The sequence below is a fragment of the Cupriavidus pauculus genome (assembly GCF_002858765.1).
Taxonomy (GTDB): domain Bacteria; phylum Pseudomonadota; class Gammaproteobacteria; order Burkholderiales; family Burkholderiaceae; genus Cupriavidus; species Cupriavidus pauculus_B.
Window position 1 is genome coordinate 1 of record NZ_PJRP01000014.1, and the last position, 57,671, is coordinate 57,671.

General features: G+C 60.5%; 46 protein-coding genes, 3 pseudogenes and 1 other annotated feature (1 of these 50 running past the window's edge). Of the genes and pseudogenes, 10 read left to right on the forward strand and 39 right to left on the reverse strand.

The window, feature by feature from the left end; translation table 11 throughout:
* Nucleotides 1–209 (reverse strand): MerR family transcriptional regulator (locus CYJ10_RS34430; protein ID WP_101683966.1); only part of this gene is annotated, 209 nt, incomplete at its 3' end.
* A gap of 3 nt (nt 210–212) precedes the next feature.
* Nucleotides 213–1,166: a DnaJ C-terminal domain-containing protein gene (locus CYJ10_RS23995; RefSeq protein ID WP_101683967.1), complete on the reverse strand. Its 954-nt coding sequence runs from the start codon at nt 1,164–1,166 to the stop codon at nt 213–215.
* Nucleotides 1,167–1,326: 160 nt separating this feature from the next.
* Between CYJ10_RS23995 and CYJ10_RS24000 the strand changes: the two genes are divergently transcribed.
* The 3 genes from CYJ10_RS24000 to CYJ10_RS24010 all read left to right on the forward strand — a co-directional run bounded on the left by CYJ10_RS24000 (nt 1,327) and on the right by CYJ10_RS24010 (nt 2,542).
* Nucleotides 1,327–1,761 carry an Hsp20/alpha crystallin family protein gene (locus CYJ10_RS24000; RefSeq protein WP_101683968.1) on the forward strand — a complete coding sequence of 145 codons (435 nt, stop codon included), beginning with the start codon at nt 1,327–1,329 and terminating at the stop codon, nt 1,759–1,761.
* 17 nt (nt 1,762–1,778) lie between these two features.
* Nucleotides 1,779–2,159 carry an Hsp20/alpha crystallin family protein gene (locus tag CYJ10_RS24005; RefSeq protein WP_101683969.1) on the forward strand — a complete coding sequence of 127 codons (381 nt, stop codon included), beginning with the start codon at nt 1,779–1,781 and terminating at the stop codon, nt 2,157–2,159.
* 122 nt (nt 2,160–2,281) lie between these two features.
* On the forward strand, nt 2,282–2,542 hold the full coding sequence (locus CYJ10_RS24010; protein WP_101683970.1) for a transcriptional regulator: 261 nt from the start codon (nt 2,282–2,284) through the stop codon (nt 2,540–2,542).
* 245 nt (nt 2,543–2,787) lie between these two features.
* On the opposite strand, the gene mgtA is transcribed toward CYJ10_RS24010, so the two are convergent.
* Nucleotides 2,788–5,334 carry a magnesium-translocating P-type ATPase gene (gene mgtA, locus CYJ10_RS24015; RefSeq protein WP_101683971.1) on the reverse strand — a complete coding sequence of 849 codons (2,547 nt, stop codon included), beginning with the start codon at nt 5,332–5,334 and terminating at the stop codon, nt 2,788–2,790.
* A 294-nt stretch (nt 5,335–5,628) separates the two neighbouring features.
* On the opposite strand from mgtA, the gene CYJ10_RS24025 reads away from it, so the two are divergent.
* Both CYJ10_RS24025 and nhaA read left to right on the forward strand, forming a co-directional pair.
* Nucleotides 5,629–5,934 (forward strand): hypothetical protein, encoded by a 306-nt coding sequence (locus CYJ10_RS24025; protein ID WP_257993495.1) that lies wholly within the window; start codon nt 5,629–5,631, stop codon nt 5,932–5,934.
* Between the two features lie 344 nt (nt 5,935–6,278).
* The gene (nhaA, locus tag CYJ10_RS24030; protein ID WP_101683972.1) at nt 6,279–7,592 is read left to right on the forward strand and encodes a Na+/H+ antiporter NhaA; all 1,314 of its coding nucleotides are present in this window, start codon (nt 6,279–6,281) and stop codon (nt 7,590–7,592) included.
* A 2,056-nt stretch (nt 7,593–9,648) separates the two neighbouring features.
* Here the strand turns inward: nhaA and CYJ10_RS24040 are convergent.
* The 4 genes and pseudogenes from CYJ10_RS24040 to CYJ10_RS33890 all read right to left on the reverse strand — a co-directional run bounded on the left by CYJ10_RS24040 (nt 9,649) and on the right by CYJ10_RS33890 (nt 13,340).
* Nucleotides 9,649–10,656, reverse strand: coding sequence for an LGFP repeat-containing protein (locus tag CYJ10_RS24040; RefSeq protein ID WP_101683974.1), 1,008 nt, complete (start codon nt 10,654–10,656; stop codon nt 9,649–9,651).
* Between the two features lie 231 nt (nt 10,657–10,887).
* Nucleotides 10,888–12,006 (reverse strand): helix-turn-helix transcriptional regulator, encoded by a 1,119-nt coding sequence (locus tag CYJ10_RS24045; RefSeq protein WP_101683975.1) that lies wholly within the window; start codon nt 12,004–12,006, stop codon nt 10,888–10,890.
* A gap of 531 nt (nt 12,007–12,537) precedes the next feature.
* Nucleotides 12,538–12,651 (reverse strand) — a sequence feature (AL1L pseudoknot).
* Nucleotides 12,573–12,929: pseudogene (locus CYJ10_RS24050) on the reverse strand (IS3 family transposase); the annotation flags it as partial. It overlaps the preceding feature by 79 nt.
* Nucleotides 12,930–13,004: 75 nt before the next feature.
* On the reverse strand, nt 13,005–13,340 hold the full coding sequence (locus CYJ10_RS33890; protein WP_146002104.1) for a hypothetical protein: 336 nt from the start codon (nt 13,338–13,340) through the stop codon (nt 13,005–13,007).
* 116 nt (nt 13,341–13,456) lie between these two features.
* On the opposite strand from CYJ10_RS33890, the gene CYJ10_RS34255 reads away from it, so the two are divergent.
* Nucleotides 13,457–13,633, forward strand: coding sequence for a hypothetical protein (locus CYJ10_RS34255; RefSeq protein WP_180863042.1), 177 nt, complete (start codon nt 13,457–13,459; stop codon nt 13,631–13,633).
* 733 nt (nt 13,634–14,366) lie between these two features.
* On the opposite strand, the gene CYJ10_RS24065 is transcribed toward CYJ10_RS34255, so the two are convergent.
* The 19 genes and pseudogenes from CYJ10_RS24065 to CYJ10_RS24155 form a co-directional block, all read right to left on the reverse strand.
* Nucleotides 14,367–14,657, reverse strand: a complete 291-nt coding sequence (locus CYJ10_RS24065) for a putative quinol monooxygenase (RefSeq protein ID WP_101683977.1) — start codon at nt 14,655–14,657, stop codon at nt 14,367–14,369.
* Between the two features lie 408 nt (nt 14,658–15,065).
* Nucleotides 15,066–16,499 (reverse strand): TrbI/VirB10 family protein, encoded by a 1,434-nt coding sequence (locus tag CYJ10_RS24070; RefSeq protein WP_101683978.1) that lies wholly within the window; start codon nt 16,497–16,499, stop codon nt 15,066–15,068.
* Nucleotides 16,496–17,509 (reverse strand): P-type conjugative transfer protein TrbG, encoded by a 1,014-nt coding sequence (gene trbG / locus CYJ10_RS24075; protein ID WP_101683979.1) that lies wholly within the window; start codon nt 17,507–17,509, stop codon nt 16,496–16,498. The genes CYJ10_RS24070 and trbG overlap by 4 nt, the downstream gene beginning before the upstream one ends.
* Before the next feature lie 73 nt (nt 17,510–17,582).
* A complete protein-coding gene (trbF, locus tag CYJ10_RS24080; protein ID WP_101683980.1) occupies nt 17,583–18,281 on the reverse strand; it encodes a conjugal transfer protein TrbF in 699 nt (232 codons plus the stop codon).
* Between the two features lie 3 nt (nt 18,282–18,284).
* The gene (gene trbL, locus CYJ10_RS24085) at nt 18,285–19,499 is read right to left on the reverse strand and encodes a P-type conjugative transfer protein TrbL (RefSeq protein ID WP_101683981.1); all 1,215 of its coding nucleotides are present in this window, start codon (nt 19,497–19,499) and stop codon (nt 18,285–18,287) included.
* Between the two features lie 28 nt (nt 19,500–19,527).
* A complete protein-coding gene (gene trbJ, locus CYJ10_RS24090) occupies nt 19,528–20,265 on the reverse strand; it encodes a P-type conjugative transfer protein TrbJ (RefSeq protein ID WP_219621509.1) in 738 nt (245 codons plus the stop codon).
* Nucleotides 20,262–22,712 (reverse strand): conjugal transfer protein TrbE, encoded by a 2,451-nt coding sequence (trbE, locus tag CYJ10_RS24095; RefSeq protein WP_101683982.1) that lies wholly within the window; start codon nt 22,710–22,712, stop codon nt 20,262–20,264. The genes trbJ and trbE overlap by 4 nt, the downstream gene beginning before the upstream one ends.
* A gap of 11 nt (nt 22,713–22,723) precedes the next feature.
* Nucleotides 22,724–22,993, reverse strand: coding sequence for a VirB3 family type IV secretion system protein (locus CYJ10_RS24100; RefSeq protein ID WP_101683983.1), 270 nt, complete (start codon nt 22,991–22,993; stop codon nt 22,724–22,726).
* Complete coding sequence (locus CYJ10_RS24105; RefSeq protein ID WP_445347044.1) at nt 22,990–23,391, reverse strand: TrbC/VirB2 family protein; 402 nt, start codon at nt 23,389–23,391, stop codon at nt 22,990–22,992. Before CYJ10_RS24105 ends, CYJ10_RS24100 begins: the two co-directional genes overlap by 4 nt.
* A complete protein-coding gene (trbB, locus tag CYJ10_RS24110) occupies nt 23,388–24,338 on the reverse strand; it encodes a P-type conjugative transfer ATPase TrbB (protein ID WP_374703301.1) in 951 nt (316 codons plus the stop codon). Before trbB ends, CYJ10_RS24105 begins: the two co-directional genes overlap by 4 nt.
* A gap of 50 nt (nt 24,339–24,388) precedes the next feature.
* Nucleotides 24,389–24,853, reverse strand: a complete 465-nt coding sequence (locus CYJ10_RS24115) for a CopG family transcriptional regulator (RefSeq protein WP_219621510.1) — start codon at nt 24,851–24,853, stop codon at nt 24,389–24,391.
* Nucleotides 24,850–26,811 carry a conjugal transfer protein TraG gene (locus CYJ10_RS24120; RefSeq protein WP_101684093.1) on the reverse strand — a complete coding sequence of 654 codons (1,962 nt, stop codon included), beginning with the start codon at nt 26,809–26,811 and terminating at the stop codon, nt 24,850–24,852. Before CYJ10_RS24120 ends, CYJ10_RS24115 begins: the two co-directional genes overlap by 4 nt.
* 234 nt (nt 26,812–27,045) lie before the next feature.
* Nucleotides 27,046–27,330: an EexN family lipoprotein gene (locus CYJ10_RS24125; protein WP_180863043.1), complete on the reverse strand. Its 285-nt coding sequence runs from the start codon at nt 27,328–27,330 to the stop codon at nt 27,046–27,048.
* 140 nt (nt 27,331–27,470) lie between these two features.
* Nucleotides 27,471–28,472, reverse strand: a complete 1,002-nt coding sequence (locus CYJ10_RS24130; RefSeq protein WP_257993498.1) for a LysR family transcriptional regulator — start codon at nt 28,470–28,472, stop codon at nt 27,471–27,473.
* 350 nt (nt 28,473–28,822) lie between these two features.
* Nucleotides 28,823–30,832 carry a DUF3363 domain-containing protein gene (locus CYJ10_RS24135; protein ID WP_101683985.1) on the reverse strand — a complete coding sequence of 670 codons (2,010 nt, stop codon included), beginning with the start codon at nt 30,830–30,832 and terminating at the stop codon, nt 28,823–28,825.
* A 443-nt stretch (nt 30,833–31,275) separates the two neighbouring features.
* On the reverse strand, nt 31,276–31,848 hold the full coding sequence (locus tag CYJ10_RS24140) for a S26 family signal peptidase (RefSeq protein ID WP_257993499.1): 573 nt from the start codon (nt 31,846–31,848) through the stop codon (nt 31,276–31,278).
* Complete coding sequence (locus tag CYJ10_RS24145; RefSeq protein WP_101683986.1) at nt 31,842–32,378, reverse strand: DUF2840 domain-containing protein; 537 nt, start codon at nt 32,376–32,378, stop codon at nt 31,842–31,844. Before CYJ10_RS24145 ends, CYJ10_RS24140 begins: the two co-directional genes overlap by 7 nt.
* Nucleotides 32,379–32,467: 89 nt before the next feature.
* Nucleotides 32,468–32,758: pseudogene (locus CYJ10_RS24150) on the reverse strand (helix-turn-helix transcriptional regulator); the annotation flags it as partial.
* Nucleotides 32,759–33,327: 569 nt separating this feature from the next.
* The gene (locus tag CYJ10_RS24155; RefSeq protein ID WP_101683987.1) at nt 33,328–33,639 is read right to left on the reverse strand and encodes a DUF736 domain-containing protein; all 312 of its coding nucleotides are present in this window, start codon (nt 33,637–33,639) and stop codon (nt 33,328–33,330) included.
* 1,225 nt (nt 33,640–34,864) lie between these two features.
* Here CYJ10_RS24155 and CYJ10_RS24160 point away from each other — a divergent pair.
* Nucleotides 34,865–35,074: an H-NS family nucleoid-associated regulatory protein gene (locus CYJ10_RS24160; protein WP_374703302.1), complete on the forward strand. Its 210-nt coding sequence runs from the start codon at nt 34,865–34,867 to the stop codon at nt 35,072–35,074.
* Between the two features lie 71 nt (nt 35,075–35,145).
* Here CYJ10_RS24160 and CYJ10_RS24165 read toward each other — a convergent pair whose 3' ends face one another.
* Genes CYJ10_RS24165 through CYJ10_RS24175 form a run of 3 tightly spaced genes read right to left on the reverse strand, consistent with a single transcriptional unit; the run spans nt 35,146 to nt 39,887 of the window.
* Nucleotides 35,146–36,702 (reverse strand): efflux transporter outer membrane subunit, encoded by a 1,557-nt coding sequence (locus CYJ10_RS24165; protein WP_101683989.1) that lies wholly within the window; start codon nt 36,700–36,702, stop codon nt 35,146–35,148.
* A gap of 9 nt (nt 36,703–36,711) precedes the next feature.
* The gene (locus tag CYJ10_RS24170) at nt 36,712–38,709 is read right to left on the reverse strand and encodes an ABC transporter permease (protein WP_101683990.1); all 1,998 of its coding nucleotides are present in this window, start codon (nt 38,707–38,709) and stop codon (nt 36,712–36,714) included.
* A 2-nt stretch (nt 38,710–38,711) separates the two neighbouring features.
* Nucleotides 38,712–39,887 (reverse strand): efflux RND transporter periplasmic adaptor subunit, encoded by a 1,176-nt coding sequence (locus CYJ10_RS24175; RefSeq protein WP_374703303.1) that lies wholly within the window; start codon nt 39,885–39,887, stop codon nt 38,712–38,714.
* 1,208 nt (nt 39,888–41,095) lie between these two features.
* On the opposite strand from CYJ10_RS24175, the gene CYJ10_RS24180 reads away from it, so the two are divergent.
* On the forward strand, nt 41,096–41,752 hold the full coding sequence (locus CYJ10_RS24180) for a DUF3800 domain-containing protein (protein ID WP_101683992.1): 657 nt from the start codon (nt 41,096–41,098) through the stop codon (nt 41,750–41,752).
* A gap of 324 nt (nt 41,753–42,076) precedes the next feature.
* Here the strand turns inward: CYJ10_RS24180 and CYJ10_RS24185 are convergent, their stop codons facing one another.
* The 5 genes from CYJ10_RS24185 to CYJ10_RS24205 all read right to left on the reverse strand — a co-directional run bounded on the left by CYJ10_RS24185 (nt 42,077) and on the right by CYJ10_RS24205 (nt 50,720).
* Nucleotides 42,077–42,592 (reverse strand): hypothetical protein, encoded by a 516-nt coding sequence (locus CYJ10_RS24185; protein WP_180863044.1) that lies wholly within the window; start codon nt 42,590–42,592, stop codon nt 42,077–42,079.
* A gap of 466 nt (nt 42,593–43,058) precedes the next feature.
* Entirely contained in the window at nt 43,059–45,602 is a 2,544-nt protein-coding gene (locus tag CYJ10_RS24190; protein WP_101683994.1) for a hypothetical protein, read from the reverse strand.
* A gap of 23 nt (nt 45,603–45,625) precedes the next feature.
* On the reverse strand, nt 45,626–46,729 hold the full coding sequence (locus CYJ10_RS24195) for a hypothetical protein (protein WP_101683995.1): 1,104 nt from the start codon (nt 46,727–46,729) through the stop codon (nt 45,626–45,628).
* Nucleotides 46,730–48,156: 1,427 nt separating this feature from the next.
* Nucleotides 48,157–48,906 (reverse strand): abortive infection system antitoxin AbiGi family protein, encoded by a 750-nt coding sequence (locus CYJ10_RS24200; protein WP_101683996.1) that lies wholly within the window; start codon nt 48,904–48,906, stop codon nt 48,157–48,159.
* 803 nt (nt 48,907–49,709) lie between these two features.
* Entirely contained in the window at nt 49,710–50,720 is a 1,011-nt protein-coding gene (locus CYJ10_RS24205; RefSeq protein ID WP_101683997.1) for a DUF4062 domain-containing protein, read from the reverse strand.
* A 261-nt stretch (nt 50,721–50,981) separates the two neighbouring features.
* Here CYJ10_RS24205 and CYJ10_RS24210 point away from each other — a divergent pair.
* Nucleotides 50,982–51,351: pseudogene (locus CYJ10_RS24210) on the forward strand (integrase core domain-containing protein); the annotation flags it as partial.
* 417 nt (nt 51,352–51,768) lie between these two features.
* Here CYJ10_RS24210 and CYJ10_RS24215 read toward each other — a convergent pair.
* Both CYJ10_RS24215 and CYJ10_RS24220 read right to left on the reverse strand, forming a co-directional pair.
* Entirely contained in the window at nt 51,769–52,053 is a 285-nt protein-coding gene (locus CYJ10_RS24215) for a hypothetical protein (RefSeq protein ID WP_180863045.1), read from the reverse strand.
* Nucleotides 52,054–52,179: 126 nt separating this feature from the next.
* Nucleotides 52,180–53,526, reverse strand: a complete 1,347-nt coding sequence (locus CYJ10_RS24220; RefSeq protein ID WP_101683999.1) for an MFS transporter — start codon at nt 53,524–53,526, stop codon at nt 52,180–52,182.
* A 203-nt stretch (nt 53,527–53,729) separates the two neighbouring features.
* On the opposite strand from CYJ10_RS24220, the gene CYJ10_RS24225 reads away from it, so the two are divergent.
* Nucleotides 53,730–53,927 (forward strand): YqaE/Pmp3 family membrane protein, encoded by a 198-nt coding sequence (locus CYJ10_RS24225; RefSeq protein WP_101684000.1) that lies wholly within the window; start codon nt 53,730–53,732, stop codon nt 53,925–53,927.
* A gap of 231 nt (nt 53,928–54,158) precedes the next feature.
* Here CYJ10_RS24225 and CYJ10_RS24230 read toward each other — a convergent pair whose 3' ends face one another.
* The 3 genes in view from CYJ10_RS24230 to CYJ10_RS24240 are tightly spaced (at most 13 nt apart) and all read right to left on the reverse strand, a layout consistent with a single transcriptional unit that may run on beyond the window.
* Nucleotides 54,159–55,871 (reverse strand): ABC transporter ATP-binding protein, encoded by a 1,713-nt coding sequence (locus CYJ10_RS24230; RefSeq protein WP_257993500.1) that lies wholly within the window; start codon nt 55,869–55,871, stop codon nt 54,159–54,161.
* 13 nt (nt 55,872–55,884) lie between these two features.
* Nucleotides 55,885–57,567 (reverse strand): asparagine synthase-related protein, encoded by a 1,683-nt coding sequence (locus CYJ10_RS24235; protein ID WP_101684002.1) that lies wholly within the window; start codon nt 57,565–57,567, stop codon nt 55,885–55,887.
* Nucleotides 57,567–57,671 carry the 3' end of a lasso peptide biosynthesis B2 protein gene (locus CYJ10_RS24240; protein ID WP_146002106.1) on the reverse strand. The gene runs 573 nt beyond the window's last position, so only the last 105 of its 678 coding nucleotides appear in the window; the start codon falls outside the window, past its right edge; its stop codon occupies nt 57,567–57,569. Before CYJ10_RS24240 ends, CYJ10_RS24235 begins: the two co-directional genes overlap by 1 nt.

The following is a 57,671-nucleotide window of genomic DNA, read 5'->3' on the forward strand; positions in this document are numbered from 1 at the left end:
CGCTCCAACTGCCACATGCGCCGCGCCCGTCGGAGGCTGGCGCTGGAAAATTGCCAGACTCCAGCGACACTTACGGCATGGAGGAACAAGCCCTCATCTACATGCCGCATAAGCCAATCTGGTTCTACCATGCAGGCTGCCGCGACCTGCTCCAGAGTCAGCCAAGCATCTTCCATCAGGCAGGCGATGAGAACGTCATCATCAGGCATGGGTCAGACTCTCCTTTCCGGTCGCGGATCAAAGGTCAATTCCCGCGCCATGGTTTCATAAAGCTCCCGCGCCTTCGGGGTGTTTGCCGGCGGCAACACCACCCGGATGTCGAGCAGCACATCGCCCGGTGGGCTAGCGGGAATGCCCTTGCCGCGCACACGTAGCTCGCTGCCGCTCTGGGCGCCAGGGGGAATGCGCACTTTCAGTTCGCCCCCAGGCAGATCGATGGGCACCACCGCCCCCAGCGCCGCCTCCCATGGCGCCACCGGCAGGGTGAGGTGTAGATTTCGCCCCTTCACTTTCAGTCTGTCGTGCGGTTTGAAATGCACCTCCAGAAAAAGATCCCCCGCCGGCGCACCGCCGATCCCCGGCGCCCCTTGTCCGGCCAGACGGATGAGCTGACCTTCGCGCACGCCTTTGGGAGTTTTCACGCTGAGGGTCCGGCTCCTGAGCTGCACCGCGCCCTGGGCGTCCATGCTTGGCACCCGCAGCGAAAGTTGGCGGGTGGCGCCGGTAAAGGCGTCTTCCAGGTCCAGCAGCACTTTGGCGTGGTGATCCACACCGCGTGACTGGAAGCCGCCACCGTGTGCATGGAAGCCGCGGTGTCTGCCTCCGGCATGGCCAAACAGCTCGGCGAAGAAGTCGCTGAAATCGGCCTCTTCCTGGGGCGAGAAGCCCTGGCTGGAGAACTCGAAGCCGGTGCCCCAGTCCGGTGGCGGACGGAACTCCTGGCCGGGCTGATGGCCTCGCCCCAACTGATCGTACGCGGCGCGCTTTTCCGGGTCGGAGAGGACGGCGTAGGCCTCGTTGAGCTGCCTCATGCGCAGCTCTGAATCCGACTCCTTGGAAACGTCCGGATGGAACTTGCGCGCGAGCTTGCGGAACGCCTTCTTGATGTCCTCCGCCGCGGCATCGTGTGCCACCCCCAGCGCTTTGTAGTAGTCGTGGAACTCCATGCGTGTTCCCCTTTTCCGGTCTCGAGGGCTGCCCTTCACCTCGGAAGAGTGATGCCGAATAACAGTCAAATCAAGAACTTAAAACCCCCACGCGAAGTCTTACCATTGCAACCGGAGGCGTCAGTAGATGGCGCCCGCGCGAAAGCGAATGGAGGCAAACATGATGTATCAATCGTTGTTTCCCCGTGACGTATTCTCAGAACTGGAACGCCTACAGCGCGAGTTGCAGCAGCCATTCGAGCTGTCTCACAGCATTCGCGGTCGGGTCAATTTTCCGGCCATAAATGTAGGCGGCACATCCCACTCAGTGGAAATCTACGCTTTTGCCCCTGGCGTCGATCCGGCTAGCATCGACGTGCAGTTGGTGAAGAGCGTGCTGACCATTGTTGGCGAGCGCAAGCCCGATCTCCCCGCCAAGGACGAGCAAACCTCCGTGCATATCGATGAGCGCTTCGCCGGCCGCTTCCGCCGTGTGGTGAGCCTACCAAACGACGTGAATCCCAATGCGGTGGAGGCTAAGTACCGCGACGGCGTGCTGCACATCAGCATCCAGCGCCTCGAAGCCGCGCAGCCGCGCCAAATCAGCATCCTGTGAGCGAGGAGGATCAAGGCATGAGCGAAAATACTGCTGTCGCCACGCAAGCCGACACTGGCAGCACTGAAGCGGCCCTGATGCCGCCAGCGAATGTGTACGAGGACGCCGCAGGCATCACCCTGTACGCCGATCTGCCGGGTGTGCCCAAGGACAAGCTGGTCGTGCAGGTGCAAGGCGATATCCTGACCATCAAGGGTGACGTCGCCCTGGATCTGCCGGAAGGCATGGAAGCCAGTTACGCGGAGGTTTCCCTGCCCCGTTACCGGCGCGTGTTCACGCTATCCAAGGAACTAGATGCCGAGAAGGTCGTCGCCGAGTTCAACCACGGCGTGCTCAAGCTGCGCATCCCGAAAGCCGAATACGCGCAACCGAGCCGCATTCAGGTCAAGGTGGCGTGATGTAAGCCGAGCGGGTCGTGGGCATCACGCATGGTTGCACACACGTAGGAGGGCCGACGTGATACTGGAGTCGTTGAAAGAGAGTTCCGGTTTTCGCCCCTTTGAACAGTGAGGAGCCGACGATGCGACTGATCGAACTAGATGAACAACAGGACTTTCTTGCGACCTTGCAGCGTAATGGTCTGGCAGCAGGTGATTTCGAACTCCTGGAAACGGATACGACTGACCCAAAAGGCGACGAGAACTTCGGTTTGCAGGGCTACGTCACGGTAACCAGACTATCGACACAAGTTACAAGGGAATACCCCATCGGCTATGAAACCGATTGGGTTCAGCATTTTAGGAAAGATCTCGAGGCCGGAATCTTCGAAAAATCGGAATGAAATCCTGCCTGCTATTGAGGCGGCGGGTGAAACTGCCGAATTGGATACTCGCTTGGAAGCAGCCATACCCAGACCATGCGCATCGTACCCGGAGGAACAACTTCTCCTTCCACGTCCCCTCCAGTTTTCCTTGACCGAGATCCCTACGGTGGGAGTCAATCGGGTGCCGCCGGTAATGCCGTTCAGATGACTTCTTTGTTGCGGTGAAGGATGGCGTAGCTGGGATAAGAATGTCCCCTTCTGCGTCACGCTGCTGCAAAGCGGCGGAAGAACCATTGTTTCATGCCTTCCACCGCCAACAGATAGAAGAGCAGCATAGCAGCGAGAATCAGAAAGAAGATTGCCGGCGGCGCGACGAAGCCGAGATGCACGCCAGCAGGGGTGAACGGCAGCAGCACGGCCACTGCCACCACTGCCAGTGAACAGGCGATGAGCCACGGATTCGGGTAGCTCCTGAAAGGATTCCTACGGGTGCGGATGATGAAGATAACCAGCACCTGTGTGGCCATGGACTCAATAAACCAGCCGGTATGGAACAGCCTCTCGCCAGCATGAAAGACCGTCAGCATGATGTAGAAGGTGAGGAAGTCGAAGATCGAGCTGACCGGGCCGATAATCAACATGAAATTGCGGATGAAATTCATGTCCCAGTGGCGGGGGTGGCTCAAGTAATCATCATCTACCCGATCCAGTGGAATAGGCAGTTCGGATACATCGTAGAGGAGATTGTTGAGCAGGACCTGCACCGGCAGCATCGGGAGGAAGGGGAGAACAAGCGAAGCGCCGGCCATGCTGAACATGTTGCCGAAATTAGAGCTAGTTCCCATCATGATGTATTTCATGATGTTGCCAAACGTGCGCCGTCCTTCTAGGACGCCGGCATGGAGGACTACCAGATCGTGTTCCAGCAGGATCATGTCTGCCGCCGCTTTCGCCACGTCCACGGCACCGTCCACGGAAATCCCCACATCGGCGGAATGGAGTGACGGCGCGTCATTGATTCCGTCGCCGAGATACCCGACCACATGACCGCGCTGCTTCAGCGCCAGAATGACCCGGTTTTTCTGGGTAGGCGCCACACGGCAGAAGAGGTTCACTTGCTCCACCCGCGCTGCGAGTGCCGGGTCATCCATTTGGTGGATCTGCGCGCCGGTAAGCACACCCACTACCGGGAGCCCAAGTTGGGCGAAGACATGCTGCGTGACCAATTCATTATCACCGGTGATGATCTTGACCTCGACCCCATCGGCGGCGAGCTCCGCCAAGGCCGCCTTGGCACTCTCCTTGGGGGGATCGAGGAAGGCAGCAAAGCCAGCAAAGACCAGTTCCGTTTCATCGCCCACCACGGCATGGAGGTGGTCCATCCCCACCTGCCGTGAAGCGATGCCCAGCACCCGGAAACCCTCTTTACTGAGACTTTCAAATTGCCCGTTGATCCCTTTGAGCGTCGCTTCATTCAGGGGCCGCGGATCGGCCTCTCCATTCAACCCGTAGCTGACCGACAGACGCAGGATATCCTCGGGGGCTCCCTTGACCACGAGCAATCGGCTCGTCCCGTTGTCAAGGAGCACAGACACCCGGCGGCGTTCGAAGTCGAACTGCACTTCATCGATCTTGCGCCAGCCGCTCACGTCGATTTCTGTGTGCTCCAGAATGGCATCATCCAGCGGGCTTCTTAGTCCCGTTTCAAAAAAGCTGTTGAAGTAGGCCAGTTCCAGGACCCGCTGACTTTCCCGGCCCAGGGGGTCCAGGTGACGCTCTAAATGGATCCGGGCCTCCGTCAGCGTGCCAGTCTTGTCGGTACAGAATACGTCCATGCTGCCCAGATTGTGGATCGAGGCGAGCCTCTTAACGATCACCTTGCTGGCTGCCATGCGCAGTGCGCCTCGCGACAGCGTCACGGAGACCACCATGGGGAGGAGTTCCGGCGTCAACCCGACGGCCAGAGCCACGGCAAACAGGAATGATTCGAGCCATGGGCGGTGAAGGAAGGCGTTGACGAGAAGGACGAACAGGACGAGGAGGATCGTCATGCGCATGATGAGATTCCCGAATCGGTGGGTCCCCTGCTCGAAGGCGGTGGGCGGGGCCGTGACCAGCAGGGTGTCGGCGATCTCACCAAGCGCCGTATTCTGCCCGGTGCGGCACATCAGCACCCTGGCCGTGCCACTGATCACCGATGTCCCCAACAGCACGGTATTGCTGGCAGAGAGGATCTCCGTCTCTCGCGACAATTCACCGGGGGTCTTTTCCACCGGATATGGTTCGCCGGTAAGGAGGGCCTGGTTGACAAAGAAGTCCTTCGCCTCCAGCACCCTCCCGTCGCAGGGAACCAGGTCGCCGGCGGTAAGGAGCGCTACATCGCCGGGCACCAACTCCGCAAGCGGTATCTCAAGGGGCTTGCCGTCCCGCAGGACCTGCCCCCGTACTGCCACCGACTGGCGCAGTCGATCCGCTGCCTGACCAGCCCGATATTCCTGGATGAAATCGAGGGACACGCTGATGAGGACGATGGTACCGATAATGAAGAAGCTGACGGTGTCGCCGGTGAAAGCGGAAAGGGTGCTAGCAGTGAGGAGAATGATGACCAAGGGATTGCGGAACTTGGTCAGAAATTGAAGGATCAGCGCTCTTTTCCGCTCCCCATGGATCAGGTTTGGGCCAAACTGTGCCAGGCGCGACGCCGCCGCGGCGCTGCTCAGTCCGTTAGGGCTTGTGGCTACCTGTTCCAATAGCGCCGCAACAGGGAGCTGCCAGAATGCGGAATCCGTTTTGACGGCGGGGGTAGGCATGATGGATTCCTCCTGCGAGCTTGCGCATAACGGTACCACTCTGGTCGGCGTGTCCATGTCAATGAAGTTGCTCCACAGCCAGTACCAGATCGTGCCCAGTCGTGGCGAAGCGTGCCCAAGTTTCGGGAACGCTGCAGAAGCATATTGGCAAGACACAGGCAGCGTACGGCGAAGTCAAGGCGGATATCAAGAATGCGGAGTAACAGAATATGGAGAGGGCGAGCACCCGAGCCAACCGCCGCCTTTGCCGGCCTCGGCCTTTCCTCGTTACATGCCGGCATCAGGAGACAACCCATGCTGGACACGATGCTGAATCAGTTCCCTCCTTTGGAGCAGGAAGCTCTCTGGGAGACCTGTCTGTGTAACGGGGTCACACCCGACGGATTTGCCGTGACAACAATTGAAGACGCTGCGGGCGCTGCGCCGGCTCACGGTCACACCATGTCAGTAGGCTTCGGCAGGGAAATCCGCCAGTACTACGGAAACCATGCTGCGCCATGGGCCGTCGATTTCGATCTTGTAACGTCTCCGTTCGTTGACGACGATAGCTTGATGAGCCTCGGCCGGGATGTATATGACGAGAACGTCCGGAGACCATAGCATCGCCGAGTAACGAGCGCCGTATGTCCGGCGCGACCTCCGCCCTCGTCCAACTCGGTCGAGGATTTTTTTTGTTCTGCTCTGAGGGATCGCCGGCGTGCATGTGGCCTTCCTGTCATGCCGTCTAGCGCTCGACCAAGGTCCCCGCTCTCGAAGAGTCGTTCTGATCCTAAAAATGTGCGCTATGCCAAAATCGCATAGATGCGCGAATAGCTCGGCCGCATGTCGCAAAATTCGCGCAATGGCCTGAGGAGTACCATCGCCAGAAAGCAACTGATCCTTCTCGTCGCCGTATCATGCGATCAACGCTCCTTTCGCGCCATCGCGCAGCAGGCCCTGCCAATATGAAAGAAGACCTCGCACATTTGCCAAGGGAACTAGCGGATCAGTTCACCGGGCCGTTTCTGCGCTTCATCCGAATTGAGGCGATGGCTGGCGCCATCCTGTTACTTTGCGTGGTGGTTGCATTGTCGTTAGCCAATTCGGCCTGGTCCTCTCAGTACTTTGCGCTTTGGGAAATACGAGTCGGTTTATCATTGGGCGATATTGAATTCTCGCGCTCGCTACAGCACTGGATCAACGACGGTTTGATGACGCTGTTTTTCTTTGTCGTCGCGCTTGAGCTCAAGCGGGAAATGATATTAGGAGAGCTTCGCGACCCACGACTGACGATGTTGCCACTGGCCGGCGCGCTCGGTGGAATGATCTTACCCGTCGGACTCTATTTACTATTAGTCGGGGAAGAACCAAGCGCGCGTGGTTGGGGTACGGTCATGTCGACCGACACTGCCTTCGTCATAGGTTGCCTTGCGTTGCTCGGCAGCCGTGTGCCTGAAAGCCTGAGACTGTTCCTGTTGGCACTGGCGATTTTCGACGACATTGCGGCCATCCTTGTAGTGGCCATCGGTTATGGTGATGCCTTACAGTGGACCCCGTTGGCGCTGGCGGGCCTGGGCCTCGCTGTCGTGGCAGGAATCGGGTGGCTCGGCGTCCGAAGCGTTCCACTTTATTTCGCTATTGGCATCGGTGTCTGGGTAGCGCTAGACGCGTCGGGCATTCACGCGACACTAACAGGCGTGATCCTGGGGCTGATGACACCTGCGCGCAGTTGGATCAGCGATGATCGCCTGCATGCCATCCTCAACCGCGTGGTTTCCTATCCGCCGGGCAAACACTGGAGCGGCGACACGGCTGGGCGACGCGATCTCCAACGGGCCGGTGTGGCGGCGCGAGAGGCGCTGTCGCCGATTGAACGGCTTGAGATCGCCCTTCACCCATGGATCGCCTTCGCGGTCATGCCGGTTTTTGCGCTGGCAAATGCAGGGGTAACGATCATTTTTGACAAATTCGATACAACCTTGGCATTGGCCGTCATTGTCGCTTTCGTGGTTGCAAAGCCCGTTGGCATCGTAATGCTAAGCGCTCTCGCCGTGAAACTGCGCGTGGCAAATCGCCCCGAAGACCTGCCCTGGCGCACTCTGGCAGCCGGCAGTATTCTGGCTGGAATCGGTTTTACCATGGCACTGTTCATCGCCGGGTTGGCTTTCAGCCCTGATCTCCTCGGCTCCGTCAAGGTTGGCATTCTGGTGGGTTCGCTGGTTTCGGCCATAGCCGGGATGCTTGTCCTGATATGTTTCTCGGGATCGACCCGGCGCTGAGACGATTGACTCTGCATCGCTTCGAGTACCACTTCGTGTTCCTATCGGACGGATGCGGCGGTGATCCCGCCGGCGTACATTGGTCCTTGATGGGGCAGTGCGGGCAGTCGCTGCTCCAGTAGGTTCGCAGTGTCAGCCCGCTTCGCTCGACCGAGCTGTATCGTTAGATCGTGCGCTATTTTGGCCGCTTCGCCTGATGTATGCTCGTTGCTCATTCGTCAACGCCATGCCCTCAATCACTCAGTCAGCCAAGTCGTGGAAGCTCTAAGATTGCCTGTCTGTCATACCAACGCAGCAGCCCCGCGTAAATACCTCATTCCAACGCGGCGAGAAACTTTAATCATGACATTCACGTGCATTGCAGCACGTTCAATGGCCGGTTGGCTATCTGTCAATGTTTCCGCAAGCCAGCCCCAGGTTCGTCGAACGACGCAGTCGTCGCACTGCTACTGCAAGGTTACAAGCTGCTAATCCTACGGTCGCGGCTCGACGGGCGCGTCCTCGGAGCCAACCTTTGGGAACCTGACCGGAACATGGTGGTGGAATCAATCCCGCTGTGGCGAGTCGAGAGGCGCGTTGCTCTTGGTCGCCTTCGTAAAAACGCACATTCGACAAGCCCGTCCGCCGGATAGATTGTCACACCGCTGAGCGCGAAACGAACAGCCGCGCGCCTGGTCGTGGGCACGCCATAGCAGCACGCACGGGACTGCCATGGCAATGTAGCCAAGGCGTGTGAGTAGTGCCGATGCTCCGAGCGCTCCGATGCGCGATCGTCGCGCGCCCAGCCTGCCAGGGAGTTCGCAATAGATCCGGTCGACGAAGATTGCCAGATTCCCGATTTGGGGTTTCCCGCGGTGGAGGACCGGTGTGCCTGCAGCTGTAGCAGGTGCATGGCACAACGCTTGTCGGGCCATTTGTAAGGGTCCTAGGAGGCGATGCGATGGATCCCTATACTGCTATTCGCACTGTTCCTGAAGCTACGTGCTTCTGGATCTACCACTCGTTTCCGGGCCCTCTCCCCCCTAGACAACGTCTTTGGACTGGTGACTCCTGAAGTCACTCACGGGGATTCCTGGAAATTTCATGCAAGATGCCACACGGCGACCTCTGCTCGCCTCCCCCCAATAATAGCCAAAGACGCCGTTCGTTCGATGTCAATCGATGTCCGGCGAGTGGGATCGTTTTAATGGATGACCGACCGCCAGGTTGCTTTCCGCTTGCGGGGCTGGTGCTTCACCTTCTAGTAATTCCTACTAGCCGATAAACCAACACTTGAAGAAGAGGTGGAACATGCTAAAGAACGTCTTACTGCTTGCTGTAGTGAGTACCGTGCTTGGCGCCGGGGTGGCATACGCCGGTACGAGCACTCGGGATATCTACACTGATGGCGCCGGCACGATGAGTCCGCGCGATCCCTATACCGATGGAGGAAAAGCCACCAAGTTTGACGTCTACGCCGATGGGGCGAGAGTCACAGAAATAGGGAGGCGCGATGTGTTCACCGAGGGCGCGCGGGTCACCAACCGCGATGGATACTCCGACAGTTCGCGATCTTAAGATCCTGAATGGTTGGTAGAAATCGCGATGGGCGCCAAGCGCGCCCATCCGCAAGCCTCGAGTCCATCAATGGGCACCGCTTCGGCAGAGGCTTCTCTCCGGCATATCGGCAATCAAAACGTCGAGATGTCGTCTCACGCTTTTTCCTCTCCATAGTCGAACGCGGACTCAGTGGTCGGGAAGAGAACTCTGCAAGCCAATGTTCGCGAATGGTTGTGTTGCAGATCCTGCTGCGTCGACGATTCACTCTTCTCATAGCCTCAAGAAATGACGCAAGAACAGTTCAGAGCTGCCGCCCGCTTCCCTGCAGTCCGATGTCTCAGAAGGGTCGTCCTGCGACGGTCGCAGTTCCGACAACTCCGAAGCCCGGATCTCCGCCAAGAGTTGGGAGCTGCCAGCTACCCCTTGACGGCGGCGGCGGGCACGCCTCAATCCAATTCTGAAGCGCACGCCCAAGCCGGCCACTAGTGGGTCGGCTCGCCCGTGCGCTTCAAACAATCTAGACCGAGACCACGCTGTAGCAAGCCTTGTAGGACGCCCCGTCACGCGAGATCAGCGGCGTCTGCACCTTGAAGCCCACACCGTGATAGGTTTCGACCGGCTTGCGGGCTGCCATGACCACCATGTCTTTCGCCGTGAGCATAAAGTTGCCGTAGCCAATGGTGTCGTCGGCCAGATCCAGCGCATCATTCAATGTCGAGCTGATCACCGGTACCGTACTTGCCAGCAAAGGTCCCACCACCGTTGCCAGCAACGCTCCAACGGCGGGAATCACCGCCACCGCCGCCGTCACGCCAGTGGCGGCAGCAGCCACCGCCGCACTCATGGCGTCCTTGTATCGATCCGGGTTCTCATCATCATGCTCAATGATCAGGGAGCTGATCGTGATGCCGTACGGAGGCCCGCGATAGATTTCTTTCAGGTCAGGGACGCCCTCCCCACCGTCGACATCGTCATAGATCGCACTCCGGTCAGATTCCGATCCGAACGGGGTCACTGTGCCGATCACCACATAGGGTTCATCCGAGTCCGAAAAAAACTGGTCTGAGTCGCTCTCGCCGAAGCAAAGAAGACCGGTGTAGTGAACTACGACGTCCCTCAACTCGATCGCACCAACGTCAGGCCACCAGTAGATGGCCCCATGCTCGAACTGACTCACCCGGCCGCTTTGAGGAAATGCGGCCTCGTCCGAAAAAGGGAACCCGAGCCACGAGCCAGGGCCGCCCAACTGGTCATAGCGGTCGCCAATCGCGCCGTAGACCCACACGGGGTGTTTCGTCGGGCCACCATAGTAGAGCGCGCCGTGTTCGTATCGCTTCCGCTTGCCGCCAGCCACGCTCTCGACGTCGGAGACGGCTTTGCCTGGTGATCCGCCAAGTTTGTTCCAATAACTCTCGAAGATTCGCTCGGGATTGATGACGAGTCGCCCTGGATCGAAGATGGGCGGGCGAAACCCTGTCTTTACGAAAGGCCCTGCGGCTTTCAGATTCGTCGCGACGTTTGGCATACGAGACTCTCCCGATTAATTGACCCGATCATTGAGCCTTGCGTTACCTTCGCTGCACGGGCTCGGGCTAAGTCTAGAATTGGTGCCGAAAACGAGTAGCTCCAAACGGGAGACACGAGTTATGGGCTGACATCCTCAAATGGAGACGCGGACGAGAATGTTCGAGAACAGCCACGAATGGAAACAGGCGGCGCTTCCCGCAAAGCACCAAAAAGACTGGCCACGCCGAAATCAGTAACCGCTCTTCCTTAGCAGCGCAATCAGTTCGCCCTGTCGATGCGTGTCAGTTTTGGCGAACACTCGCCTCAGGTATGTGCGCGCCGTCTCTTTGCTGATGTTCAGGTGGCGGCCAGCTTCGTCGAGCGAGCGCCCCTCCAGTAGTTGCGCGACCAGATCCCGCTCCCGTGGCGTCAGCTCGCTCAGCCGTTCCGCCGCGCCTGCCGCCAGCGGCTTGCCGCCCTCCTCAGTCAGCACCATTACCAACCGTGCGGCATCCATCATCCAGGGCACGTCAGGATCCAGGGGGACTACAGTAATCGAAAGCGGCGGCAAGGGCCACTCGCGGGAAAGATGGCAGCAGAGGCTTCCGTCAATGGCAATTGGCGCCCCCCGACGCCCGCGTGAATGGGAAAGGATCGCCGCCCGCGCTATCGTCGCAAACAATGTTTGTCCGTCTTGCGGAACTGCCGCCGAAATGCCGGCGGGCTGTATGGTCAGATATTTGCCCGCAAGCTTCAAGGCCGTCGCGTCTGCATGAATCGGACGCAGATCCTCATCGAGCCAGATCAGGCCGACACCCCTGTCCGGTACCAGCCTTTCCGACACGGCGACTCGCTGCTCGGTCGCCGCAATTCGCGCCCGCAGGTCCAGCGCAGTCTGCAGATGAGGAACAAACGTGGCCGCCGTCGCGACATCGTCGCGCTGAAAATCACGGTCACCGCGGACGCGTCCCGCCACAAAAAGCGCGCTCCGGCGGCGGACTCGGAAGAGCGGCGTCACCATGCCATAGAAGCCATCAACTGGACGGACAGCCTTCTGATAGAGGTCAGACTTGGCGAACTCCGAATCGGAAATGCGCGAGGTCTGCGGTGTGGGTACACCGACAGGTATCGTCGCAATCCAGGCGGGGCATGCAGTCGCCAGTTGCTGGCGAATTTGTTGGCATGCATGAACGCTCATACCATATGCCGCGAGAATCGTGCCGCCCGACACGTCGCCAAGTGCGATCATGGAGCGCTCGGCCTTAACCAAACGCGAGAATGCCTCGAGCGGTACGTCCCACGCATCCTCGCAAAGGACTGCCCGATACGTGAGCTGTATAACCTGAAACAACTGATCGGTGGCTGTCACCGCGGTCTCCCGGACAAGGTTCGTTCGATCAAGCGGACTTCATTCGCACGTCCTCACACGGCCATGGCAATGGCGCGCTAGCTCTGCGCGATTTTTCGATCGACCTTCGGCGCTAACGTGGAACGCATTTTTGCCAAAGCCGTCGCGCTTCGTCACGGCGCGGAAAGTGATGCACCCGCTAAAGGCCATCCATTAGAGAGTGTCCATAGTGGCACAGCGTGTGCTGCAGGCGTTGGTCGCGCGGTGTGACCCCGAGTAGCGGCAGCCTGCGCCATGCGGAAGCGCGTTCAAGTCTAGATGACTGTGCAGGGTGTGCAATTTCAAAGCGCTTCCATCTGTTATTGATCGCTTGCGGGCTCTCATTTGTATCCAACCGATGGACCGCAGCAACTTACTCTCCATTCGTGCCTGCTTGATATTCGCACCACCTATATACCAATGTGCAGCTATCACCTCATTACATTCAATGCCATTGGGGGAGGGTGCCGGTCAGCAAGAGCCACTCTATTTTGGGCGGTCTCTAGAATGAAGTGCAACGCCCTGATGTTAGGGTGTTGGGATGGGACAAAGGCGTCGCGATGCCGCTCGACAAAGGCCTTCAGGACTTCAAACGGCGGTCGAGTTCCGCCTGGGCGAAAAAACGCGCTCGCCAGCTTCAGGATCTCGTTGGCGCGGCGCAACTCCTTTACCTCACGCTCCAGCGCCTTGAGGCGTTCGCGCTCCGACGTGGTCACGCCATCGCGCTCGCCGCTCTCGACTTGCTCTTGTTTGACGCACCCCAACAGTGTCTGGCTTGTGCAACCGATCATCGGTGCGATGGATTTGACTGCCGCCCACAGCGACGGACGCTCGCTGCGCTGCTCACGAACCAGACGTACAGCCCGCTCTCGGACCTCAGGGGAAAACTTGGCTTGCTTGCTCATGGGCTCCATTCTCTGGAGCCTCCACTAAACCCGGGGCGGTTCAGCGCCCCGCGCGCTGGCTTCGCCGAGAGACAGCTATTCCGGCGCCAGATGCACGCGCACAAAGTCGGTGAGGCTGGTGTCCCCGGCGTACACCTGGGCATTTGCCAGCCGAACCACTTGGAAGTTGAGCCATTCGGCCAAGGATCGAAGGCCGTAGAACTTCGCAAGGTACTCTGCTACACCCTTTTCCGGGCAGGCAAAGAAGGCGAAGCGCGGGCTGATGGGCATAGCAATGACGCAGCCGGGGTGATCTGATTTCCTGAAGAAAAAGAGGGCGATTTGTGGCGTCAGGACCTCTTGACGCCTTGCTGATCCAGTCTCGTTTCGGTGACAGGCAAATATCACAGCAAGCTGATGGCGAGTATCCACCGTACTGGCATGCCGGCCGGGTGAGGGGCCCTGCTAAAATTCGGGAAAACCCTGTACGGGAAATTACCTATCTCGCACAGGACGCACCACTCGATTACGTCTACAGGCCACCGCAAATGACCCCTCTCTCGTACGTCCCGCACGCAGCAACACTCGCCAGCCAACCCACGCGCGATGCTGACCAGCCGTCATCTGGCTGGTGGGCCAACTACTGGGCCGGCGGCTGGGATCTCTACCTCCACAATGCCCAGGCGATTGCCGAGGCATATATCCCGGCCGCCCAAGCGCGTTGAACACTCGGACGCTGCCATGCGCAGCGCTTTGTGACCGGACCCGGTAGAGGACAGTAGCCGGAGCAGTTACTGTCGGGCCACAACGGCGGTCGCCGTTGTTTCGTCCCCGGTATCCAGCACTACTTTTCTCGCGCGAAGCAGTGCCTCGATACGGCACCACGATACTTGTCCCGCTATTTCCCTAGATGCTGGCTGCACCACGTCAACACCAAGAGGCCTGGTACTCACCGGGCACCGTCTGATCGTCAATACATAGCCACCGTCCAGCAACGAAGTCAGACGAAGTTGAGCGTGCGAGAGGGTCATGGGTCTGGGTGAGATAGCGCAAACAAGCGCAAGCAACACTGTGGACGCCGCCGAGCGTGCAACGACCCTACGTGCGTAGTCAGCGCTGCCTTTACTAGACGTCCTGGCGATCACCACAAACTCTAGGCGTCGACCTTCCACGCATCAATCAACGTCCATCGCGCGATCGTTACGGTGACGCTAAGCGTTCCATCCGCGCAGTGGCTCGCCGGATAGCCAATGGCGGTGCGTGAAGGATGGTTGGTGAGTTTTTCTTCCAGGCCGCTGAGGCTTGCGGCAAACAGACCACTATTGATGCCTAGCCAACGTAAGGGCTCGGCCGGGCCTCCCAAATAGGTGAACTGTGGTTGACGAACGGCAGTCGGTTTATCTCATCGTCGATACCAAGGATGAGGTTGCAACGCCCCGTCCTTTTGAGGCAGGACGACTATGCCAGCCGCTGAAGTCGCCTGACTTCCAGATCCGCAATACCCGCGATGTCGGCCTTCAACGCCTGCGACGCGGCACTCCCCTGATGCTTCCTCCAGTCCTCAGTCGTTCCCCAACGCTCAACGAGCACAAGCGAATGCTGCTCGTCATCGCGACCCCGATGCAGTTCGCAGCGTTGGCATCCGGGCTCCAGCCTTGCAAAGGTCACCGCCTTAAGCAGTGCGTCCACTACCTCTCGTTCATGCCCCGCATAAGGTCTGATACTTGCAATGACTACGACCCGCTCCATTCCTTCAAATCCCCTTGACTGATGACTGGCTGATTGCCCGTCTACACTGGACAGCGCCCAATGCGAACGCGCTATTCATGCGTGCCCTCGTGGGGCGGCAATGAAAATCCAGACGTAAAAAGCGTAATTATAAGAAAAGGCGATGACCACGTCGTTACGCACGCGGGACGCGCAATCGTTGCACGGCGCTCCGTGGCCGCGCTGAGTGCTCGGGCAGGCGACACCTACCTTCTGTCAACGCATCATCCGACATTGCCAAGATGTTGAGTCCGCAACCAATCCGGACCCTCGCAGCAGGTTGGGCGGCAGTGCATGGTGCTATCAGACTTCGCCCAGTCGAAAATACTAAAAGGCGGGCACGCTCAGAAAGCGGATAGACCCGGCGGCGCGGGCTATCCGCGTTGAGGCTCACGGCGAAGCCTGTCGTTGGAAGAGCAGCGGCTTGTATGGCCGGAGCACCAGATCACGATTGACGACGATCCGCAACGGAAATCCAGGTCGCTGGGTCAGCGTAGGTTGAACATCAAGATTGCGGCGCACGACTTCCTGACCCACGCCATTCACACTGTTCTGCAGACCATCCCGACCGGCAAGTATGACCCGATCCCCGTGCTGGCGATCCCCGGGCGCAGCCAACTCGGCAGCCACGCCCAGGAGGGTCGTGAGCGCTGCACCGGCAAAGAGCCGATCCCAATGCCAGTCAACGCCATCCTGCAGGCCGGCATAGCCGGCGGCATCCGTCCCAATCAGATTGTTCAGCGTCACCGAAGAGGTGTCGGGAAAGATGATCCGATTCCAGGCCACTTGCACGCGTCGCTGCCCGAAGCCGATCATTTCGTTGTATTTCCCAAGGATACGGGAGCCCTGCGGAATCAGAAGATGCTGCCCGGTCGCGGTGTCAAAAACGGGCTCTGTCACGGTTCCAATCACCTCCCCGGGAAGATCGGACTGGATGCCTGTCACCAATGCCGCCGGGATTACCGTACCTGCCATCACCTGGTAAGGCGAAGCTGGAAGCTGAAGCCCGGGGACGGGAGAGCCATCTTTCGATACTGAGGCTCCCGGCGGCTCACGTTGCTCCTGATTGCCGAGCACGCTGCCCTCACCATCGCGTGGGTCGTACGAAACTTCAGCACTTGCCGTGGTCTTGCTGCCCGCCGGCGATTCCTCGACGCCAGGCTCGCGCGACATCGACGGATCCGCGACTGACGCCAGCGCTGACTGGTTGCCGGATCGAAAGAACACTGGTGATGCGGCCGCGGTTTCAGCGGCTTTGCGCATCGCTTCGTGCTCGGCCAGCGCCGCATCGGCGCCGCCGAGCAAGTCGCCAACTCTTGCAGCATCCTGAGCCCTGACAAGGGCCGGCCCCAGATCGCCCGGCAGTGGTGGGCCCAACTTTGGTATGTCGGGGAAAAGATCCGAGGATCGGCTCGACGCCAGCATCGAATAATCCGAGGGCAACTGAGTCACCGCATCCGATGGCGACACCTGCCCGACGTTATGAAGCTCCTGGCCCACAGCGCGACGCTTGGACGGCTGAAGCGACCACAAGGTCACGCCGAAAACGAAGACGGCGAGACTTCCGGCCAGCCCCATTAGCGTGCGCCGGTTCAACCGTGTTACGGGGTGTGGCGCCGTCCGAAGACCAATGTCCTCCGGCGCGACCTTGGAAGGCGCAGGCGGCACGATGCCGGCCGCCTCCTCCGACCGGGAACTCGTATCACGCTGATTTGCCGCAACAGGCTGTACCTCCTGCACAGGCTGGTCGTTCGGATCACCTGGGTCACCCGGGTCACTCGGCTCGCCCGCTTCGCCCGGTTTGCTCGGTTCAGGTCGCCTCATGAGGCATCACCCGCGGTGCCATCGGTCCGCTCGATACGCACCACGTCGCCCTTGTCCGCGCCCAGCCGCAATTCGGCGGCGCCGAACAGCCGGTCCACGATGTAATAGGGCGTTCGGAAGCGATAGTTGACCAGTTGACCATCGCCCCGGTTGCCGATGACGAACAAAGGTGGAAGTTCACCCTGCGCAATACTGGCCGGAAACTGGATATACACCTTCTGGCCGTCGTCGAAGGCCCGCAGCGGTTTCCACGGCGGATTGTCACCTTTAATGGCATAGCGAAACCGAATCGACGCCAGCGACAGCTCTTTGTCAACCAGTGCTGCCGCGTCTGCCGCCTGCGACTGACTGCGCAGTGCCAGCAGCCGGTCCTTCGGGTACTCCCAGGAGACCGAAGCCATCCATGTCGACTCAGTCGACGTTAATTCAAGAAGATAAGTACGCCGATTGGTGTTGATCACCAGATTTGTCTTCAGACCGGCGCGCAGCGGCTTGATCAGAATGCTCACTCGCTGCGTCCCGGCAGCGCCGTTGGAGGTGTCTCCGACGATCCATCGCGCCGTATCGCCGGCTGCGACTGTCACCAGAGCCTCGCCCGCCTGAAGCGATATGACCGTCAGCCGCCCTGGTGCCGCATAGAGCTGGTACAACGCGCCCTCTGCGAAAGGCCATACCTGAATGGCGTTCAGGTATCCGTCCCGCGTGGGCGGCATGCGCGCTTGCGCGTTGGCAAGGGATACCCGTAGGGTTTCGTCGGGGGATTCCTCGGCGTGCGCCCCAGGAATTGCGCCGGCCTGGGCCCCGGACGCCGGAAGAGGCTTCGCCTGCCCAGGCATTGGCAGCACCGCGGGCACTTCGACGACCTGCACCGGTCGGGGCGGTTCAGGCTGAAACCGGGCCGGCGATGGCGCATACAGTTCGACCCGGGGCGGAGGTTTGCCGTGTGTCGCGCATCCCGCCAGCGTGGCCACTACAAGTATTGCAACGGTAAATCGCAAAACCGGGATCATAGGATAGTTCCTTCAGGAAAGGGCGGGGCCGAGCAGCGACCGGCAGCGACGGCCGACCATTGTCGAAGGAAACTCAGCGGTGCTCTGGCGCATCAAGTTCGCGACTCCAGGACAGTCCATCGACATAGATCCCGAGCGGGTTCTTGCGGATGCGATGCTCGGTGCGCGGTACCTGCAGGACGGTGGAGATCACCGCAGTCCAGCGCACGAGGCCTTCCGGCGCACCGTTCACAAAGCGCTGCTCGGTCCAGCGTACGTTGAACGACGCATCGCTTGCGCGCACCACGCTCATCACTTGCACCGTCACAGAGTCCTTGCCGATTCGGGCAAATGGGTCGTTGCGGCGGGCGTGTTCATTCAGCACGCCCGCACCTCGCTCCGTGGTGTACTCATAGGCGTCTAGCCAGTTCTGACGTACGACGACAGGATCCAGTGACGACGCGCGTACGAGCGAAATAAAATGCGCCAGATGAAATGCGATCTGTGCATCAGTTGGCTGATACGCAGATGGCATCTCTCCCACGATGCGAACCTGCCCCGTCTTGTCAACTTCCACCACGTACGGCGTAACGGTCGACTGCAACGCACGCCAGACAAGGGCACTCGTACTAGTGAGCGCCAGCAACAGACAACCGAAGGCCATCAGACGCCAGTTCCTCGCCTGCACGCGCGCAGCCCCGATCCGTTCGTCCCAGACCTGCCCGGCCGCCTGATACGGGGTGATGGGAAGCGCCGTATCGGCGTATCGCACCTGTGGGCGCCGAAATCGCATGGCCTATTTTCCCTGCGCACCGTTGTCGCCAAGACTCGGGCCACTGCCCGAGCCGCCCCCGTCCCCGCCGCGCAGGGTATTGGCCACCACGGTCACGCCCTGGGCGATTTGCCGGGCACTCGCCAGACGCTTTGCCCACTCGGGTTGCTGACCTTCGGCTGCGGGACCCGCACCGGTCCCGGATGCGGATGCGGATGCGGCCTGAGACACGCCTGCACCCTTTGCAGGGCCAGAATTTGGCATGCCGCGACTTGCAGCCGACATGAGGCGCGTCTGGATCGCCCTGGCAGCGGCCGGCGCCAGGCGAGCGCCTGCGGTGACGGCGCCGACGATGCCACGGGCGGCAGCGGCGGCGGCGGTTACAGCACCGCCCGTCGCGAGCGCGGCCCCTGCCATGGTCCCGGCGCCCAACTGGGGGGCCCCAGAGACCAGGCCGTTCGCCACGCCCGTTCCGAATATTCCCAGCCCCAACATGGACAGGGCGGCAAGAGCAATGACCAGGGCGTCGTCGACCGAAGGCTGCACAGGCGCGGTCTTGAATTCGGCGAACAGTCCCGTACCGATACCCACGATCACCGCCAGCACGAGCACCTTGATACCACTGGATATGACGTTACCAAGTACCTTCTCTGCGAGAAATGCGGTCTTGTTCCACAACGCGAACGGTACCAGCACGAAACCGGCCAGCGTGGTGAGCTTGTACTCGATCATCGTCACGAGTAGCTGGACCGCCAGAACAAAAAAGCTGGCCACGACGATCAGCCATGCCAGGAACAGCACCGCTATCGTGGATAGATTGACGAAGACATCCGGAAAGCCGGACAGCCTCGTCATCTCCTTCAGGATGGGTGCAGCGGCGTCGATGCCCGTCTTGGCAAGGTGCCCGGGTTGCAGGAAGGTCGCCATGGAAATCTTGCCGGTCGCAGTGATACCCAGGCCAGCAAAAGAGTGGAACACAATGCCCGCCAGCCAGTTGTAGTTCCCGAGGATGTAGGCGAACGTTCCGACGTACAGCACCTTGCGAATCAACCTGGCCATGACGTCGTCGCCCTGCCCCGTGGCATGCCCGAGCGCCCAGTACAGGCCGGCCAACGTCATGTCAATGGCGACCAGCGTGCCACTCATATATGCCACTTCTCCCCGCAGGAGACCGAAGCCCGTATCGATATACGTTGAGAACGTACCCAGGAACCGGTCGATGACGTTCAGGTCATGCATGGCCATTTCCTTACTCACCGGCAAACGGTCATCGCCCGTAGAACCGAACCGCATGCGGCGTGTACGGCGTCCCCGTACCCAGAAACCGCCGGCTCATTTCGCGCCCGCGCTCCACGGCGGCGGCCTGGCCCGCCAACTCCAGGGCCGCTGCACGGCTGTGCGTCAGCTGGAGTTGCTGGGCCTGGATGGATTGCGCGGCCTGCAAGGCCAGGAGTTGGTTGGTCGCCTGCATCGCCTGCAGCGCGCCCGTTGCCGATTGGCTCTTCGCCAGCAGGTCCGCGATGACCGATTCGTCCTCCCTGAGGTTTTGCGTCACCTGCGCCTGCACCTGCAGCGCGGTCTGCAGGCCGTGGCGGAGGTTCAGCCAGCGCTCGCGCGCCTGCTGGAGCATTCCGTTGCCACTCATCGCTTGCGCATATCGTTCGGGATAGAGCTGCTCAAATTCCTGATCGAGTCGCGCCACGTCAAGCGACAACCCCTGGGCCCGCGCAAGAATCTGCGTCGTGGCGTCCAGTGTCGAGCGCAAACGCCTCGATACGTCGAATGGAAGATTCACCAGGTTCCGTTGTTGGTACATCAGCATCTGTACCTGGTTCTGCAATTGCCTTGCCTGCTTCTGGAGCATTTCCAGCGTGCGCATGGCGGTCATGGTGTTCTGCACGAGATTTGCAGGATCGAATACTGTGACGGCCACGGCCGATTTGGCTACGCCGAGCAGACCCGCGAAGATGAGAATACGTACCATCGACCCCATAACGCGCGTCATGACGAGAGCTCCCCCATAGCGTCTGTCTTAGACCCGACAACTATTGGCGCTGCGCCCAGCAGATCCGCCGCCCATGGGAGGCCGCAATGGCGCAACCACGCAGCCGCGAATCCCGGCCCCCCTGCCTCGGCCAGCACACGATCGATATCGCGTTGTGCCAGGGGCGTCGCGGCGCTGACGAACGCCAGCGCGATCGCGCCAAGATCCAGATCGAACAGGCGGTTGCCGGCACGGGATTGGTAGTAGTAGTCCCGCTTGGGTTGGGCGAATGCTATGAGTTCGATCTGACGCGGGTTCAGCCCAAAGCCCTCGTAGAACGACCGGATCTGAGGCTCGGTCGCCTGTGGGTTGGGAAGAAAAATGCGACTGGGACAACTTTCGATAATGGCCGGTGCAATCGCGCTATCCTTGATGTCGGCCAGTGACTGTGTCGCAAAGATCACGCTCACATTCTTCTTACGCAGCGTCTTGAGCCATTGGCGAATGCGCGCCGCAAAGAACTCGTCATCAAGAAATAGCCAGGACTCGTCGAGGACCAGGAGCGTGGGGGCCCCGTCCAGCCGCGATTCGAACCGCGCAAACAGGTATCCCAGCACCGCAAGGACAGCCGCGCGACTGTGCATCAGTGCCTCCATCTCGAAACATTGCACATTGGCGTCGCCCAGCCGGTCATGATCCGCGTCGAGCAGCCGGGCATGGGGGCCGCCGAGCACATAAGGGGCCAGCGCCTGCCGCAAACGATTCGATTGGAGTAGCACCGAGAGACCCGTCAACGTCCGCTGCTCCAGCGGGGTACCGGCGAGACTCTCGAGCGCAGACCAGATGGCAGCCTTCTCCTCGGGACCAACCGCTGTGCCTTCATGAATCAGTCGCCCTTCCACCCACTGCGCCGCCCAACTCCGATAACCCTCGTTATCAATCATCGCGAGAGGCTGGAACGCGATCGTGTTCCCGGCGCCAAGGTCGTAGTACTCGCCGCCCAGACCCAGGATGGCTGCCCGCAGCGAACGCCCCATGTCGAAGGCGATGACGCGTGAACCGGCATAGCGCCGGAACTGCATCGCCAGCATCGCCAGCAATACTGACTTTCCCATACCCGTGGGTCCCACCACCAGCGTATGGCCCACGTCACCAATATGAGTCACGAATCGGAAAGGCGTCGCACCATCTGTTCTCGTGATGACCAGCGGTGGCCCGTCCAGGTGGTCATTCTTCTGAGGGCCTGCCCACACCGCCGACACGGGAAGCAGATGCGCCAGGTTCAGGGTCGAGATGATCGGCTGGCGCACGTTGGCATAGGCCTGACCCGGCACGGATGACAGCCACGCATCCACGGCGTTCAGCGTCTCGGCAATCGTCACGAACCCGTGGCTCTGGATGACACGTTCGATGCCACGCACCTTCTCATCGGCAGCGGGTGCATCCGCATCGAGGACGCTCACTGTCGTCGTGACATAGCCGAAGGCTACCCGGTCGCTTCCCAGTGCCTGCATGGCAGCATCCGCGTCGGCTGCCTTGTTGTCGGCGTCAGCATTGAGAAGCGGACTTTCTTGATGAAAAATGATCTCGCGCAGCAGCGCCGCGACGTTCTTGCGCTTGGAAAACCATTGACGGCGCAAACGCCCGAGTTCTTTCTCGGCTTCGGCTTTGTCCATGCACAGAAAGCGCGTGCTCCAGCGGTATGCGAAGCCCAGACGATTGAGGTCGTCCAGCATGCCCGGCCAGGTCGATGCAGGAAAGCCTCGCACGGTGACGACACGCAGATGCTGATCACTCAGCACAGGGGCAAGCCCGCCCGACAGCGGACAGTCGGAAAGCAATGCATCGAGATAGAACGGAATCTCCGGCGCCTGGACGCGATAGTGGCGCGTGGAGACGGTCGCGTGCAAATAGGTCAGCGTCTCGCAATCATCCAGCCACGCGATCTCGGGCATGACCCCATCAAGCAGATCAACAGTACGCTCCGTCTCCGCTACGAAGACGGCCAGGCGCTCGCGCCAGTCCACGCCCGGCGAGCGCTTATGTTCGTAAAACAGCCGTGCAGCACGCGCACGCGCGTCTTCCGGTGGCTGGTACTGCAGCGTCAGATGGTAGAGACTCTCGAAGTGGTTACCTGCAGCCTCGAATGCCGCCCGACGCTCCTCGTCGACCAGCCACGACAGCGCCTCCGGAAACGCAGACGCAGGATAGTCCCCGGCCGGCTGGCGTCTTGCCTCCACGTAGAGTGCCCACCCACTGCCCAGCCTGCACAATGCGTTGTTAAGCCGTGCCGTCGTCGCGATCAGCTCACCCTGCGTCGCGCTGTCCAGATCCGGCCCTCGAAAGCGGGCGGTACGCTGGAACGATCCATCCTTGTTCAGCACAACGCCGGCTGCGACCAATCCCGCCCAGGGCAACCAGTCGGACAACTGCGCCGGACGCCGTCGATACTCGGTGAGGTTTAGCATGATATTGACCCTCAGACGTCAAAAAATGCCTTGTGCTTCATGTGTCTGGCGAACACGGCCATGAACTGCGGATCTGTGCGTGCGCCCCACACAGCGAGCGCATGACCGACCACCCACAGTGCCACGCCAGCCACCCAGAGCTGGAGGCCCAGGCCAACGGCGGCCGCGAGCGTACCGTTGGCAATCGCAACGGTACGCGGCGCCCCGCCGAGCAGGAGCGGTTCGGTCAAGGCACGGTGCAATGGCACTTCGAATCCGGGCAAGTTTTCAGGGGAGCTCATACAACGGCGCCTCCCGCAAAGCTGAAGAACGTAAGGAAGAAGGACGACGCCGCAAACGCGATCGACAACCCAAACACGATCTGCAGCAACTTGCGAAAACCGCCCGATGTGTCGCCAAAGGCCAGGGTCAGTCCGGTGGCAATAATGATGATGACCGCCATGATTCTGGCGACAGGCCCCTGAATGGAGTCCAGAATCGCTTGCAACGGCCGCTCCCATGGCATGGAAGAGCCGGCCGCATGCGCGGCATCCGCTGCGCCCAGCAGGGTGGCACTCACTATGGCATTCACCATGGCGCTCACGGGTGCATCGGATACGTTTGACCAGCGGCTGTTCGCCCTTCCGGCAAGCCCTCGGAGTGCGAGCTTTGTGTAATGCCACGCATGCGCTCGATTCATGAGACGTCTCCTGCGTGCGGTGTTTCGGGAAAATCGGATGGCATCGCTTCGGCGAGCCGATAGCCGTTGTCATCGAACCCAGCCAGGCGAACGAGCGCTTCCATCCGGCGACGTCCGCCGCGGCCAGCCAGGTAAATGATCACGTTGACAGCCTCAGCAATCAGCGCGCGCGGCGGGCTCGCGGCAACCTCGAGGATCAGTTGCTCGAGCCGCAGCAGCGCCCCGCTGGCAGAGCCCGCGTGAATCGTCGCGATGCCACCGGGATGACCGGTTCCCCATACCTTGACGAGGTCCAGCGCCTCACCGCCGCGTACCTCGCCCACCACGACACGATCGGGCCGCAACCGCATGGCTGAACGCACCAGTTCGGTCATAGAAACAATTCCCGCTCGCGACCGCAAGGGAACGTGATCGCGCGCCACGCACTGGAGCTCGACGGTGTCCTCCAGCACCAGCACACGGTCGCCTGTTGCCGCGATTTCCGCGAGCAAGGCATTGGCTAGTGTCGTCTTCCCCGTGCTCGTGCCGCCCGCGATCAGTATGTTCTGTCGCGCCTGGATTGCGCGGCGCAAATATTCACCCTGCGAAGACGTCATCATGCCGTCTTCGATGTAACGCGACAGCGTCATGACCCCAATTGCGCGCTTGCGAATGGCGAATGCGGGCCCGGGTGCTGCCGGCGGCAAAACGCCTTCAAAGCGCTCTCCGGTTTCGGGCAGTTCCGCAGTGAGGAGCGGCTGACCGCGATGCACCTCGGCTCCCATTTGCGCCGCCACCAGCCGGATAATGCGTTCACCGTCTCCCGCCGGGAGTTCCGCGCCCATCGGGGCGCGACCGCTGGACAATCGGTCCACCCACAGCGTGCCATCGGGGTTGAGCATGACTTCCACGACATCTGGTTCGTCAAGCGCCGCGGCAATCAGGGGCCCCATTGCGGTACGGAGCATCCGGCTGCGCCGATCCAGCGCGCTGCTGCTTTGAGTCGATGGTTGGCGGCTCACGAGGTTCGCTCCAATGAAGCAGGCGGTTGCGTATCGGCCTCGGCCTGACGATCATTTTGCGGCAGGTCCTCCACCAGATCCCTTACCAGACTTCTGCCTCGGGACAAGTGTCGCGCAAGCTGTTCGACAAACTGTTCAAAACGAACCTTGCCATGGGCACGTGCGGCTTCCTGGTGCGACTCGGGTATGGGGCTGCTCACTGTCAGGTAGTAGCGGACATAGAGCGCCAGCGTTTCAATCAGAATGTTCTGGTCACGCGCCAGTCTGTCAAACTGGCGCGACAGGCGATCCAGACGTCGGGCCATCGCCGCCTCACGTCGATCACCAGCGTCCGGAGACAGCCAGGAGGCCAGCGCGGCTGCCACGATAGAGGATTTCGACACGCCCTTCCTGGTTGCCAGCTCGTCAAGCCGGCTTGCGTGGTTGGGCGCGATGAAGACGTTCAGGCGATACTGGCTCATCGGTGCACAGGCTCATTGGTGTGCTGCACGACAGGCAGCAGATAATCGTCGTCCAGCAAGGCGAGATCGTTCGGGCGGCCGCCCGGCGATACGCTGTATGCCGACGCGTCGGCGCCCTCCGCAATCCGACCCCAGCCCTCTTCGTCATCCGCGTCGACAGCCGCCGCTGCATCGATCTCCTGCGCGTTGTCCGACGCGACTTTGGCTTCCGGAGTCGCAAGTTGGCGCCATTCATTGGATCGGGCGGCGGGCAGGTCTGCGTAGCCGCCAGTGATCAGCACTGGCGGCGGCAAAACACGTGCCTTGAAATTTTGGTCCTCGAAGTACCGCAGCTTTTTCGCCCGAATTGGCGGGCAACTTCCCACCATCACGATCGCCTCATCGCAGGGCAATTGCATGACTTCGCCCGGTGTCAGCAAGGGTCTGGCCGTCTCCTGTCGCGACAACATCAGGTGTCCCAGCCAGGGCGCCAGCCGATGGCCGCCGTAGTTGCGCTGCACGCGCGATTCGGTGGCCGTACCAAGGGTCTCCGAAATCCGCCTGGCTGTACGCTCGTCATTGGTGGCGAACGTCACACGCACATGACAGTTGTCGAGGATCGAGTGATTCTGACCGTACGCCTTGTCGACCTGGTTAAGCGACTGGGCGATCAGAAAGCTGCGAATGCCATAACCTGCCATGAACGCCAGTGCGGTTTCGAAGAAGTCAAGGCGTCCGAGGGCAGCAAATTCATCGAGCATGAGCAACAGCTTGTGACGACGAACGATGCCCCCACTCCCGTCGAGCGACTCGGTCAAGCGTCGACCGATCTGGTTCAGAATCAGCCGCACCAGAGGCTTCGTGCGACTAATGTCGGAGGGCGGAATTACCAGGTACAGAGAGACCGGATGCGTCCCCGCCATCAGATCCGCAATGCGCCAGTCACAGCGTGATGTCACTTCGGCCACCGTCGGATCCCGAAACAGCCCGAGAAAACTCATGGCAGTGGACAGCACACCGGAACGTTCGTTGGCCGACTTGTTCAGGACTTCTCGCGCGGCCGACGCAACGACAGGATGAGTCGTGTCCCCCAGATGCCGCGTTGTCATCATCCGGTGCAGGGTCAATTCGAACGTCGAGGCCGGATCGGAAAGAAAATTGGCCACACCACGCAATGTCTTGTCCCGCCCTGCATAGAGCAGGTGCAGGATGGCGCCGACCAATAACGCATGGCTCGTCTTTTCCCAGTGATTGCGCCGTTCCAGCGCCCCTTCCGGATCGACCAGAATGTCTGCGATGTTCTGCACGTCGCGCACTTCATTCTCACCGCGCCTGACTTCAAGCAGCGGGTTGTAGGCGGCCGAACGCGCGTCAGTCGGATTGAAAAGCAGGCAATGTGAGAAGCGCGAACGCCAGCCCGCCGTGACCGTCCAGTTTTCGCCTTTGATGTCATGAACAACCACGGAGCCAGGCCAACTCAAGAGCGTGGGAACCACGAGCCCCACCCCTTTACCTGAACGTGTGGGCGCAAAAGCCAGAACGTGTTCCGGGCCCTCATGACGAAGATACTGATCGTCGTGCAAACCCAGAAACACACCAACAGGCTCTGTCACGCTAGACTTGCGCACATCCTGCGTATTGGCCCAGCGTGCCGATCCGTAAGTCGTTACAGGCCCGTGCTGCCGGGAGCGCCACACCGACATGCCGATGGCTGCGCCCGCCGCCAGAAGTCCGCTAGCGCTCGCCAAGGCGCCGCCGGTGTTGAAGATCCCCGACGCATAGGCATCGTAGACGAACCACCACTCAAACAGACGCCACGGTGCATAGATTGGGCGCCCAAGTACGTCTAACCATGGCGCGCCAAGGGTAGCCTGGTACCCCAATGCAGACGCTGTCCACTGCGTAGCGCCCCACACACCCACGACAACAATGCCTAGTACCACGGCGACCTGGCCGAGATATACGCCCTGACCTTGCAACCTCAGATTCGCTCGATCTTGCATGACCACCACTCCCGCAGCGCACGACTAGGTGCCTGAGCAGGAAGATTGGTGTGCCGCGCACGGCCCGTCAAAGACTGTTGTGAAAACAATGGTGTCGCAGAAGACAAGAATTCGCGCTACGCCCAAGAAGAACGCGTCGCCGCAAAGCCTCGACAATGACAGCTTGCGTTCGGTGCACACGAACTGCGCGATGACAAGCGGAGTCTTTCGTCACCTCTCGCGCAGTGTCTGGCTTTCCTGAGCCTCAATTTTTTCCAAACGTTTCCGTCTGCGCGCCTCAGCGACACGTCGGCAAAGGACGCGGCTCATGTCTGCACGTTTCTTCCTGCACAGCGATTGCAGCTCGGTGCGCCGCTGTGGATTGGCCATGATCGATTCCACAGTGTCGTCCGGTGGCTGTCGATGACATCCCGACAGCAGCGCGGCGACCATGGCGATCCTGGCAAACAGCACTATGCTCAGCGCCTCATCCTTTTGGAATCGAATGAAAAGCATTTACTGCTCCGGTGACTAGAAAAGAGGGACGCAGATAGCGGTGGCGATTCAGATCAATGGGGCACCGTGGCGACCCGTTTCATTCGACCCTGCACTTGCCGGGGAAGCTACGGTCCGACGGCGTCCGACCTTGCTCCAGCCTAGGTTTGCGTCCGCCTGGGGAGGACAGCAGGACCGACGGCACCGGCCCGGGTAACGAGCCGAGATATTGACTGGCGGGGCTCGCCGGCCAGATGTAGCAAATAGGTGGTCACTGGAGGCGCCGCCCCCGCCACGGGCCGAAGCTCGATCCCAAAGTCCCGGGCGGCTCCCGCTTGTGACGCACCGGTTAATGCCAGTGCGGCGCCGGCGCCCACCAGTGTCAGCATCATCTCGACCGACGCCACTCGCTCCTGGATCAGCGGTTCCTTGTTCAAAAGACGCAGTACACCGTCGACACTGCGCGCAAGACCTTCGCATGCCTCGGGGTCCCAGAGCACAAGGGGATGGGTGAGCAACTCTTCGAGCGGGATCCTGCGATAGCACAGCAACGGATGATGCGCGGGCAACGCCACGACAAGCGGCTCGCGCCAGATCGGGTGCGAGACGATGTCGTCACCGACGTCGTCAGTCAGAGCGAAGCCGACGTCGTACCGCCGGTCGAGTAGGCCATCGACCTGTTTGGACACCGTCGTTTCGAACAACCGGAAATCGACATCCGGATCCTCCAGTCGACTATTCGCCAGCAATGCCGGTAATCCCGGACGACCGCTGCCGTCGGACAACGCAAGACACAGTTGGTCCCGAAAGCCGTGCGTGACCGCCTGCACTGCGTCACGTGCGCGGTCCAGCTCCGCGAAAACTCGATGCGCATGACCGAGCAGCGTCTGACCCGCCCGGCTCAGGCGCGTGCGGCGTGTAGTCCGTGCGAACAGTGTGGCGCCCAGATCATCCTCTAGCTCCTTTATCGTCCGAGACAACGGCGACTGTTCGATGTGTAGTCGTTCAGCCGCGCGCGCGAAATGCAGTTCCTCAGCCACCGCCATGAAGCAACGCAAGTGCCGAAGATCCATTTTCCCGATGGCCGATCGGTCTCGCATACGCCTCTCTGTAGCCGCGTCCATTATTGTCGGCACGGGCGATACGGTTTCATCGAGTTTCATGCCGCGAAGACGACTCAAAGCAGCGAGCATGCGCCCCTTCGGACCCGATCCATAGCGAGGCCTATCAAATCGGATAGGACCGGTTTTCCTCCTCTGCACGGACAATGCAATTACGCTGGCCACCCTCGCCTCTGGGATACCTATCACGTGATGACCAGAGACGAAGCCATGCAAGTCCTTGTGCGAGGCGGGCTGCCCGCCCTGCTGCAGAAGCTTCGGGATTATGAAGCCACCGCGACGACGGGCAGACCGGATCTAAAGCGTCGGGACGATGCGAGCGGCCTCCACATACTCCTCGCATAGATGCCATGGTGACCGCAATCGCATCGTTTGTTGTCGGACGCGTTCGGCTATGACATGGCAGGCCGACGCTGGCGCCCGATGTCCCAGGATACGTCGCCCCCGTGCATCTGCGCAGCGACACGCTGTCCGAGGTGCCGTTCGATTATCGGTTTCCAGGGTACAAGGCAAAATCCGGTTCCATCGTCCAGCATTGCAAAGCGCCCACTCGCAAGCGTCACGCTTCGTCGATAGATACCTTCGGCCAGCCGGCCTTCCACCAGGGGTCGATTCACGAGCCCGGTCTGCTTTGCGATCTCCTGCGCAGCCGCCTCGAGTTCACGGCCCCTTAGCGCGACCAGCAGATTCGGCGCGAGAAAGACGCGGTCTTCCCGCCTCACCGCCAGACGCTGCTCGACCAGGAAGCCGGCGCGCTCATGCAGCGCCTGCCTGACCTCGCCGCCAAACCCGACTTCGGCCAACCCCCTGCCGTCGACCAGCAATTGCCGATCCAGCCACGTTGGAGCGACCAGGCGGATCTGGCGGTGGACAGGCAGGCTGGATTTCAAACCTATCGTCACGCCGCCAGTGCGATGCGTGGCATCGTGTTGACGACCGCGTTCGGTTAAATCAACGGGCACGCGCCAGATGCCTTCGGCGACGCGCTCTACGATGCCGGCCTGGCGCAAGACCCGGAGCCTCTGAAGGTGGCGGGTCAATATCATTTCTGGGTCATGTTCGCCCCTCCCCCCGTCCCTTTCCTCGTCCTTTCGCTCACCCTGCTCAGCGCCCCTCGGCGCGCCTTGCGCGATCGCCAGATGATGGTCAACGCGGTAGATCCCATTGACGGCCATCGCCGCAATATTGCCGTCTATGACACGCGATACGGCCGACCCGCTGACTTCGATGACAGCGCCTTTGGGATACTGTGACAGTTCCGCGCGCATCGGCAGCGCAATGTAATGCGCCTTGCCGTCGACGCCATCCACGACCAGGTACGCCTTGTCGTGCCTCTCGTCCGTAAGGCCTTTGCCGACCACCCGGCCAACTATCCCATGCCCGGCTTCATGTGGCTCGAACACCGCCAGCTCCCGTGGCCTGCCCGCCAACGCCCGTTGCGTCGTCAGGATCATGTCGGCGCGGTCACCAAGCGCTCGCAAGGTGGCTTCGGCATGGCGACTGACCTTCCACACGCCAGGCTGGCGCTCGGCCGCAAGCCCAAGGCGCACCAGGTGATGCAGTCTGTTTTTCAACGCTTTACCGCTGCCCGGATGCGTTGCGTCGAAAATGGCTTTGCGCGCTAAACCGTCGGGGGCTAGCGCACTCTGCAGCGTGCTGTCGAGGTCAGTCCAGCGGTTCTGCTCTACCTCGTGCAGGCACCCACGCCTCATCTCCAGCTCGGTGCGGGGTCCGAGCCAGTCGGTCGCAAGCTCTGATGCACGCTGCCGCATTGTCTGGGAGATGTAATCCCCCGCAATGATCAGGTCCTGACCGGTCTCATCTTTGCCGCGCAGAACAATGTGAACATGAGGGTTGGCGGTGTTCCAGTGATTCGCAGCCACCCATTCCAGACGCGTGCCCAGATCGGCCTCCACGCGCGTCATCAGGTGGCGGGTATACGTGCGCAGGTCAACAAGCTCTCCGGCAGCTTCAGGCGAGACGATGAGCCGAAATTGGTGGCGATCACCAGCGCTGCGCATCCTGAATGCATCCAGATCGGCCTCATCGGCGGCCGGCCCATAGGCCTGGCCTGCTTCCCCCTCTCGGCCAACGCCATCGCGGGCGATGTAGCGCAGATGCAGACCGATGGCCCCCGGTCCGGTCTTTGCCATATCGACGATACGCGTCTTGACGGTGACACGACGCGATGCGCCACTGCGGGCATCCTCCGCACAGCGCCCTGCCACATGCCCACGTCCGAGCCGGGCGCCGGGCCGATGATGGGTGCCTTTCCCGACGAGGTTGCCGACCTTCCCACCCGCTTTGCCAGCCTGGTGCAACACGCGTTCGACCAGGCCGCTCTCACGCTGCCGAGGCGCACCAGGGCGCAACCAAAACGGGTTGTCTTCGCTTCCGGACATGAGCAAACTCCATCGCAGACTGTCGTATCAATCAGGTCAAAAGCACGCGGCATCTCCCATCATGACGCGGCCTGGCGCCGGATCACGGCACGTGTCATGACACGGTCCGTGCTGTCGTCGGCCGGGTGTGGATGGGTTCTTGGCCAACCGCCGTGCCGCGCGCTTTTATCTTGCACGGCCTTCCCGCCCCCAAATGAGCCCGCGTGTCGCCCCCCAACTTCGCCCCCACCTTCGCCCCGACCCGACTTCTGCCGCCGGGAGAAAGCCGTCGGCCACGCCGAAACCAACGTGCGCCGGGCTCGCAGAAATGGGTACGCCCGCCAGCGTTCGGCCTGGTCAATCGATGCCGCGGATGCACCGTGCGCGTGGGCGTCGAAGCCCAACGGACGCAGGAAGCCGTGCGTAGGTAGCCGTACTTAGGAGGCCGTGCGTGGGAAATCAGCTTAGCGACCGGAACGCATCGGATGGGCAACGCCAATCAACGCAGAAATGGGTACGGGGCCGAAATACCGGCTGTCGAACGACGACGGGCTGGACACGTTCAGCAGGTATACCTCGTCAGGCCGCAGACAACGGCAATCCCGCCACGACGGCAGCGCCCGCGCATGGCGATCGGCCCCCAACAGGGAAGCGACCGGCCTGCCGTCGATAAAGACGAGAGCGGCGATGACGCACACAAAGTGGGGTCCGACAGCACCCACGCGCTTAAGGAGCGGGACGCCTGCCGGCAGGTAACCACGTCCGGCAGCCAGTGCAGCCGCATCGGCCGGTGGCCATGCCAGAACCAGGCTGCCAGGACTTGCCTTGCGGACAGCCTTTTCGCTCGAATCGACCCGATACCAGCCGGACGCCACGCTGTCGGAGGGGTTGTACACCCAGCGCGGCACGCCGAGCCTCAGCGACGCCCATGCGACTGCGCCGATCGCACAAAGAGACATACCAAGCAAGGCAAACTGTGCAAGTCTTCGGCGTCTCGCCGGCGGCTGCATTGGCGGCTTGTCATCATCGTTCAGCATTTACCTTCTCCAGCTAGCCACGCGGCATGCCTTGCAGCCGTATAGGCTGGGAGTGGCAGGCGCGCTCCTAGACGGTTGCCCAAGGTGCACCAGTAGACAGGCGACACGTCTGCAGGCCTTATGCCCTGGGCTTCGATCGCATCGATGGCCAGGAGCACGGCACGCACGCTTTTTTCGCCTTCGGCATGCAAGAGTAGCTGCGCACCGGGCCGCACACCTGACATCCGTTGCATGGCGTCGCCCTGCCGGCAGCTCTTCATCACCATCAACTGCCAGCGTGACCCGCAAAGCTGGCCGGCCTGCCAGCTGACCCGCGCGAAGATGGCGTCTTGCGCGAACATCGCCACCCGACGCCAGTCATCCAGCCGGAGGATTTGCACTGGCGCCCCAAAGCGCAGGTACAAATCCAGTCGTCCCTCGATACAGGCCAGCGAGACCCGCGTGAGCGAGCTGCCGGGCGGATCCGGCGACTCGGCAACCGACGCCGATGGCAACGCTCCCTCTCCGTTCGTCAGGCGTCGTGCATGCATCACGGTGCCTCCTGTGGTGCGTCCGGACTCCCGGGGGATGGCGTGCGTGGCCAGGCGGGGGGATTCCAGCGGGCGCCCAGGTCCCTGGGTCTGGCATAGCGGCTTTGCGCATGGCATTCGGCGTACTCCGGGTCGGACGTGGCGCCGTAGCTGCGCTGATCAGCCCATGCATCCAGATCCGCCATCGCGTACATCACGCGCCGCCCGAACTTGCGGAACCTCGGGCCGCCACCCAGTACGCGTTGCTTCTCGAGGGTACGTGGCGACAGCCGGAGGTAGTCGGCCGCCTCATCGTTCGTCAGATAGCGCGGCGGCTGCGCCTGGCGGGCGAAGCCGGTGGCGCTGCTGAGTGCATCGGGCCTCAAGGTAGCTGGTCGCATGTAAGCATCCTCCATCAGACAAGGTTGGCCGCCTGCCGTCGTGCAGCCGGATGGAGGTAGTGTCAGGAAAGGCGAGCAACGCGCACAGGGTCGTTCACGCTCCAGGCAAGAACGACCCTTGTCAGTGCGCAACATCTGCGCTAGGCGAAGCCGGGCGCATAGCAAGCAACCGATCAGGCGATCGTCGCTTACGCGCTTCGTATGCGCTTCATACGCACTTCTTGCGAACTGGATGCGGGAATGGAAAGCGGCCCCTAGGATCGGGGCCACCTGCTGGAACGGAATCGGGGAAGTTGCGGCGTTCTCGTAAGCAGCGGCGCCGCAGGCATCAGAACACTCCGGTGAAGGACTGCCAGTCGCCCCGGGGCTCGTTGGCGGGACAGACCAATCTCAGGGATGCGCCTCTGCGGGCAAGGATGTCACCAGACTATGCGGTGTCTACCTGCTTCATGCGATGGGCTCCGCGGATGTACGTTTTGTAGCGAAATGACCTTCTCGCCGAGAAAGCCTCGCAGCCACATGGCGCCCGTCAGCTCATGCCCCGCCGAGCGGCGGGGCATGCTGCTCGGTCAGGCGGCTGGCCTGGTGCGTGACCAGATCAGGCTGTACGAGCCGCTCTCATCCTCGATGAGCCGCGCGTAGATCGCCGCCGGCAGTGCAGGGTCGTCAACCGTTACCGACAGATACGGCCGTTCGGACTGGCTCACCCGCTTCCACGCGCCGCCGATATCGAGTCCGCCGTCGGCTTCGACGCGGAAGTCGGGCGCATTGTCACTCGCCTTGCCGTTAGGGATAAGTTTGACCTTGATGTCTAGCGTCAGAGTCCGGATCGAACCACTGAAGCCGTTCTTCTGTGCGGTGAAGGTGCCGATGTTAGCCATGATGTTGCTCCTTTCGGGTTACCCAAGGTCGCGCCCATCGCGTCCTTGTTGTGATCCTGCGGGCCGGGGACGGGCTGGCTGCACCGCACTGACGGCCGAACGCAGTGCAGGACCGGGAGGCGCCGAGAATTTGCTGCGCGAGGAATCGGCCGCCAGGAAGAGGGGAAATTGTTGGCGCCGGACGGTTGCAGCCTTGAAGACCGCGGCACAGCCATGCCCCGGCCAGGATGCACAACTGCCAGAGGACGCATGGGTCGACCGCCACCGAAAGGAGTGACGGCAACCGCGGGCATGCCGCACCCTAGCTCGATAGGCCGAGAAAATGAAGTGGCTTTGCCGGGCAGCCAGACTTCGCAGAGGGTGGCTTTTTATCGCTTAGGACCGGCGCCATGGCGTCCATGCACGGCGGCGAAGGGACCGCGATGACGCCAGCCCTCAGCAAGTTCACGAGTCGTCATCGTCGCGCACCCGCGGCAAGTGGACAACTCAGCGCAGCCAATTGGAGCGTAGGGCATTCTGGCTACGTTGAACGCAGTCCGGCAGCTCCCGTGAGCAAAGAAAAATGCTGAAGATTGGCTAAACGTAGCCACAGGCATCATGCCCCGCCGGGGAGGTGAAGTGAGACCCCTAGCAATATTGACGGCTTACATTGCCGCGATACGACGCGTAGGACAGCAAAACAAGTGTGCTGTTGAAATGCGGTGAACCTGTCATCAAGGACAACTTCTGCAGGCCCTTAGTGACTGTGCCTGGGACGCAAACTAGCGCGCACCTAAACCTGGAACCGGAGGCCGGGCGCACGTAAAGCCGGATCTCCTTCACTGAAACCCTGCCCGGCGTCTTCGATCGGTGCTGGCCCACAGTATCGTGGCCGTGCTCCCGCATCCGCGGCCCGATCCCGCGTCATCACATGCAGGACCGATGTGGACGCTGCCGTCCACAGAAGTGTTCCACAGCCCATCTCCCGCGGACAAGGGTCGCAACGTCCATCGCAAGAACGACCCTCCTCAGACCGCGGCTTCGAAGGCGACACTCGTCCCGTGGAGGTAACGCGCTAAGCAACGTCTCCACTCCGGGGCACCACCGGTGTGCCATCCCGAGTGATTCCTTGCCTGATTCCGTAATGCGAACATTCAACAATTCTCCGGTACCCGAGGACGGCTCGGCCGCGGACGGCCGTTGGCTCCGCGAGCGTGCCGAAGCAGTCCTGTGGGTGAAGTCCACGATGGTCAGGCATGGCATCACGCTTGAAGCGCTGCAATCCGCTGGCTGCCTCATAGAACAGGGACCTTCCTGTGCGTCCGGGCGACAGCCGGCGACTCCCCGGTACCGGGACGCAGCAGGCCATACGTGGAATGGCAGAGGCGAACTCCCCGAGTGGCTCCGCCGCGCCATCAATGCGGGGCAGTCCAGGGACCATTTCAGGGCGGATTGAGGCCATACGGCACCGCTGCAGCCCATCAGGCTGCCTGTGCGAAGCGGTGGCGGGATACTCGCCCTACGGTGTCAGGACGCGTGCTCCCCCTGCGGGACCGGGCTCACCTGTGCCCCGCCCCCCAACGCCTTGTATAGCGTCACGAGACCATTCAGCTGGCCGAGCTGATTCTTTGCGAGTACACCGCGAAGCCCGCGCACTTTCTCTTGCTCTTCCAGCCAAGGCCGCACATCGGACAGCCCCGCCTCGAACCGCGCGCGCGCCAGTGCTTCCGCGCGCAGCGCCCGGTCAAGCGACCCTGCGTGCAGCGCGTCGAGCTCTAGCAGCTTCCAACGTTCCGACAACGCCGAGTTCACCTCGGCCAGCGCTGTGTACCATTTCTCCCGGAACTGTGCGACGCGAATCTCGTATTCATCGCGGGACGCACCGACCTCCGTCTGCTGCTTTCCCCAATCGAGCAACGGCATCACAATGCCAAGTCCGATCCCGGGGATCGGGTTGGACAACAGACCGATCAGAGTCGAACTCGCGCGTCCCGCATTGGCTGTCAGCGAAATACTGGGATAAAGCTGGGCACGGGCCTTGTCGACTCCCGCCAGCGACTCCCGCAATGCCGCTTCGGCCTCGCGCAGATCGGGCCTGCGCCCGAGCAAGTCGGCCGGCAGCACATCCGGCACGGCAGGCAACGCCCCATCCGGCAGATGCCGCGGTTCCTGTGGCCATGCCTTGGGCGGGCGGTCGAGCAGAATCGCCAGGTCATTGCGATGTTGGGTGCGTTCTGCCAGCAACTCCAGTCGGCGCACCTCTACTGCAGCCACGTTCTGCTCGGCGCCCAGGACATCGAGACCATGCGCGGCGCCGGCCTCATGCTGGCCCTGCACGATGGCGAGCGTGCGTCGCGCATGCGCCAGATCCGCTTCGTTGCGCACCAGTTCCTGATTCAGATAGCCAATCTGCCAGTAATGCTTCGCCGTATCGCCCACCAGCGTCATCCTGATCCCGTCACGCGCCGCCTCGGTGCCGAGCGCATGCCAGCGCGCGGCGCCGCGCTCGGCCGCCAGCTTGCCCCATATGTCCAGCTCGTAGCTCAATGCGAGCGAATAGCTGGCCTCATAGACGGGCATCCGTGCGACGCGTCTCGCCCCGGCGTTGATATCGGTGGAAACGGTTGGGAATGCGTTACTGGCTGTGCCCGCCGCCTGAAGCCGGGCCTGATGGATGCGGATGGCAGACCGGGCGAGCTGGCTGTTCACTGCCAGCACCTCACCCACCAGACGCGTCAGATCCGCATCGCCGAAGACGCGCCACCATTCGCCGGCCTCCTCCTCACATCCTGTGGACGGCTGCTGTGCGTCGGAAAGCGGACTATTGGCCACGGACGGCTCAGTCGCTTGCCCCTCAGTCGTTTGCCCCTCAGACGCGTGCCCTTCCCCCTGCCCTTCTCCCTGTCCGTAAGCCTGCCATTGCGTCGGGACCCCGACGGCCGGCCGCAGATAGGGTGTTGCTGGCAGGCAGCCGGCCAGCAACACGCTAAGACCGGCAGTCAGATCCGTTAACAGGCGCACGGCGACGACGGAAACACCCGCATCGCGCCGTCCGGCAAGGCGCCTGGAATAGGCCGCTTTCATGGCATCACCTCACTCGCGCGCAAGCGCCTCCACAGGGTTGAGCCGGGCGGCATTGCGGGCGGGCAGGAACCCGAACGCGATGCCGACCACCATCGCGCACAGTGTTGCGACGACAACAGGCCCGAAGATAAAGACCATCTTTGTCTGCCCATCCAGCCACGGCAGGATCCAGCCCGTCAGGAACGCGAGCCCAATGCCGAGCACTGCGCCCATCAGGCACACCATCACCGCCTCGCAGAGGAACTGCATGCGTATGTCCCGTTGTCGCGCGCCGACTGCCATCCTGATGCCGATCTCCGGGGTACGCTCCGCCACGGAAACGAGCATGATGTTCATCACGCCGATGCCGCCCACAATCAGCGCAATCGCCGACACTGTCAGCAACATGCGCGTGATCCGCGCATCCATCGCTTGACTGGTTCTCGCCATTTCATCGATGTTGATCGTGAAGAAATCCTTCGAGCGATGCCGCTGCGTGAGGCGTTTCTCCACGCCCTGCTCGACCTGCGCGGCGGGAAAACGGTCGTTGCCCCGTACAGCAATTTCTTCCACATGCGACCGGCCCACGAGCCGGTCAGCGAAGGTGGTATGCGGCAACCACACATTCAGTTGCCTTCGGCTGATGTTCATGCCCGGGTTCACCGCCGCCACGCCAACCACGACGCACGGCACGTTGTCGACCAGGATGATCCGCCCGACCGCCGATGATTCCGTCGCAAACAGCTTTCTGCGCGTCATCTCGTCGATGACCGCAACCGGCGCACGACGTTGCTCCGCGGCAGCACCGAACCACGTGCCTTCAGTGAGTTGCACGCGGTACATTGCGGCGTAACCGGCGTTCACGCCCTGCGCCTGCCCCGCAGCATCGACCGCGCGGTGACGCATGCTGACGCTGGCAGACGTCACCGGCGTTGCGTGATCGACGAAGGGTTCCTGCGCGAGCGCTGCGGCATCTTCCGGCAGGAGCGTCCGGATTTCCTTCCCCAGTGAGTCACCCCAATCCTTGCCCGGAAGCACGTAGATGACGTTTGTACCGATGCTGCCGAAGGCTGCCAGCGCTTCGCGCTTGCCAGCTTCGCCGATCCAGGCGATCGAAACGGCCGATGCAATGCCGATCGCAATGCCCGAGGTCGCAAGCATCGTGCGCAACCTACGCGACACGATGGATTGCCACGCCATGCGTGCCGTGTCGATCAAGCTGCCAGGGCGTCCCCGCGGGCCATCGCTGCGCACGGATCCGGCACCGGGTCGGGGCGGCGACACACTGTGTGAGGAAGGGCACCCCGCGTGCGCACCCGATACTCCGGCCTGACCAGCAGCCGGCCGCCTGGTGTCGGCCACAATCTTGCCGTCCCGCAGCTCGATCACGCGTCCCGCGTGCGCCGCCACCGCAGCGTCGTGCGTAATGACGATGACGGTGCGACCCTCTGCATTGAGGTCCCGCAGAATGCCCATGACCTGCTGGCCACTTGCGCAGTCCAGTGCGCCCGTGGGCTCGTCCGCCAGGATAATGTCCGCGCCATTCATCAGGGCGCGCGCAATGCCCACGCGCTGCTGCTGGCCTCCTGACAACTGATTCGGTCTGTGTCTGGCCCGGTCGGCCAGTCCCAGCCGGCCGAGCAACGCGAGCGCCCGCGCGCCCCGCGCACCAGTGTCTGCCCCGGCATACGTCGCCGGCATCCCGACGTTGTCGCAGGCATCGAGGTATGTCAGGAGCTGATAGCGCTGAAAGATGAACCCGAAGCGGCGCCGACGGAGATAAGCCAGTTCATCGTCGTGCAGCCCGCGCATGGCGCGCCCGTCGACGCGGTACTCGCCCGAACTCGGGTGGTCCAGACATCCGAGGATATGCATCAGCGTCGACTTGCCGGAGCCCGATGGCCCGACAATGGCAACGAACTCCCCCGCGTCGACCGTCAGGCTGATGCTCTCGAGGACCACGATATCCCGATCCGCGCCCGAGAATCGTCGTGTCACATTCGTCAACTGCAGCAGAGGCACATGCATGTTCAGCTCGCGATGGTTGTGGTTGGCGCGATCAACCCTGTCACCACACGCTCGCCTTCTGCCAGGCCATCGCACACTTCCACATTCACGCGGTTGTTCAGGCCAGTACGGACTTCCCGCTCGGCGACGCGGTCGTCGCGCCCCAGCACGCGCACCTGATGACGGCCGCGCGCGATCCGCTTACCCAGCGCCGCCACCGGTATGCTCAAGACCTGACGAGCCGTCGCGATGAGGATGCTCACCTGTGCGGTCATCGCAATCTGCAGCCGCCGGTCGACGTTCGGCACGTCAAACAGCACGTTGTAGAAGACGGCGGTGCCGGGCTTACTGCCCTGGCTGCCCATCGTGCCCCCGGCCGGTCCCGGCGCCTCGAGGAAACCTTGCGGCACGGGTTCGATGGCCCGGATCTTCCCGTAGTGGCGTGTGTCGGGATCGCCCAGAATCGTGAAGTACGCAGTCTGCCCCGGGCGCACACGGCCCACGTCGGCCTCAGACACCTGCGCCCTCACCGTCATCTCGTCCATGTCGGCCAGCCTCAGGATCTCCGGCGCCTGCTGGCTGGCAATGACGGTCTGCCCCTCAGGCGTGACAATGGCGACCACTTCGCCGTCCGTTGGCGCGACGATCTGCGTGTACCCCAGCCTGGCTCGCGCAATCTCCACCTCGGCGGCCGCCCCTTCGATCTTCGCCTCGAGCGAGACGAGCCTTGCCCGCTCGCCGTCGACGAGCGCTCTGGCCGCCTCGAAGTCCTGACGCGAGGCGGCATCGATGGCCAGCAGTGCCTCGCGCCGGCGCAGCGCCAGCTCGTCCTTCGCAAGATTGGCGACAATTCCTTTCCTTTGCGCAACCAAATCCTTCTCGTTGGCGATTTTCTGGCCCAGCTCATTGCGCGAAGCCACCGCGTCGATTTCCGCGAGCAACTGCCCCTTACGCACCTTGTCGCCCAGCCTGACCTTCAATGCCTTGACCTGACCATCCACCCGGGCACCCACCTTGACCTGTTGCACCGGCTGCAGGGCGCCCACGGCCAGTACCGCCAGCTCGAGGTCCCTGCGCTCGACGCGGGCCGTGGTGTAGGGCAAAGGCTTCGGCGAAAGAAAGAGGGACAGCACGACCGCCAGCAGCAGGACGCAGACCGCGAGGCCCATGACCAGATGTCGGCGGCGAAACGAGAGGATTTTCATAAGACCGGTGCATGGTTTGACGCGTGGACGCACGCAAAAAGAACGCCGCGACGCCGACAACAAAACCCGCGTCCCGCTGCCCTCACCGGTCGCATATCACCCGGCACACGCGCTGCCGGAACGCCCAGCATGCGATTAGAGCGCCTGTGCGGACACTCCGGCAACCGTCAAAACTGACAGGTGACCGCAACCGACGCGCCGCCCCGGCAACGCAAACGCGCTCCCTGCGAGAGGCAATATGCCGGGAGCGGATGGCCATATCAGGTCTGCATCGTGCAGGTTCCAACCAGGGCGAAAAGGCATCCGATGGCTGCACACTGCCCACTCCACATTGCGATCACCGCCGCATGCTCCCGCAGGCTTATGAACAACCCGCTGACAATGACGCTTCCGGCAGGGTGGCAGAGGGAACGACATCACGGGGTCTACGGCCGCCAAGCGCGGCTCCACGATCGTCGAAGCGCGGCACAAAGAAACGCGCCGTCCCATCACCGGGCACGCAGACTGGCATGCCCAGCGTCTGAAGGCATTCAGTCTTGTGCGACGGGATTGGCCGGCGTCAAATCAGCCAGCTGCCCTGGGCGCTCTTATGGGGTATTCGCGCGCAGACCGATGCGCAGAGAGGCATGGGCAAAGGCACGCTCATCGTCTTCGTCACGCACGAGGTCGGTTGTTTCGCCCGGCAAGAACTCATTCCCTGCTGATTCGACGCGACATTGGAACATTGCAGTGCGCAAGGTCCCCGTCTATTTGGATAGTTGCAAGGAATGCGATCACGTCATTCAATTGCACCGTACTCGACCCAGTGGATGGAGCTTACTATCCACCGCAGCGATGGCGATCCCAAATTCAAAGGTTTGGCGGCGACATTCGTCGTAATCCACAGACGTTTGCCTGCCGGTGACGCTTGCCCTTAGTCCCGGCGATCTTTCCCAAGGGACGATAGGGTTTGCATTCGTCACATTTTTATGTTAATCATGAGGCACATATAGACGCTTCTGCATCCGGATTTGCTAAACAATCCGTTGATATCTGCGCTAACCGCCTTCATAATGAACCCGTAGCGGCGTTGCGGTTTAAACGACCCGCTCGGCCCGGAGCCTCCTGCGACAAAACGCGTCGTGATCGTAAGCGTACTTTGAGTACGTCAGGACCGGGTACCGCATTCTTCCAATAGCCTCCCCACGGGAGGCTATTTTCATATGGCCATTACCATTTACTTAGACGAAAGCGGATGTCTAGGGTGGCAACTTGACGCCCCCTACCAGCGTGGCGGCTCGAGCCGACATTTTACGCTCGCTGCCGCGGTCATTCCTGAGGGCAACGAGGCAGTGCTGAATCGCCCGATCCGCGGACTCTACACGCGACGCAAGCGGCCGCTTCAAAAAGAGCTCAAGTCGGTCGAGATGTCAGCCGGGGAGCGCATAGGTTTCGCCGAGAACCTTCCGCGGATTCTTCGCGCCCGTCCCGACGTCCAGTTCATGGCTATCACAGTGTGCAAGGCGAACGTCGGCCAAGCTTTCCGAGCCCATCCGAATGGTTTGTATAATTACATGGCCAAACTGTTGCTGCTCGAATTAATGGCCCAACACGATGCCGTTTGCTTCATCCCGGACGCACGCTCACTTAAGACCGAACTCAAACACTCACTGCACGACTATCTACGTACCGAGTTGGCTGTCCACGGTGCGATGACCACGCTGCAGACGACACCGTGGGAAAGCAAGGATTGTCTTGCTCTCCAATTTACGGATGTTCTGGCCGGAATTGTCTGGGCCCATCATGAGTTCGGCAACAGTGTTGCATATCGGTCGGCCGGGTTAGCAATCCGGCAGAAGACGCTCTTCTTTCCGCGTTGAACCGGCGCAACCCTATCGGACGACTGGCGGAGGCGGTGAAAGGAGCACGCGCGTCAGCTATTGCAACATGTCCTCAGCGGCCACTCCCGAATCGCCATGCGCTGGCCGCGTAAGGTCCGGCGCGATTGCAGATTCCGGGCGGGCATTTGGCGACCTCGGTCAGAAACACACATTGTCCACGCCGCTTCCGCGCTCTTCACATCTATCCCATCTTGGAGAGAGTGCTTATCGGAGTTCGGCAGCTTCCAGTCGATCTAACACATTACGATCTCGCTGATGGCACCCGTTGGACCGTTCTGAGGACGTGCTGGATACCCGAAGATCTTATGTATTGCCTTGCGACGGTTGCGCAACGGCATCGCGCCATTCGATGTATGCCAAGGCAATTCTGCGCGACCCCGACAGCAGAAATGCCGCCATCGCGGCCATTAAGCCGAGCCATTGAAAGTGCTTTATCCAGAAGGGTTCCGGGGGAAGCACAGCGTTAAGCGCGTCCAGGGCGGCGCCGATTTCTGAGCGGGTCGCGCGTACCACAGCGAGATCTTCACTACTCATATCGAGTGAAAGCGCATACTTTCTTAGTTCCCGCAGCATTCGCCTTGCGTTCTCCGGGTTTGGCTGATAGCGCTGGGTGGAAAGCTCGGATAGTAGCGTCCGAATTTCCTGACACGTGGCAGCGTCAATGTGCACTGTGCAATCTGCACGGTTGCGGATCGTTTGCAGATGCGGACGCATGGTGTCCGCTACCTCCGCTCCCCAACTCCATTCCACGTCGATCGCCGTCAGGACCAGAGAGGATGCAAGTATCAGCCATCCCACAACGGTGCTTGCCTCTGCCACCAGCTTTGCCCGTTTCTTGACCCGATAACTTGCCTTGCCTTGCCGAGTTGCTTGATATTGCGAACCACCTCGACAGGGAATGCGATAACGAGGACCGCTGCAGCACCGTAGCCTAGTACCATGAAACCGCTCTGCAAGAAGAGCTGATACAGAATCCAACAAACAAGTGCAAAGAACAGCGCAACGCCTGAAAATCTGCAAAGCCGGCTTGGTGTAATGGGCAGAGCCATGCTTGACTATGGTTTAGGGGGAGCCTGGGAAGGCGAAATACTCCTGCCAGACAATTCTTTACGGCATACGCAATCGAAATCTGAAGCTTTATGCGAAAAGACTGATTGCATCCAGGAACTCACACCCCCCGTTTTGGCTGGGCACGCACGTGGGTGCGTGAGGCGCACTAGCGGTTGGCCGATGGCGGCACAGTGCCCTTTAGACTGATTACCGGTCGAACAGGGCTTCCGGAGCACTATGCAGCCGCCTTCCCGGCGCGCTCATCGTTTGCCGCCTCCGCAATGAGGGGCTTTCCATCGAACGATTCGACCACGTCATTCACGTCATACCTCAAGACCGGCCGTTGCTTGACGATCCCGGCCACGATCGGCTTGACCAGCAGGTTGGCAAACGCCTTATGCGAGCTACTCCCATACATGGCTTCCAGCGACTTCGCGGTGATGACATTGTTCAGATTGGCACTCAGGCTTTCCACCTCGCGCTCGGTCAGCATAAACAGCACCGCAAGGTATTCAACCTGCCGCTGTACGATCTCCAGCATCCGCTCGCCATCTTCCTTCATCATGCTCTTGGCGATCGCGTTGGTGACGGTGCCTGCGATCGCACCACCAATGAACCCACCCGCAAGCTTGCCGACCCAGATGCCGACGGGGCCGAACGATGCACCAATGGCGCCTCCGGCAATCGCGCCCGCCGCACCGCCCGCCGTGCTGCTGGCTGTCACGGCGAGGTTCTTGGTGAACTGCGCGCCCGACATCCGGCCGCGTACCATCTTGAGCAGATCGGGGCCCGACGAGACCGCCACGATCACCAGCGACGCGACAACCGTGCCACGAAGCGCATGGTTCAGCTGATTGCGGCTGCTTACGCCCATGCTCCTCTGCAGGGCTTCGGCCATGGGCTTGGACATCTTGCCGACTTCGATGTACTTAACAGCCGCCTGTACGGTCGCGAGACGATGCAGTTGCTGCGTTCCGACATACACGACCAGCGTCTTGCCGAAGGTCTTGCCGCCCTGAATACACGCCGCCTGCAGCGCCTGCTTTCTGTCGTTGGTATTCAGGTACGAGATCGTTGCCGTCACGGCGAAGCTGATGCCGCCTGCGCTCAGGCTGACGATGGCGCCTTCCTGCATGTCGTACCGGATGGAATCGAAGGTACCAAATCGCGTGATGTTCTTCGCCTGGTCATACGTCAGGTGGCCTTTGAGGACCAGATTTTTCGCCTGCGCGGGGTCCGTGACACCCGGGACCTTGCCGTCTTCAATCTTGCGCTCCATGGTCTTCACGGCTTGATCGTACTGATCGCGCGGGACTTCAATGGGCATCGGCTTGCCCTTGGCGTCAAAGTAGCGGTAACCACCGTCTCCCTTATTGTCGAAAGCGGCACCGACGCTGCGCGCCCCGGTCTTGCAGTACTTCGTCTGAATCTCCTGGCCGTTCACCAGGCGATCCGCGCCGTTCTTGGCGTTGTCGCCCCCGATCACCCTGGCGGATTTCCCGGTCAGGCGGTCGTGCATGTTGTTCGCATTCTCTGCAGCAAAACCGTGGCCCTGACCGCCGTCAGCAACCATCTTGTGGTTCTGTGACCACGCCCCGCCCATCTCGATGACCAGAAAACCGGTCGACGATGCGTCTGCCAGAAACGCGCTCAGCGGCTTGTCCTGAATGGTCGTGCAGACTTTCTCGGTCTCCTCACAGATCGGCGAACAGTACCACTCGTCATTCCTCACGCCCTCGCTGCTACGCACCAGTCCGCACGAATTGCAGCAGTTCAGTTCCTCTTTGCGCAGGTGCGTGACCATATAGGGACCATCATCAAAGTCGCACTCCTCGACAAAGTCGAGATACCGCTCGAAATAGTCCACTGCCTGTGCCTGGGGTACCGGCAGGTAGCCCCCGAGACGCTGTTTTGCGCTCTCGCTGTCGTGACGCAGCTCCTGCTCCAGTGCTCCCCGGTATTGCGCAAGCGAAGTGTCATGGCACGCCTTGTCAAACAACCAGATATCACCACACAGCTCGAACAGTTCGACCTGACCGGCATTTTTGGCGGCGTTGGCCACGCCGAGCACGATGGCCTCCACATCGCCGGCGTCAACTTGGGAAGATTCCTTGTGAAGCGCTCGGATGGTGGCGGTCAGGTCGAGCGCCTTCCTGTTGGCCGCAACCGCCGTCTTGATGCCACGGATGACGTCGACGTAACCCTTTTCGAACACCATCGCCAATCCCATCGCCAGACACCCGGCGATGCAATAGGCAAGGTCAAACCACCAGACGGTAGCCGATCGCGAGAAAATCAGGGTCACCAGCGCCGGAAAGGCGGCCTGCACGACGACCGGGAACAGCCAGATGGCAATGGCGCTGAACAACAACTGGTAAGTGTGGTCGGTCTTCTCCGCGGGCAGGCTGATCTCGAGTCCCTCGCGTTCAGCGCCAAGCCGGCGTTCGTGCAAAACCATGACGAAGACAGGGAGAAGGGCCGGGATCAGAAACTTGACGCTGTCGATACCCAGTCCCGCCACCCAGCCGTAGCCACTGATGGCGACCCCTGCCGCGACCAGGCCTGCGGCGCCAGCCAGAATCCGGCCAGCCAGCGCCCCGCAGTTGGCCCGACGGGCACAGAGCTCAATGCCCATGCCGATGGCGACCGGCACGCCGACAACCACGGCAAGCGCGATGCCGGCCAGCCCCGCGGCAATTTTGAGCGCCAGCGGCACGATCTTGCCCAGCAGCGCCAGGGCGGCACACAGGAGGAAGAAACCAATGATGAGTTGTAGCATGGTACGTTCCGAAAGAGCCCCGATCAGTGCGTTTGATTCTTCAGCTGTTCAAGCAACTGACGCTGCCGGGTGAGCTCCGTTTTCTGGGCCTGCATGACCGCATAGCGACGCTCCAGCTCGCTGCGCTGACCCACCAGCTGGCTTTGCGAGGCATCCAGATCGCCCTGCTGCTGTTGCCGCTTCTCCTGCAACGCCGCACCCGACCGCTCCACGTTTGCCGTGACACTGGCCGTGATGTCGTCCTGCAGCTTCGCGCGCCGCGCATCCGATTCCTGCTGCAGCGCCTTGATGCGGTTCGCGTAGTCGTCACGTGCCCGGTCCAACTGCTCGCGGTACTGTTTCTGCATCGCGGAATCCTGGTCCCGCAGCTGCCGGTACTTCTCGCTGTATTCGTCGCGCGTCAGGCGCTGGTTCGGTAAATCCCGGTATTGCGACTGCAGGGCCTGCACTCGTCCGCGATAGGCCTGGGACAGCGCCGCAGTGCGCGCATCCAGATCCTTCCGGAGCCCATCTGTCCGCTCGCGCATCTCCTGCTGAATCGCAAGGTTTGCCGCCTGCACCTCCCTGCTGACGGTTGACCTGATGTTCTGCTGGTCCTGCTGCAGCTGCCGCTGTTCGGCATCAAGCCCGGTCTTCGCCTGCTGAACGTTCTCATTGAACACCTGGTTTGACGCATTCCACTCCCCGATCTTCCGGGAGAGCTGTGCGTCATCGTCGCCCAGAGTGGCTTCCCGCTTCTGGAGCTCCGCCTCCGCCGAGGCAAGGAAAGCCGGAAATTTCGGATCGCTGACGATGACGGTGCGACCACCATGCGCGCTTTTGGGCGTCGCCTCGAAGGCCGCCGAAGTGCCGTCGAAGGAGAACTGGCTGTCCCAGTCCTGTCCATCGAATCTCGCCTGCGCGGTGCCGGACAGCTGCCTGACTTCGCCTGCTTTGGCGGCAGGCGCCAGAACTGCGGTGTCGTTTAGCGTCCCGATCTTTTTGTACAGGTCCTCCGTGGGAAGGACCGTGGCGGTGACGTGGTACCGCCATTGCCGCGGCTCCCTGCTTACGACTTCCCAGTCCTGAATCCGGAGCGCCTTTACCTGCCATTGCCCGGAAAGGCGCTGCGCAAGCGCAGCCTTCATGTCAGGACCATAGTCTCCGCACCCTGCAATCAGAGCACTCAGACAGATGGCGAGGACACACGGAACCGTGCCCATGGATAGGGATTTCATTTTTCTAATGACCCGCAAGTACGGATTAGTCTTTGCCCAGGACATCAATTGACCTGGCTACCGAAGCCTGAGATATCGGTTTGAAGCGACGCTCTCCACACCCCACGCTGGGAGTAGCCTTGCGTAAAGGAAGGAATCGTTAAGCCCGATCTCCGGTGGATGAGCAGATTGGCAGGAGGAGCGCAGGTCCGATCAGCCGCCGCCACGATCAGGAACAGCTGTGAACACAGGCGACTCAGTGACCCCGCGATGGTGATGAGTCCAGGTGAACTTTTATCCGGCGACCTGCGGGTGCACACAAACAAAGCATTCGACAGCGAGGATGCCCGGCCTGTGCAATTGCTACGTGGGACATTGATTATTGGAACTTAACCTTTTAGATCGCAAAGGCGCGGCATGAGGTGTATTTATTCTTGCGATCCATTGGCGCAACATAGAGTGCGGTGGCGCTCCGCATTATTTGAACGGGATCAATGGGGACAGCCGTTGAAGCTGCACCGCTACCGTTGAGACAGCGCATTGCGGAGATCGTAAGAAGCTTGCAAAAAGGCATGCATTATGAGAATTGGCCGATCGGTTCAAAGGTGTAGCGGCTAGCAACGAAAAGTTCGTGCGCCTCCTTTTTCGTACCTTCCCCGAAATCCAAAGGAACCGTGTGACTTTGGAATAAATAAACAGCATGCCTGGCACTTGCCAGAAATCGATTCCATAGGATTTGGTAGCAGTGAGAGTTGAGAGGCCACAGTCCGCTTCGCGTCGGCTGCAATGAACCGCCGCGCTTCTCCCGCTTCTCTCCCTTGGCAGGCAAGTTTGATCGCTTCGCTCCGATGCAGTATTGGCTGGGCGCGTGTTTGATCAGAACCGTTTAGGGGAACAATAGCAACCGACCACCCTTTGAAGGCGCCCGGCCGTCCCTATCATCCATAGTTTCGTGGCAGTTAATCATCGCTGCCTGACAGCAGACTCATCTCGTCCACACTCGACTTGAACATCAGTAACAGCTGGCTGTGCGCCCAAGGCCAATTGTCCACCAAGCTATTAAACAATCGCAGCATCATGCCGCGCCATCGATGAAGGCTTGCGCCACCATTAAATTGCCGTTCCGTGCGTTGACGGAGATCGTTGAACGTCCGCTTGCCCAGTTGACTGGGACCCCGCTCGGTCTGGAGCGGTTACCGAGTGGGCTTGTACTCGCTGGAGAAGCGCCGCCTTAGCATGGCTCACGCCGTGAGCGGTCGGTAGCAACCATCCCGGGCCGCAACCGGATAGCGGACGGTTAGCAAAAATCTCAAGCGTCAAGATGTACTCTGCGCACTTAAGCGCGTGATGAGCACGGGCTAAAGATCCTGCGCCAAGCTCTCCAGCGAGACGATTCGCGTTTGCAAAATTTTCATGTCATCGCCTGAAAAACGCTTACCTAAACCAGATCCACTAGATTGCATAAAATCAATAAGATCTGGGATATCACCATCTCTTTCAACAAACAGATATCGTATATCGTCCGCATTAAATCCGAGCAGACAGTATTCGAATGTTATATTATTTGCCTCCTCAACAGAACCAGCCTTATTCCATTTTGCGGCCGACATAAAAAAACTAATCTTTTCATGATCTGGTAGATATCGCCACTCAGATTCCTGGTAAAAATCAATGTTGTTGGTGATTACACCCTTAACCCTCATGCTGCCAGTCAGTGGCTTAATGTTTCTGGCAATCTTCAGAAATTGACGCCTTGTTTCACTCATCGTTTCGTTGTTGACCCCAAGCGTTTCCGAATTTAGGCTCTGGAACGAATCTCCCAGCATGCTGGTTTCGCTTAAATAGATCACTGGATTTAATCTATTCCGAACTGCCCACGATCTTGACATTCCAATACCGTAGTTTCCATACTGTTGAACGTGTAGATCCACACGCCCGAGCGGTATGTCGCAGAAGCAAACCATCGGAAATGCATTCGAAAGATTTTTCCCGGACCAACTCATATCTTCAAGGCAGTATCTAGGATGAAATCCGTCCTTGAGAATGCTCTTAAGATAATCTAACTTTGGAGTGAAGTGAAATAACGTTTGCGATTTTGGTCTTGCCATGATTTTGGTTTTTTTGATACTTTTCTGATTATATTAGTATATTATGGAGACTAGCTGGATGACCAGATGCGGCATACATTAATCAATGTCTCTGACACTTACGCACCTGAGAAGCTGAGCGCCCGCTGCGTGCCAGACCACGGTGACTCGCACCAGCAATCGACCTAATGACAATTGGGTCCCTAAGGGGCAGCGTCAGCCGTGATGCATCGGTCCAGGTCAAGTATTTCTGGCAAAGCTCAAACATCGTTGCCAAGCGACCGAACTTGGGGATACCGGTCATCATTGCTGAGACCGCCGGATGTCCGAGGGTCGTGGGCAACCTCCGTCGGGCCAACCAGTGCCCGTGATCGCGTTTCACGTTACCAATACGCTTTGCGCCAGCGACGCCCTGGCTTCAAGCCCACGTCACGGAGCCGACAGCGACCTGCCTCTCCACCAGGACAGCTGGCCTGACAGCGCGGCCGAGAGGACCCTTCCTACGTCCGGAGCCCTCTAGCCGGCTGCTGAAGTACTGTTTTTCGAACCTCGACCCAATACTGACTGCCCAATAGAAGGACCCACTATCAGTTTTCTCGGCATGACCGAGGGGGATGCTCCCCTCGCGAGGCCTCAATCTGGGGTGCCGGAAAGGTATTTCAACAGCGAGCTAGAACGCATGCCTGAGATAAGGTGTCAGTATATGAGTCCTCCCACCATGTCAGCAATAAAAATAACCTAGATCATTATCATGGATATTTGAATAATGTATGGCACCACGCATATGAGTGAGAAGAATGAGAACGCATCACGAATATACGTATTTACTCAGTCTTTCGGCGTCGAGCTCGGATGTTAATTAAATGCTTCTGCCCGAAGTTTGTTAGCCTCCAGTAGACGTTTGCATCGGAAACAGCCCGTTTTTTTGCTCCAGGAGCAATGAGCCCAAGCGCCTGCAACTGAACCCTAATCTGGTCTTGGATAACGTATGGAACAATAATATCAGTCAACGAATTGAATTTAGTATATTCTGTCGGCACTTCATGCCAAAACGCAAGCTTTACCTTGGACATCAACTCCGTATCTGAACATTCCGCCGCCATAGATGGCCCACAATAAGAAAAAATACGATCCCAACTCGGTGCCAGATTTAGTCTTTTCTTGCTACCTTCCTTATCCGCTTTCAATTCCGTGCTAACTGCGATGGTATCGTCACCTTGCTCAAGTGTCTCGCTACCCGATGGTGGACTGTTTGCATCGAGAACGGCGCCGAGCTCGAATTGCGCTACTTTCGCCCGCAAGTCCTGCAATTCTCGAAGCGTACTCTCGGTGATCGCATATCTCCCCGGAACCCATCCGGGAGATGGATGCTGCTTTCTAAGCTGCACCAGGCTCCGAGAAACTTTCCCTCCTAGATCCTCCGCTGTGCTCCAGAATTTGCAGTGCTTTGCTTGCGCTTTAGATCGAAAATTTTCGAGCTTTTGCTGAAGCTCTTCTGTTTTTTCAACATTGGATGCTTTTAGGGAAGTAAGATCGGAATGAAGAAAACAGATGACTGGCTTTCCGATGCTGACGGCATAGTCGAATTCCATCTCTGTATATCCGGATCCGCCGGGGCCGACCGATCCGTATTTCCCGGCAATTATTAGAACGTAATAGTCACAGCCCTCGATTACTTCTTTTATTAGACTCCAAGCATCTTCGTCAGTCGCAGGAAATAGCTCCATGCCGGCCGGAATACAATCCAGTTCTAGAAGAGCGTGAATTACTGCCTTTCTCTCTTCGATAAGATCCTTGAAAGTCGATGAAACGAAGACCTGATGTTTTATTTCCACACTTACCCTCTTTGTTAGTTATTCTTCGCGAAAGCTTGTTGGACTGATGCTGCCCACTCGGAAACCGGCGATAAACCCTTATCTTTCAGCACCTGTTTCGGTACGTTTGGTCGCGAGTGTACCTGTGCCGTTGCTTGAGGGCATCGAGTCCCTGCGCGCTGTTTGGTTGGCGCATCATTGATTCGAGAGTTCTAGCGTCCCCAGCCAAGGCTGCGCATAGGCCAGCCGGAACTCCAGTTGCGCTCCTTGGCGGCAAGGGATATGCGCATCCTGCCCGACGCCGTGGCCTACTACGCCGGCCTGGGGATCACCGTGTGCCGCTTGCTGACCGACAACGGCTCTGCCTTCCGCTCGCGCGAGTTCGCGCAGGCCTTCCAAGCACTGGGCATTCGGCAAGTTTACCTGCGCCTACAGGTCGCAGACCAGTGGCAAGGCCGAACGCCTCGTCCAATCAGCCTTGAGCGAGTGGGCCTATGCCTGGACCTATCAGAATTCCCAGGCGCAAGTTCAAACGCTAACCAGCTGGCAACATCACTACAACAGGCATTGACCACATAGCCGCATCGGTGGCCTCGCACCTATGTCCCGACTTCCGGCTTCGAGAAATAACGTCTTGACGCTTCTCAACTAGCGCGGTGGCGTACTGATTTGGCGTTGAGGCTACACCTGTTTGCGCGTAGGAACGCCCGTTGGACTGGCGCCACGCGGCGCGCCGATCGTGCCCGAACGCGCTCATTGAGCGCCGCGACGTGGCTGTCGGTCAGAGCGAAACATCGCTCAACATCGATTTCCGACAGCCGAATCGGCAGCCGGACAGCAATAGCCCCCCCCAAGTCGTTGGCAGCGCTCCCTGGGAACGAACGCAGCATCATAAGCGCTACTTTACGGTTGGGAGATCGAGTATTGCCTCACAACACGCGGCCATATCGACATAGCCGCATATTCGAAAAATGCCGGTAGCACCCACGACAGGCTGGGCTTCCCCGCACTGGCCTTCCGCGCATGCCGGTGGCTCTCCGGCGAGCTACCTTCGGACGACCCTGGAACACTACTGGAACAGCGTCAGATCAACGTTGTCGGGTTTCAGCTTGAGAAGCAGTACATCGTAGTACCAACCCAAGGCACCGAACCCCACCGCGACGGCGAGGACAGACATCTGAGTCCAGACATCGAACGAGCTTCCAAGAAATAGCGTCACGATAAAGAACAGAAGGAATAGGCCGGACAGCAGCTGGCACGCAGTCAGGAACAAGCCGCGAAAAGTCATCAGCAGATGAAAGAGCACTGCCTTGATAGCGCGCATTGGAACACCAGACTTGTTGGTGAGGAACAAGATATCGGCACGTTCACGGTCCGCCCGTGCCCCCCAGAGGCGAAAGATCGCTCCCGCGCCAGGAAAAAAGGTGCAAGAACACAATGGTGTGCAGCGCTCTTGCGACACTGGACGGCCTGCACGAGACTACTCCGCCGATTTCGCCACCGACCTTACCGCGCCCACGTCTCTTTCACTGCCTGGCAAACGCGTAACAGCGAAGACCGCCAGGACGCCCGGGATCGCAAACACCAGGAAATTGGACGCTGCTTCGAAATGCTGGCTGAGCAGCCAGCCGCCGAGTGCCGGCCCGGCGACCGCCCCGATTCGCCCCGCGGAGGCGGCCCATCCGACACCGGTCGAGCGGATCCGCGAAGGATATAGGTGCGCGGCGTAGGCGTACACCATGCACAGCGTCCCAATTGTCGTGGCACCCGCACACATTAACAACAACGTCAGCACGCCAGGCGAAGGATTGAAGCCGAGCAGGCCAATGGAAATGGCTGCGATGGAAAAGAACAGCATCAGCGTAGGCCTGCCGCCATACCGGTCCGCGAGCCATCCGCTGCACAGGCAGCCGAGCACCGCACCCACGTTGAGCGTCACGAGGAACGATATCGCCGATCCCAGCGGATAGCCGCTGGCCGCCATGAACTTGGGCAGCCAGGTGTTGAGGCCGTAGACCATCAGCATGCACATGCCGAACGCTGTCCAGAGCCACAACGTCGTGGCCGCGCGACCTCGTCGGAAGAGTTCGGCGGCGTTCGCCGCCACGGCGTCGCCTCGTGATCCTTCGGCAGATGCCGCGAGAACACCCGCGCCTCCACGGAACTGTGGCGCATATCGACGCAACAGCGGCTCTGCCTCGTCAATGCGGCCGCGCGCCAGGAGGAACGCCAGCGACTCCGGGAGCCAGCGGTAAAGCAACGGGAGGCTAAGCAGTGACAGCCCCGCAATGAAGAAACTGATCCGCCAGCCATATTCGGGTGTCAGCGACTTCCCAATCAGAGCCGCAACCACGCCACCGATGGCATAGCAGCTCAGCACGAGGGTGACCATGCGGTTGCGGGCGGCGGGTGGTGCCATCTCCGCCATGAGCGCCACGATATTTGGCACCATGCCGCCCAGCCCCACACCGGTCAGGAACCGACAGAGAGCAAATTGTGTGGCATTTTCTGCGAATCCGTTGGCGAAGGCGGCAAGACTGAAGACGACAAGGCAAACCAGGATGACGGGTTTGCGCCCGTACCGGTCGGACGCACTTCCCAGACTGAGTGCGCCGACCATCATCCCGAGTAGCGCACTACTCCCGATCAAGCCGGCCGTGACCGGTGACAGCCCCCAGTCGGTCATGAGATATGGCAGCACGGCCCCGTAGATTACGAGATCATAGCCGTCACACAGCATCAGAACAGAACACCAGAACATGACCATGAGGTGAAACGCATTGACACGCGTATCCCGCAGGATCTCGTCAGCCATGTGCTGATTCATCAATGTCTCCAGATGAGTTTACCGGTTGAGGTTGCCGAACTGATGACGTCCTCGCGACGTCATCAGGCCTGCTTGATGGAAGCAGTACTCGTATGATCACGAAGACAGAACAAGCGAGCCGGATGCCCCCACCTCACGCACGTTGTCGAAGCGCCGCCGACTCCTGTATCCTGAAAGGCCCGTCTTTAGCGTCAAACGAATCTATGCGTCTGCTTATCGCCCTCGTTCTTCCCTGGCTCCAGTTCTTCACAATTGGCCGGCCGTTCGCGGGCATCATTTGCTTAATCCTGCAGCTCACGGTCATCGGCTGGATTCCCGCAGCGATCTGGTCCGTCTACGCGCTGAGCCAGTACAAGACTGACCAGAAGATCCAGGCAGCGCTCAATAACCGCGGTCGCTAATTCGGATACGCCGCGCTGGCAAGGCATTCAATCGCGCCATCGCCGCCTGAAAAGCGTTGAAGTGTGAGGCAGTTGAGCCGCGCGCTCAGAGCTCCAGAATACGTGTAGCACCAGAGCGTCGCCAGCTATCAAAACTGAGAGGGCACCTTTTCCTGAGGTGCCCTCTTATCGTCCCATGCTGTCCCGTCGTGCGCCTGCGCCGAGCGGCTCCACCCGGCGCCAACCGGCGGACTAACCAAGCTGCACAAGATGATCGGTGTCGCGAATCACTGCCTTGCGGTGCGTGATCGCGACAACCGTGACCTCCCCGGCAATCCGGCGAATATGGTCCATGATCCCTGCCTCCGTTGTGTCGTCGAGCGCCGAACTCGCTTCATCCAGGAACAGGAACTCCGGTTTCCCGTATAGCGCCCGCGCAATAGCGATGCGCTGACGCTCACCGCCGGACAACTTCAGGCCGCGCTCCCCAACTACGGTAGCGAACCCGTCGGGCAACGCTTTGATGCGCTCGAGGATTGCCGCCTTCGCGGCAGCCTCGCCCAATCGATTCTCATCGAGCGACCGACCCAAGGTGATGTTGGCCGCCAGCGTGTCATTGAGCAGCATCACCTCCTGGGGCACCACGCCAATTGCGCCATACCAGTCTTGGCGATAGATGCTGCTCAGATCCGTGCCGTCGACGCGAATCTCTCCAGCCGACGGCTCCAAAGCCCTGAGCGCAAGCCGCAGGATCGTGGACTTGCCGGACCCCGTCTCGCCCACGATAAAGGTGATGGCCCCGCGCATGGCCACAAAGCTCACCCCGGCAATCCCTCGCCCGTCCTCGTAGGAAAACGCGACGTCTCGAAACGCCAGCGCTCCGGCAGTGACTGGAACGTCTCCACGTGCCGCTCCGCCATCGCGCTCCTCGGCTGCCGCCCAGATCCTCGCGAACGGCTTGAACTGCGCATAGGACCGAACCAGGTTCTCGATGGCGAGCCCCATCATCTCAAAAGGCTGGTTAAGCTGGAGCAGCAAGGCATTGAACAGCACCACATCGCCAACCGATACCAATCCCGCGCGATAGCGCGGGATGAAGATGGCAATTGCAATGCAAAACTGCGCAGCCAGGGCCACGCCGTGCCCACCGGCATAGGCAATGCGCTTCAGGCAGTAGCGCTGCCAGTTCATCAGGATCTCCCGTGCGCTGGCCTGGAAGCGGTCACCCATCCAGCCGGTGCTCCGGAAGTAACGCAGCGTCTCCATCGACGACACGGCATTGCCGACCAGCTGCGCATTCTGCTGACCCGCCGTGGCCGCACGTTCCAGATCCGATTTCGACCAACGGCTTGACAGGAACGTCAGTGCGACAAAGACAATGCCGTACACCAGCACGACGATCGTGACGCGCAGATCGATCACCGCGCCCAGCACAGCCAGCGTCAACGCGAGCTGGACGGCACCCGGAACAATGATCGTGAGTGCAAACTGCGCACAGGCTTCCAGTGCATAGCCTCCCTGCATCTGCGCTGACTGAATTTCCGCCGGGTTGTGATCGACAAAGAACCGGGGCGTCTTCTTCACCAGACGGTCGAAGAAGCTAGTCGACGCGATATAGGACAGGTGGTTTCCGACCATGGCCGCCAGGTAGGCCGACGCCTTCTGCAGCGCAAGCGCCAATCCCAGCAATAGCGCATAGAGCAAGATCGCAACGGGCAGCGTTTCCACCCAATGCCCAACCGACAGACCATCCGACAGGCCATCCACCAGGCGGGAAAAGATGTAGGGTGCGGCAACCGACGCGGTTGCCGCACCCACCACAGCGACGCCGACCATAGCCAGGGTCGTACGCGACCCGTGCCAGAACAGCTGCAGAATGCCTCGCAACGGCGCTGCAACCATACGCCAGTCACTGGCTGTAACGGCAGCGGCAGATGTGCTCAGCACCGGTGTTTTGCCGCGCATTCGCCGCGCCCACCTAGTCAATGTACTTCGCATGACTCTGCCCAAAGATCTCCAGCCTCTGCATGTTGAGTAGTGTTCCGACGTCTTCCGTCGTACGCAGATTCGCGTTCTCCGTAATCCGATGCCGGATCCAGTCGGCATCAATACTCAGCGTGGATGCCACCCGCCCGTCGCAAAGCAAGCGCTTGAGCAAAGCCTCGTTATTCCGGAAGAACGCAAACACGAGCCCCGACGATGGCCGCTTGGTTCGACGCCACGCGGCCGTCGATTTGCTCGACCGGGCCAATGCCCGCCGGATCTGGATCCGATCAAAATCCGCCGAGAACATCCTGTTGACAGGCTCTCCGATGACCCCTGCCAAGATGTTCTGCAGGAACAGGGGGTGGATGACCCGGAAGGTATCGTCGTCGTTCGGCTTCATCTGATGGAGCCCCATCAACACACCCTGCAGATGGGCAAACTTCGCGGACCGCTTTGCCGCGCAAGTCAACAAGGCGTGGGGTGGACACGGCTCCCCGGCGGGGCGCCGGCCCACCCTCCCCGACTTGGCCGGGGCGCCCAGCAAGGCGTGCCGCAGGTTGTGTCCGAGCAAGGGCAGGAACGGGGACGCCTTGAGCTGGCTATATTCCTTCAGCGCCACGAGCGCGCCCCGCCACCCACGGTCCAGATAGCCATCCCATCCGACATAGGGCGCGGGATGCTGCAAAAACACATAGTCGCCGCCTTCGCCGGTAAGAATGAAGCCGCGATCCATACCGACGGCCCGCAACTGCTCGTCGTATGCAAAATTCCTGTCTCCGGGATCCGGCGACAGCGGATGGATATCGAACGGCGTACTCACCGCCCTGGCCAGGCCAAACGATGACCGGGGCACTGCAAACCGAATAGGCGAGGTATGCACCTCGAACCGGACGCCGAACTCCCCGGCGACGTGCCGTGCTATCTCGACCTCGGACGCCGGATCGTCAATGGAGAGCAGATGCTGTGCCACGCAGCGCGACGTCACCTGTTGCGCGACATGGAGGACGAGACTCGAATCGAGTCCTCCTGAGAACTGCACGATAATCTGCTCCTCACCACCGGCGTACGCCAGAATGTTCTGGCGCAACACCTCGATGAAATCCACGCGGCACGGCGCAGGGATGTTCCAGGCACGGCGCCTTGGTGCAGCCCACCGGTCGAGTGTGACCGCTTCGCCAAGCGGTACCTGGTGGACGCCATCGAAGAACGTATCCCCGCCGAATTGACTGTCATCATTTGCAAACTCCCACATAAACCGCGCGTTGACGGGACGGGGGCCAATGATCGCCAGCAACGCAGCGAGTTGTGAACTGATGACGATTTCGCCGTTGTCCTTCGCATACAGCACGTCAACGTGCCGGTAGAGACTGGAAATGACCCTGATTCGCGTTCGTTCGATCACGAATACGGTAAAAAATCCCACAGCCTCCCGGAGGTCCTCCAGCAGCGTGCCAAGATCCCCGTAAGATCGCGGCCGCATCTCTTTCATCCCGCACATCGCACGCCCGGTGTAGACCAGTAAGACGTCTCCCAACATCCAACTCTCGTAGCGGGAAGCCAGTAAGCAGGTGAACTGACCGTGCACCCGGCGGCGCGCATCGCGAACAAAGTCCCCGTGCTCCCAGTCCAGGCTTTTTTCTATCTGCCGGGCGGGTTTCGAAGTAACGATAATCATCAGGCTTCCAGAATGACGGCCAGGCTCTGCCTGAGAGTCGGCGTGTCGCTCACGACCTCCCCGTGCAGCTCAACCCATGCGTGGGAGAAAAACGGTCTGGTACG

What these genes read in the sequence shown, in the direction of transcription:
- CYJ10_RS23995 (WP_101683967.1), bottom strand. Translation starts at nt 1,166, where the DNA reads ATGGAGTTCCACGACTACTACAAAGCGCTGGGGGTGGCACACGATGCC.
- CYJ10_RS24000 (WP_101683968.1), top strand. Translation starts at nt 1,327, where the DNA reads ATGATGTATCAATCGTTGTTTCCCCGTGACGTATTCTCAGAACTGGAA.
- CYJ10_RS24005 (WP_101683969.1), top strand. Translation starts at nt 1,779, where the DNA reads ATGAGCGAAAATACTGCTGTCGCCACGCAAGCCGACACTGGCAGCACT.
- CYJ10_RS24010 (WP_101683970.1), top strand. Translation starts at nt 2,282, where the DNA reads ATGCGACTGATCGAACTAGATGAACAACAGGACTTTCTTGCGACCTTG.
- mgtA (WP_101683971.1), bottom strand. Translation starts at nt 5,334, where the DNA reads ATGCCTACCCCCGCCGTCAAAACGGATTCCGCATTCTGGCAGCTCCCT.
- CYJ10_RS24025 (WP_257993495.1), top strand. Translation starts at nt 5,629, where the DNA reads ATGCTGGACACGATGCTGAATCAGTTCCCTCCTTTGGAGCAGGAAGCT.
- nhaA (WP_101683972.1), top strand. Translation starts at nt 6,279, where the DNA reads ATGAAAGAAGACCTCGCACATTTGCCAAGGGAACTAGCGGATCAGTTC.
- CYJ10_RS24040 (WP_101683974.1), bottom strand. Translation starts at nt 10,656, where the DNA reads ATGCCAAACGTCGCGACGAATCTGAAAGCCGCAGGGCCTTTCGTAAAG.
- CYJ10_RS34255 (WP_180863042.1), top strand. Translation starts at nt 13,457, where the DNA reads ATGACCCCTCTCTCGTACGTCCCGCACGCAGCAACACTCGCCAGCCAA.
- CYJ10_RS24065 (WP_101683977.1), bottom strand. Translation starts at nt 14,657, where the DNA reads ATGGAGCGGGTCGTAGTCATTGCAAGTATCAGACCTTATGCGGGGCAT.
- CYJ10_RS24070 (WP_101683978.1), bottom strand. Translation starts at nt 16,499, where the DNA reads ATGAGGCGACCTGAACCGAGCAAACCGGGCGAAGCGGGCGAGCCGAGT.
- trbG (WP_101683979.1), bottom strand. Translation starts at nt 17,509, where the DNA reads ATGATCCCGGTTTTGCGATTTACCGTTGCAATACTTGTAGTGGCCACG.
- trbF (WP_101683980.1), bottom strand. Translation starts at nt 18,281, where the DNA reads ATGCGATTTCGGCGCCCACAGGTGCGATACGCCGATACGGCGCTTCCC.
- trbL (WP_101683981.1), bottom strand. Translation starts at nt 19,499, where the DNA reads ATGCATGACCTGAACGTCATCGACCGGTTCCTGGGTACGTTCTCAACG.
- trbJ (WP_219621509.1), bottom strand. Translation starts at nt 20,265, where the DNA reads ATGACGCGCGTTATGGGGTCGATGGTACGTATTCTCATCTTCGCGGGT.
- trbE (WP_101683982.1), bottom strand. Translation starts at nt 22,712, where the DNA reads ATGCTAAACCTCACCGAGTATCGACGGCGTCCGGCGCAGTTGTCCGAC.
- CYJ10_RS24100 (WP_101683983.1), bottom strand. Translation starts at nt 22,993, where the DNA reads ATGAGCTCCCCTGAAAACTTGCCCGGATTCGAAGTGCCATTGCACCGT.
- CYJ10_RS24105 (WP_445347044.1), bottom strand. Translation starts at nt 23,391, where the DNA reads ATGAATCGAGCGCATGCGTGGCATTACACAAAGCTCGCACTCCGAGGG.
- trbB (WP_374703301.1), bottom strand. Translation starts at nt 24,338, where the DNA reads ATGCTCCGTACCGCAATGGGGCCCCTGATTGCCGCGGCGCTTGACGAA.
- CYJ10_RS24115 (WP_219621510.1), bottom strand. Translation starts at nt 24,853, where the DNA reads ATGAGCCAGTATCGCCTGAACGTCTTCATCGCGCCCAACCACGCAAGC.
- CYJ10_RS24125 (WP_180863043.1), bottom strand. Translation starts at nt 27,330, where the DNA reads ATGCTTTTCATTCGATTCCAAAAGGATGAGGCGCTGAGCATAGTGCTG.
- CYJ10_RS24130 (WP_257993498.1), bottom strand. Translation starts at nt 28,472, where the DNA reads ATGAAACTCGATGAAACCGTATCGCCCGTGCCGACAATAATGGACGCG.
- CYJ10_RS24135 (WP_101683985.1), bottom strand. Translation starts at nt 30,832, where the DNA reads ATGTCCGGAAGCGAAGACAACCCGTTTTGGTTGCGCCCTGGTGCGCCT.
- CYJ10_RS24140 (WP_257993499.1), bottom strand. Translation starts at nt 31,848, where the DNA reads ATGCTGAACGATGATGACAAGCCGCCAATGCAGCCGCCGGCGAGACGC.
- CYJ10_RS24145 (WP_101683986.1), bottom strand. Translation starts at nt 32,378, where the DNA reads ATGCATGCACGACGCCTGACGAACGGAGAGGGAGCGTTGCCATCGGCG.
- CYJ10_RS24155 (WP_101683987.1), bottom strand. Translation starts at nt 33,639, where the DNA reads ATGGCTAACATCGGCACCTTCACCGCACAGAAGAACGGCTTCAGTGGT.
- CYJ10_RS24160 (WP_374703302.1), top strand. Translation starts at nt 34,865, where the DNA reads ATGGTCAGGCATGGCATCACGCTTGAAGCGCTGCAATCCGCTGGCTGC.
- CYJ10_RS24165 (WP_101683989.1), bottom strand. Translation starts at nt 36,702, where the DNA reads ATGAAAGCGGCCTATTCCAGGCGCCTTGCCGGACGGCGCGATGCGGGT.
- CYJ10_RS24170 (WP_101683990.1), bottom strand. Translation starts at nt 38,709, where the DNA reads ATGCATGTGCCTCTGCTGCAGTTGACGAATGTGACACGACGATTCTCG.
- CYJ10_RS24180 (WP_101683992.1), top strand. Translation starts at nt 41,096, where the DNA reads ATGGCCATTACCATTTACTTAGACGAAAGCGGATGTCTAGGGTGGCAA.
- CYJ10_RS24190 (WP_101683994.1), bottom strand. Translation starts at nt 45,602, where the DNA reads ATGCTACAACTCATCATTGGTTTCTTCCTCCTGTGTGCCGCCCTGGCG.
- CYJ10_RS24195 (WP_101683995.1), bottom strand. Translation starts at nt 46,729, where the DNA reads ATGAAGGCTGCGCTTGCGCAGCGCCTTTCCGGGCAATGGCAGGTAAAG.
- CYJ10_RS24200 (WP_101683996.1), bottom strand. Translation starts at nt 48,906, where the DNA reads ATGGCAAGACCAAAATCGCAAACGTTATTTCACTTCACTCCAAAGTTA.
- CYJ10_RS24220 (WP_101683999.1), bottom strand. Translation starts at nt 53,526, where the DNA reads ATGAATCAGCACATGGCTGACGAGATCCTGCGGGATACGCGTGTCAAT.
- CYJ10_RS24225 (WP_101684000.1), top strand. Translation starts at nt 53,730, where the DNA reads ATGCGTCTGCTTATCGCCCTCGTTCTTCCCTGGCTCCAGTTCTTCACA.
- CYJ10_RS24230 (WP_257993500.1), bottom strand. Translation starts at nt 55,871, where the DNA reads ATGCGCGGCAAAACACCGGTGCTGAGCACATCTGCCGCTGCCGTTACA.
- CYJ10_RS24235 (WP_101684002.1), bottom strand. Translation starts at nt 57,567, where the DNA reads ATGATTATCGTTACTTCGAAACCCGCCCGGCAGATAGAAAAAAGCCTG.